Origin of the sequence: Pontibacter kalidii (assembly GCF_026278245.1) — a bacterium.
Taxonomy (GTDB): Bacteria; Bacteroidota; Bacteroidia; order Cytophagales; family Hymenobacteraceae; genus Pontibacter; species Pontibacter kalidii.
The window spans coordinates 2,271,367-2,328,162 of record NZ_CP111079.1 but is presented as its reverse complement, the minus strand read 5'-3'; the positions used below and the strand labels follow the sequence as shown (position 1 = coordinate 2,328,162).

Here is a 56,796-nt window from a genome sequence, read left to right as displayed (position 1 = left end):
TTTTTCTGTTTCGGTTTTTCGATATCGTAAAGCCGCTGTACATCAGGAGGCTGGAGAAAATAGGTGGAGGTTTAGGCGTCATGCTTGACGACGTCGTGGCGGGCGTTTACGCAAATATTATTTTACAGACTCTTTTATACTTCAAGATACTCTAAATGTTCACCTTCCTGAAGGCACAAGCTGCCTCTCTGGTAGCATCTGCTGTCGATTTTCTGGTGACAATCATAGCCGTGGAGCTGCTAGGCCTATGGTATATGGCCGGCACCATGGTGGGTACTGTCTCAGGTGGTGTAACACACTTTGCCTTGGGCAGAACCTGGGTTTTTAAGGCCTCAGATAAAACGATACCCGCACAGGCACTTAAATACGTGCTGGTCTGGAACGGCAGCATGTTGCTAAACGCTTCGGGTGTATATGTGATCACACGTTACGGAGGACTCAACTATGTTTACTCTAAAATGATCACCTCATTGCTCGTGGGAGTTCTCTATAACTATATAATCCAAAAAAGATATGTATTCAAGAAAGAATATATATAAGTATTATTTTAAGCAGCTGCTTTTTTCGCTGTTGCTCCTGGTTTCGGCAATAAATGCCACTGCTGTGGTGGCACAAGGCGCTGTTACTACTATTAAAGGCACTGTTACGGATGCCGCTACAAAGGAGGCACTTATCGGTGTTTCGGTTTTTGTGCCCGGCACGAGCATCGGCACCAGCACTGATTTTGAAGGTAACTACCAGATCCAGACGAATCAAAGTATAAATAAGGTACAGTTTTCTTACCTGGGCTACCAAACCGTAATAATGGATGTATTGCCAGGGCAGGAGCAGTCTCTGCATGTTAAACTGGAAACAGGTGCCAAACAATTAAGTGAGGTAGTGGTGGTGGGCAAGAAGCGTAAGGTCAAGTATAGCAACAAGAACAACCCTGCTGTAGACCTCATCCGGGAAATTGTCGCCAACAAGGATAAGAACCGTCCGGAGCAGTACGACTATGTACAGTACGAGCGGTACGAGAAAACGCAGATGTCGCTGGTGAATACGCCGGAGAAACTGAAGCGAAACATCCTGCTTCGTAAGTATGATTTCATTACCAGCAACCTGGATACCACAGTTATAGAGGGTAAAGCCATACTTCCGTTCTACATGCAGGAGGAGATAAAGCAGCAATACTACCGCAAAGATCCTGAGGCAAACAAAACGGTGGTAAAGGCAGAGAAGAAGGTCGAATTTGGTGAATTTGTGGATAATAAAGGCATGGCCGCCTACATGCAGCACATGTACCAGGATGTCGACATCTATGAGAACAACATCACCTTGCTAACAAATCAGTTCCTGAGCCCAATTGCCGACATGGCCCCTACCTTCTACAAGTTTTACCTCAGGGACACGGTGACAACGGAAACAGGACAGCAGCTGGCAAAGCTGCAGTTCGAGCCCCGCAACCCGACGGCCTTCATGTTCACCGGAGAGATGTACGTCACCCTGGACGGCACCTACGCCGTGCAAAGCGTTGAAATGTCCGTAAGCAAAGGCGTAAGCATCAACTGGGTGCGCGACCTGAAGGTTAACCTCGACTTTGAACGTAACCCGGATGGGCGCTATCACCTGAGCAAAAGTGAGCTGAAAGTCGACTTCGGCCTGACGCAGAACAGTGACATGGGCTTTTACGGCGAGCGGGTGGTGTCCTTCAAGGACTTTGAGATCAATCAGCCGCAGCCGGCCTCGCTCTACGAAGGGGAGGCCGTGGTGCGGATGGAGAACGCAGTTGCCCAGGATGAAAGCTACTGGCAAGCCAGCCGCCACGACTCGCTTTCGGCAGTGGAGGTAACCACCTACACCAACATCGACAGCCTGGTAAACCTGAAGTCCTTCCAGCGCACGATGGATTGGGCCACCGCGCTGATAGCCGGCTACAAACGTATGGGGCCAAACATTGAGATCGGGCCGCTCAATACCTTCTACAGTTTTAACCCCGTGGAGGGTTTCCGCCTACGCTTTGGTGGGCGCACCACCGACAACTTTAGCAAAAAGTTGATGCTGGAGACCTACGCGGCTTATGGTTTTAAGGATGAGGAGTGGAAGTACTACGTGGGTGGCAGCTACTCGCTCACCGACCGCTCTATCTGGGAGTTCCCGGTGAGGGCTATCCGTGCCAACTATCAAAAGGACACTAAGATACCGGGGCAGGAGCTGCAGTTCGTGCAGGAGGATAATATTCTGCTGTCCATAAAGCGTGGCGAGAACGACAAGTGGCTTTATAACGAGACGTTTCACGTAGACTACCTGCACGAGTTCGAGAACCACTTCTCGTATAAAATCGGCTTCAAAAACTGGCGACAATCACCGGCCGGTTCCTTGCAGTACATCAGGGCTGCTGAGACGGGCAGCGATGAACAGCCACTGGGTATCAACAGCCTGACTACCTCGGAGGCCTCGCTGGAGCTGCGCTGGGCACCGAACGAGCAGTTTTTCCAGGGCAAGCTCTACCGTACCCCGATCGCCAACAAGTACCCGGTGTTCACGTTGCGCGCCACGGCAGGTATAGAAGGGCTTTTCGACAGCCATTACGAGTACCAGAATGTGGCCCTGAACATCTATAAGCGCTTTTACCTCTCACAGTTGGGCTACTCGGACGTGGTAACGGAGGGTGGCTATACTTTTGGGCAGGTGCCGTTCCCGCTGCTAACGATCCACCGAGCCAACCAGACTTACTCCTACCAACTACAGTCTTACAACCTGATGAACTTCCTGGAATTTGTGAGCGACCAGTACGCCAGTGTGCACATCGACCATACGTTCAATGGCTTCATCTTTAACAAGATCCCGCTGCTCAAGAAAACAAAGCTACGGGAGTTCGTGACCTTTAAAGCGCTGTACGGCAAAGTGCGCGCTGAGAACCTGCCGGAGAACAACCCTGATTTGCTGCGCTTCCCCACGTTTGAAGATGGCCGGCGGGCTACGTATACATTGGAAAACAGACCTTACATGGAGGCCAGCGTGGGCATAGGCAATATCTTTAACTTCTTCCGGATAGACCTGGTAAAACGCCTGACGTATTTGGATAATCCACACGTATCTGAATTTGGGATTAGAGGCAGGTTTAAATTCGATTTCTAAGCAGGCAGTAGGTATATGAACAAACTAACATTGCGCGACGCGCTACAGCAGGGCATTTACAAGATCATCAATCCTTTCGTCAGGCTTTTGATCCGGATGGGGTTTACCCCAAACGCGGTGACCACCACAGGCTTGATCCTGAACATCGGGGTGGCCGCCATCTTTATATGGGGCGGCGAGACCAGCAACCGGGGCGAGCTGGAATATGTAGGCTGGGCCGGGGCACTGGTGCTGTTTGCCGGTGTGTTCGACATGCTGGACGGGCAGGTCGCCCGGTTGGGGAACATGAAATCCACCTTCGGGGCCATGTATGATTCCGTGCTGGACCGCTACAGCGAGATGATCATGTTCATGGGTATCTGCTATTACCTGATCGCCCACCATTACCTGCTCAGCTCCCTGTTCGCCTTTATAGCGCTGATCGGCTCCATGATGGTGAGCTATACCCGCGCACGGGCCGAAGGGCTGGGGGTGGAGTGCAAAGGCGGGTTGATGCAGCGTCCGGAACGGGTAGTGCTGATCGGTATCTCCGCTATCGCCTGCGGCATCACTTACTCTTTTGTTGGCCCCGACTACAAGGTCTATCTGCCGGGCATTCCCTTTCATGTTTTTGAAACCATGTCAGTGTTCACCTTACCTATCACCCTGATGGCGGTGCTGACGAATATTACGGCTGTGAACAGGTTGATGGACGCGAAAAGGGCCATTCAGCAGAAAGAGATGGTGACACCTTAGTATGCTTAATAGTTACAAAGTGAGAAAAATTTTTCATTTGGTGCTGCTACTGCTCCTGTGTAGCGGGCTGTACAGCGCAAGGGTGTTCGCATCGGCTACCTGGGCTGAAGCAAAGCCGGACTCGCTGCCAGTACCCAAGGGGATCAGAGACATGAAGTTTTACGTACAGCGCGACCCGAATGCCAACACAGTGGTGTACGAGCTGAATAAGACGGCACAGGGTACGCTGGATGAGAGTGAGCCTATCCATCCATTTTGGATCAGGTATGCCGACGGAGGGGAGCACAAAGAACTGAACTACATCCAGCGCAAGTTTGCCTATGGCCTGAACGCTAAAAAGCTGGGGAAAGATAACTATGAACTGAAGTTTGTGTGCTACTCCAAACTGGCCTTGTACCTGCGCAAAGGGAATGATGGGGTCTACCATGTATTTAGCAAGATCAATAAGCGTGATGCGGTACTGGACCGCATTTTCGTGCGCATAGAGGGCGGTACTTTTTGGGTGCCCAATGTGCTGTATGTAGAGTTAAAAGGAAGGGATGCCGTTACTGGCAAAGTAGTTACAGAACGCTTTATACCTTGATTGTAGCATGAAGAAGAACTTTGTTTCCAACTCGCAGGAGTCGGTGCGGATGTTTAAGTATGATTGGATGGAGGCGCTCTCCAAAGTACACTACACCGTTCCGCTTTATATTTATGTGCCGGTCATACTCTTTCTGAGCTGGAGCGCTTTGTTTGTGGAGCAAATATCCCTCCTGGCTTTTCTAGGCTATGCTGTCCTGGGACTGTTTGTCTGGACACTTTCGGAATACGTGCTGCATCGCTTCGTGTTCCATTTCGTGCCGAAGGCCAAGTGGGCGCTGCGCCTGCACTTCATCTTTCATGGGGTGCACCACGATTACCCAAACGATGCCAAGCGACTCGTAATGCCTCCTTCTGCCAGTATACCCATGGCGTTAGCGTTATACCTGCTCTTCTCGCTGGTGTTCACAGGCGGGGCGCTATATGCTTTCTTTGCGGCGTTCCTGTTAGGCTATTTGTTTTACGACATTTCCCACTATGCGCTGCATCACTTCAACTTTAAGGGCGAGTTCTGGAAAAAACTGAAAAAGCACCACATGCTGCATCACTACTCTGATGCCACCAAAGGCTACGGCGTGAGCTCCAGCCTGTGGGACAAGGTATTTGGGTCTGATTTTGACAAAAAATAAAATGAGTTTAACAACTACGGCAGCAGGGGAGAAGAAGCGCGTCTCGAGAAAGGCTGTGTTGCTACTTGCGGCTCTGTCAGTGGGATACATCCTGCTTTCTTACCTGTTAGTAGGTTTCAAAACTGATCAGTTGGTGCTGGTGGGGCTGGCGAATATCCTGTACTTTGCAACTCCCATTACCCGCAAATTTATCTCGGGCTTCTCCATCTTTATCGTGTTCTGGGTGCTCTATGATTATATGAAGGCCTTCCCGAACTACTGGTTTAACCCCGTACACATTCAGGATCTGTACAATGCGGAGAAAGCTGTTTTCGGCATCCGGAGTGGTGGAACCATACTTACACCTAACGAATTTTGGATGCAGCACAGCCATACTTTTCTGGATGTGATGAGCGGGGCCTTTTACCTGATGTGGATCCCGGTGCCGCTTGCGTTTGCCACCTTTCTTTTCTTCTGGAACAGGAGACAATTCGTATACTTCTCCCTTACTTTTTTGCTGGTCAACCTGCTGGGCTTTGTGGTGTATTACCTATATCCGGCGGCTCCGCCCTGGTATGTGCAGCTACATGGCTTTGATTTTCTGGCAGGGACGCCCGGCAACACGGCAGGCCTGGTTCGCTTCGACGAGTTTTTCGGCATCACCATCTTTAACTCGCTTTACGCCAAGGGGTCCAACGTGTTTGCGGCCATGCCCTCGCTGCACTCTGCTTACCCGCTCATTGTCTTCTACTATGCGCTCAGAAACAACTTAGGTGTTATAGCGAAGGTCTTTTTCGGAATTATCACGGCAGGTATCTGGTTTGCGGCAGTTTATACTTCCCATCATTATGTGCTGGATGTTTTGGCCGGCATAGTGTGCGCCTCTAGTGGCATTTTTTTCTTCAATTGGCTTATTGGCAGAAGAGGAGGGGTTACCAAGGCTGTAGACAAGCTGATTCTGGCGATCAGGTAGTAAAGGCTTTCTGTGATTATAGTACCCGCAGCTCTTGAGGGGCTGCGGGTTTTACGAACTGAGATTTAGACTCGGGAACAATTTTAGTTTACGAGTATTATTCAAGCCGGACATACCCTTACATACTGGAGAGATGCCCAGATATTTCCTACTTCTATTATTCTTCGCTCCATTCCTGACAGCTTGTGAGGAAGTATTTGAATACCACCCCAACCAGATCAGGCTTAGCGGTAGTGAGCGTGATTTAACTGCGCGAAACGTGGAAAAAATCCAGCAGCTGAGTCCGGATGATACCATTCGGATAGTTGTGATGGGGGATACGCAGCGTTTTTATGACAGTGCAGAGGAATTTGTGAAGGCAGCCAACAAACTTGATAACATCGACTTTGTGGTGCACCAGGGCGATATCTCAGATTTTGGAATGACCCAGGAGTTCAGGTGGATACATGACATCATGAAAGATCTGCGCGTCCCTTACCTGACGGTGATCGGCAATCACGATTTGCTGGCCAACGGCAAGAAAGTATACCAGCAGATGTATGGCGACCTGAATTATGCTTTTGTCTATGGGCGAGTGAAATTTATTTTCCTGGATACCAACGGGCGGGAGTACGACTTCAGCGGTAACGTGCCGGACCTGGCGTGGCTGCAGGGGCAGCTAACGCACACCCCTGAGTCGGACTGGAAGCAGGCTGTTATCATATCCCATATGTCTCCGTTCGGCGGGGACTATGACAGCAGGCTGCGCCTGCCGTTTCATCAGGTGCTGGAACAGAGTGGTCGGGTGCACCTAAGCCTGCATGGCCATGAGCATAACTGGCAGACCATAGAGCAGGAGGAAAGCAACATCACTTATCACATGACAACCTCGACTAACAACAAGGGCTTTTCTTATGTGGAAATCTGGGACGGTGGGTTCAGCATCAAAAGAATTCATTATTGATATGAGAATTGGGAAGTATAAGTTTCTCCTGGCGGCACTGCTCTCCTTCCTGGCTGATAGCGTATACAGCCAATACACAGATTCCGCAGCGTTTCACATAAAGGCACAGTTTGCCGGGGATCTTGGCCTGGTATCGCTGGGGGTGGGCAAGGAGTTTCTGAACAATAAACTTGATGCAGATGTTTTTGTCGGCTACCTGCCGCAAAGTTTTGGCGGCGAGCAGTTAGTCACCGCGGCTCTGAAAGTTGCCTATGTGCCTTTTAAGGCGGTGAAGCTGGAGGCATTAGACTGGCATCCGCTTAGAACAGGCCTGCAGTTGGGCTATACTTTCGGGGATGAGTACTTTGCATTTGAGCCCCGGGACAAGTACCCGAAAGGTTACTACGGTTTTTCGACGGCCCTACATTTGTACTACTTCCTGGGAGGTGAAGTAGCGTTTGCAAGAATAAAGCGCTTGGAAAACTTCGGGCTGTATTACGAAGCAGGCGCGCTGGGGGAGTACCTGGTCTCCTACATAAAGAACCCAGGGTACTTAAGCCCGGGAAAAATATTCCACCTGGCCTTAGGTGTCAGATTATCTTTGTAAGACTATCGAGCTGAAATGAAATTAGGAAGAGACACATCGCTACCAAATGCAAGTGCCCTGCACGTGCTTACGCAGCTTAGCATGGGAGATCACAAGGCTTTCCTCTACGACTGCGACGGAACCCTGGCCGATAACATGCAGGCCCACAAGGACACCTATGTGAAGGTAGCTGCCGAGAGAGGAGTGGAAATTGATCCTGCCATTGTAGATGAGTTCGCCGGCCTGCCCATTCCTGCCGTTGTGGAGCAGATCAACAAGCGGTATGGCAGTGATTTTGACCCGGTCGAGTTTGAGAGGCTAAAATCCGCCTTGTTTTACAAGGAATTTATTACACTAACAAAACCGGTTCAGTTTGTTGTGGACCATTTGGTGGCACATGCCGGCAGGGTGAAGATAGGCGTGGTATCCGGAGGTTCAAGGAAAATGATTCAGAAGACGCTGGAAGTCCTGGGCATTGCGGAGTTAGTGGAGGTGCTCGTTTGCGCTGGAGAAACCCTTCGTGGAAAACCTTTTCCAGATCCTTTCCTATCGGCAGCAGAGCAGCTGGGAGTCTCGCCGGCAAGCTGTCTAGTCTTTGAAGACGGTGTTCCAGGTGTAAAGGCTGCCGAGGCAGCAGGAATGAAATGGATCAGGGTGGATCAGATCTCCGGGTACGCGAAGCAGGCCCCTTGCTCTTGAGGTATCCCGGGACACCAGTTTTAGGAAGGTTATCCCTTGCTACCCCGGCAAAGCATAGCCCCGGGTATAACAAGAAGGGCATTCTACGGCGAATTGAGAACTACTTGCTGGTCTCCATTTTAAGTGTCCTCTAAAAGCTAGCCCACTCCCAAAGTTAGCGGTTCAGCAATTTCCCGCAACTGCTATTATCCGGTTAAAGTATCATTCGGTGTATAGAGGTTACGTAAACTTGAAACTAAGTAGTGTGAATAGTACTTGCGAAGGAAAGCTTATCGGAAGCCTTAAGAAACCATCACCTGGCTAAGCAAGGGGGGGTAAGATATAAATATTATATTATTTAGAGTATTCTTCCTTTACGGTATCTGGACTGTAAAAGGTTGAAATAGGCCAATATTGCAACAAAAAAGCGCTAACTACTATTAAAGTAGCTAGCGCCTGAAATTGTACTTGTGCACTCGGGGTACGAATTTCGAACCATTGACCTCCCCCCGAAAAACCGGACCACTGTAAAATAGAGGAACCGGGCAATTTGTCGTACTAATCTAAAAGCGAATTGCCATGAAGAAATCAAAGTTCACCGAGGCGCAGATTATCTTCGCCATCAAGCAGTCAGAGATAGGCGTGAGAGTGGAAGAGGTATGCCGCAAGATGGGCATCTCGGAGGCTACTTTCTACAACTGGAAGAAAAAATACGGTGGTTTAGGAGTATCGGAATTAAGAAAACTGCGGCAACTGGAGGAGGAGAACCGGCAGCTGAAGCAGCTGGTGGCCGACCTGAGCCTGGACAAACAGATGCTACAGGACGTACTGCGAAAAAAGCCTTGAGGCCAGCCCAACTCAACGGGCTGGCGGTGGGTCTGTCGGATGAGTACCGGGTATCGGTCCGCAGAGCCTGTAAGGTGGTGATGCTGCACCGATCACTGTGGTATTACCGCTCCAGAGCCAGGGACAGCTCAGTTATCCGGAAGCGGATGCACGAAATTGCCCATGTCAGAGTCCGCTACGGCTTCTGGCGCATCTTCACGCTGCTGCGCCGGGAGGGCTGGCCGGATAACCACAAGCGTGTTCACCGCCTCTACAAGGAGGAGGGGCTGAATTTGAGGAGCAAGCGCCCGAGAAGAAGCAAGGCAGCTGCCCACCGGCTGGAGCGCCCGGCTCTCTCTACCAATCATGAATGCTGGTCGATGGATTTTGTGGCCGATCAGCTCTTTGACGGCAGGAAATTACGCTGCTTAACGATAGTGGATAATTACAGTCGCCAGTGCCCCGGCATTTTGGTGGGACACTCTCTGAAGGGAGAGGATGTGGTAGCCGCCTTGGAAAGTATCAGGCGAAGCACCCAAGTCCTTCCCAAGCGTATACAGGTGGATAACGGCAGCGAGTTCATCTCTAAGGCCCTGGACTGGTGGGCCTATGAGAACAAGGTGACGCTGGACTTCTCCAGGCCCGGCAAACCCACGGACAACGCCTTCATTGAGTCCTTCAACGGGAGTTTTCGGGACGAGTGCCTGAATGTGAACTGGTTCCTGTCATTGGAGGATGCCCAGGAGAAGATAGAGACGTGGCGGCAGGAGTATAACTGCTTCAGACCCCACAGTTCACTGGGTGACAAGACACGGGAAGAGTGGGTAAAAGAGAATATAGTGAAACCCGAATTCTCTACTTTTGACTGGCCCTAAAAATGGGAGGAGCTCAAGTTTAAACATTTCTTCAACTTTTAAATGGCCGACTTTCAGGGAAGACTACAATGAGCCTGTCCATAAGTAAACTTCGATGCGTTAGATGAACCTTCTTCTTGGAATTACTTCATTATTGTTAAACATCTTGTTTTACAGGTGGTGCATCCGTTGGAGAAAGAGTAAAGGGTGGGGCTAACTAAAATAACCTATGTTTCACTGTAAAATGCATGTCACAGGTATATAAACTATTTTTAATATAAATTTTATTCAGAAGTAGGTGTAGCCCTGTTAAGTTAAACCTTTTCCTGATTCCCAACATTTAAGAGCTCGCTCTAAAATAATAAATGACCGTCTCAGTGAGGAGACAGTCATTTATAAGTATTCTTTGACCTGATAGGTGGCGAATAGTTGACCTATTTATGCATACTAGAAATCCCTAACCCGGCTAAAACACGGCTTCTGACATGTAAAGCTCCTATAATGCGGCTAATGGGTGTCGGACTCATTCTGATGAGTGTAGGTATTGCAATGATACCTGCTTCTTCTGCTTTGTCCGGGTCTTTCTGTATATCAATAATTTCAAGGTGATAATTACCGTTTAAATTTTCTTTACAGATTTTAAGGAGTGTGTCCACAGCTTCAACTGAATTAAGGCTGTGCCCATTAATAAAGAGCTTTAATACATGCATGCTCATTTTTTTATTTTGGCTAAAAGTGTCGGTAAACTACCGCCAATAATGATGTATCGGAATCGAAACCTATTCGAGCTTAATCAGCATCGGGTTACCAGTCAGGATCCCGCTGATACCCTCGAAGTGTTTCCCTATGTCAGCACCTTCATCTGTAATAGAGAATTTACGGATAGAGGAATCGTGTTTGGAACCGCGCATTTTAAGTACAGCTATACTTCGTTGCATTTCACCGGACATTTCTACATAGCGCAGTAGGATAATAGAATCCGTGATAGGAGAGATGTTGCCTTCTGTATCTGATGTGCCGCCTGCCAGCAAAGGTGTATTAGAGGTGAACATGGCTGTAATTTCCTGGTGCTTCAGGTACGATGTAAAGGCTATGATAAATTCCCGGAAACCTTTATCAGAAGAGGTGCGCGATAAGGCGGATAAACTATCAATGGCGATCCTATCGGGCTTAAAGTTTTCTACAACTTCCTGGATGTTGATGAAATGATCTTCCAAGGAAGAGACCTCCGGATAAATACAGATCACTTTCAGCAGTCCTTCTGCTTCCAGTTGCTTAAAATCTATGCCCCAACCGGCTGCATTACGGTAGAGCTGCTCGCAGCTTTCTTCAAAAGCCATCAGCAGACAACGCTCTTTTTTCTCCCGGATACCATTTATAAAGTTAGCTACCAATAATGTTTTACCAGCACCTATCGCTCCGGAGATCAGGTTAATGGAGCCTTTATAAAACCCACCGTTTATCATCTCGTCAAGGGCAGGTATGCCAGAAGTAACCCGTTCGCTTGAAGAGATGTGCTTCAGGTTCATGGCCGATAACGGGATGATGACAATCCCTTTTTCCGGGTTTACAGTAAATGGGTTTTCGCCTTTCTCATGGTCGCTTCCCCTGAATTTCAGGATTTCAATTGTTCTCCGGCGCTTTTCATTCTGTAGCACATTACGCAGTATGATCACATTGTCTGTCAGGAATTCTTCTACCCCAAAACGTGTGATTTCGCCATATTCTTCCAGGCGTTCCGCTGTTATAATAGAGGTTGCACCTAAGCGCGACAAGGTAAGGGCTACCTGAATCAGCTCGCGCCGGATGGTATGCATCTCTTCGTGAAACTGTGTGAAAATGCTGCCGATAGAATCTATGACGACCCGTTGTGCTTTATTTTTTTGTACGGCTCTCTCTAATCGGATCCTGAATGCACTCAGGTCAAAGTCGCCGACCGCGACGATGATCTCTTCTTTAGGGGCTGCATCCACGAAGGTCCATTTTCCTTCTTTTTCCCAGGTGTCAATGTCCCAGTTAAAGCTTTTCAGGTTCTTTCTTATATCGTCTACCTGTTCTTCAAATGTGACAAAAATACCCGGTTGATCGAATAACTGTATACCTAAAGCTAAGAATTGTGCTCCAAACAGTGTTTTAGCACTACCAGAGCTGCCTGCCACGAGTGTGGTACGCCCTAAGGGCAAACCGCCATGAGAAATATGATCGAAAGAATCGTTCCCGGTTTTTAGCTTTATAAGGTTCATAGGCAATGGTAAGCGGTTTTGAAAATGTAGATATGGTTCAGAACTTACAGGTCGATGTGCTACCATGACAGGTTATTTAAGTAAGCTTCACAAAGTTTTTATACAGACCATGGATAATTTAATCAAGCCCAAATCTCAACATCCTTTGTATTGTGCCAGATAAAGGCTAGAAATTGTAGTTAATGAAAAAGCATCCCAGTTGTATGAAGTATTTAAACTTAGGGATGCACAAAGGTGTGGGTAAAGGAAAAGAAAAGTATTACATACTTCTTCAAGTATGTTTCAAATGTTACAGATTTTCGAGCACGCCTTCGCGTTTGTCTTTCAAGTGCCTGTAAAATGATGGTGACAGGCCTGTTACTTTTTTAAACTGACTGGATAAATGCGCCACACTACTGTAATGCAGCCGATGGGCGATCTCTGTAAGGCTTAAATCGTCATAAAAAAGCAGCTCTTTTGCTTTCTCAATCTTATGGATAATGATGAATTGCTGAATCGTGATCCCTTTCACTTCTGAGAAAATGTTAGCCAGGTAGTTGTAATTGTATCCCAGTCTTTCGCTGATGTAAACCGAGTAATTCACCTTCGGTTGCCCTTCCAAGGAATGGATCATGTCTGTGATAAGTTTCTTTATCTTATCTATTAGTATGCTCTTGCTGTCATCGAGTAACTCCAGGCCAGCTTTGCCCAAATTGTCTTTTAGCTGTTTAAGCTGTATGTCAGTAATGTCTTTGTGTATCTCTACCATGCCCAGATCAATTACCACATACTCAGACTGCAAGCCTAGACTTACGAGTTCTTGCTGCACCAAAGCTTTGCAGCGGTTACTGACCATGTATTTAATATATAGTTTCATGTGTTTTTATAAAATGCACACTCAAGGCCAGGAGTGCGGTACGGTGTTGTTGCTGGCAATGTGAACGGAGCCTGTTGCGGTAGGCTAAACTGTTGGAGCAGGATTTGAAAGTTTTTACAGAATTAGTTCTCTGAAGTATACCTAGGACGTTTGGTGACTAACATTAATTCATTAATAAGTAAAGTATAATTTTAATAAGTAAGCTTTCATATATGGCGAGGTACTAAAACCAGAACTACCTGTGACAAATCACCGGGTCCTGATTCCGGCACAGAAGTAACAGGTTAGTTTATTGGCTACGTATGATTAATGAATCGCTATACCTATAGTTGATACACCTGAAGAAAGATCAAGGAAGACACCAATTTTACTGTTAAAGTGGTATTCAGCACCTATGTGCAGATCTAGGAGTAAAGGGTTTCCTCTCCGGTAATAGTTTTTGTCTCCATCGTACCCATTATCCCAACCTGAATTTATGATGGCATAGCCCAATGAACCGGCCAGGTAGAAATCCCATTTAGAGTTAGCATTCAAGACATCATCGAAGTAATAAGTGGCTTTAGCACCTATCGGAATTACTGTTTGACGATAAGTATAATAGTTGTTGTTATTTCTATAGTCTTTTGTAAAAAGTAGAGAAGCTAATAAAGGGAGCCAGGGTAAAGCTTTTAGCTACATCAAATTCATAGTTAATGTTGAAAACGGGTAACGAACGGTTGGCGTATTGGTAATAACCGCCATAGCCTCCAATGCCTACACCTATGTTTAATGTGCTGCCATGTTTTTCCTGGGCAAACGCATCAAACTGGGAAAAGCTGATAAACAGAATAGTTAATGCGATTGTAAATAATCTTTTCATTTGATGAATTTGAAATTTCTAGAAAGTTTGATGTTTTGCTTTGCAGCTTTAGTAAAGCAAAGCGTGTAAAGTAATGTGCTTGATACCAAACGGAAACACAATAGAACCGGCCCTTCGGTTGGAAATGAGAAGCCCTATAAGCTTATTGTATAAGCTCTTGTGTAAATTTATGATCAGGAAACTGTTCTTAGAAATGGAGGAGCTGCATTAGCGCATCAAATCTTTTGCAATGCCTTGCCGGCATGTAGTTGATGAAGCTTTTGATAATGTTGATAATGGATGCCTAAGAATCAAGGGGTAATGTTTTTAATATCCGTTACTGGCGGAAGCTGTGCATGATGCAGCACATCTGATTTGATGCTACAAAGGTGGGGCTTATCAAACTGCATGATGTTACATACAAAAAAAAGTATGTTACATAAATCACATGTTTTCCAGATTTGCCATTCTTTTTTGCTTAAGCTGTTTATAAAACGAAGGGGAGAGGCCGGTTACTTTCTTGAACTGATTCGATAAATGAGCAACACTGCTGTAGTGGAGTCTGTGGGCGATCTCCGTCAGGTTGAGCTCTTTGTACAGGAGCAACTCTTTTACCCTTTCTATCTTGTGAGAAATAATGAATTGCTGAATCGTGATCCCTTTTACTTCAGAAAAGATATTAGCCAGGTAAGTATAATCGTGGTTCAGTTTTTCACTTATAAAGTCAGAGTAATTTGTTTTCGGGAATTCATCTGAATAATGGATCATGTCAATGATCACATTTTTTATTTTTTCAATCAGGATACTTCTCTTGTCATCAAGCAGCTCCAGCCCCGACAAGAGGAGGTTGTTCTTTAGAAGGACACGCTGCTGGGGTGTAATATCTTCCAGTATCTCTACTGTGCCCAGTTCAACCACCACATACTGCAGGCCTAATTTCCTTAATTCTTCCTTCACCATCATTTTGCAGCGCAGGCTAACCATGTATTTTATATACAGTATCATAGCGATCCTTTTGTCTATTTGTTCCTTTTCCTAAAACTATGGAGAGTCTGTTTTATGATGTGGAGTGGTTTGTATAACGATGTTTTGCCGTAGACATACTGTCTATTTTTACGATATCTGGCTATACTTAAAATTAAAATCCTTTTGATTTTTTCTGTTACCCCAGTAAATTAAGAAGCCAGGATTTTATTTTATATTAAGTATTGGCTTCTTAATTTACTTGCTGAGTAGACCAACGGATGGAATTATCGAACTATATCCATAGGGGTTTGGCGGCTTTTGCAAACTGTGCGTAAGAAATGGTGCTCAACTTTCTTGCAACGTCTTTATTTTGCAGTAATTCTCGCGCATAGTACATGCAGTCTTCCTCCTCAGACTTAGCCGGATTGGGACAATACTGAATGCGCTTGGCATATCGCCTCCTTACCAGTAAACTGCGGTCAGAAGCGATTTCGGCAAGGACTGTTGCTCCATCCGAATATCTATTTTCCATCAAAGTAGAATAAGTTAGCCCTTGATTTTTAGCCCCCTTAGCTGCTTTTATAATCTATCTGTCTGCTTCGACACGACTGGGCTGGGCTATGGTTTCTATTCTGGCAGCACGTTTGGTCTGCTTGGCCGGATAGGAAGCTTCCTTATCTAGTCGTTTCACCTTACAGGCATTTGCTTCAGCAGTTTAGCTTCCGCTTAGGTGTCTCTTTTAAGCCTTTGGCATCAGATATGTGATGTGTCTTAGCAATTAGTTTTTCTTTAGCTAATTCCCGAGCCTGTTTCTGCTCCTCTTTTGCAGGTGAATTCTGCGCAAAGGATTGTATTGCTGCTAACCTGAAAAATCATGTTGTCAACGGAAGCAATAGCATGCTGCAAGTCATAGTTTTAGAATGGGAATATCCTATTGCCTACGTAGGTAAACGCAAAGGGCAAGGGGTTATCCGGAAGCATTTAAACATATCAATTTTCGTATTGAATAGTGCAGCACAATCCTTTTGAGAGCAGTGGGTTTCACAGGTATCCGGCTGTAATTCAGGTTAGACTGTGTAGCATGATGCGCTTTCTGCTAATTAGCAGATGGCATAAACCCGTCGCGTATAGGGCAGCTCTATTGAGAAGCTGCGTAATAACTTGTGTTTTGAAATTGTTTTTCAGCCCATTATTCAGCTCTGTCAATGCATTAAGCTGGTAATAGTTCGGCTGGGGCAATCTTCTTTTTTTAGCGATTTCCGTTTAAACGGAAATCGCTAAAAAGGGGATTAGGGTTAACTACTGTTTTTCCTTACTCTGACATTTTGAGTAGTTGCAGCAGTTTATATTAATTTATCTGCTAATACTGGAAAAACACGTTTGTGCCATTCCGTATCCATTTTTCAAAAAACATATTGTCATTAAATTCACCTGCAAGCAACACCGAGTCAGGTTCTGTTACGGGAGTGCGGGTACTCATAAAGCCTGGAAGAATACTCTGATTAGTAGGCATCCAATCCTGACCCTTTTTAAGCGCAATGCAAAGGTATTCGTGGGTAATGGTATCTACTAAGTACTTTCTATTCATCTTTAGTGTTCTAAGGTTAATAGTTATGAATGTGCAGCTGAGGCATGTATAGCCGTAACCGCAATAAAAAAGCCTTACCGAGGGTAAGGCTTTTCTGTAATTTATAGCTTAAACTAAGCGCGTTTCACGTTTACTGCGTTTAGTCCTTTACGTCCTTCCTGCAGGTCAAAACTAACTTCGTCGTTTTCTCTGATCTCATCTACAAGGCCAGTGGCATGGACAAAGTATTCCTGATCTGAATTTGTTTCTTTAATAAATCCGAATCCTTTCAGGTCATTAAAGAATTTTACTGTTCCGTTATTCATATTGTATTTGTTATTGTATACCTACTACATATCGGAAGGTAGATACGTTCCTATATTTCTACAATATACGGTTAATAATTTATAGTTCACTTAATTAGCCGTATAACATGTTTTGCCGTTATAAGTTAAATTCTATAAAATGTTTGGGTAGTATCTTCTAATAAAGGTCTACATGAAGAAGCTAAAAATAGGGATCCTTGATCTGGTTAGCAAAGGACTGGCCGATACCCTCTGGGCCAGGGTTATGCATGCCAACTTAGCAAGCATAATGCCGCAGGTGGTCGCTGCCTGGTGTGAGCAGGAAGGGCATGATACGAAACTGATTTGTTATACCGGAAGGGAGAACTTGCAAAAGGAACTGCCAAAAGGAGTTAACCTGGTTTTTATCTGCTCCTTCACCCAAGCGGCTTTATTAGCCTATGCACTAAGTAGCTATTTTCGCAGCCAAGGTGCAGTGACTGTGTTAGGAGGCCCGCATGCCCGCTGTTACCCCGATGACGCAGTCAAGTACTTTGATTATGTGTTGGGTTTCACCCATAAATCCACTATCGTGGAGGTGCTTGAGAACTGCAGCCCGCACAGGCCTGAGGGAAAGCATCTGACTGCCGCCCGGCAGCCTTCGCACCTGCCGGGGGTGAAAGAGCGGTGGAAGTTCATAGAGCCCACTTTAAAGAAAGCCCCCTTTCTTAAGATGGTTCCTATGATCGGGAGCGTTGGCTGCCCCTATACCTGTTCCTTCTGCATTGACTCCTCAGTGGCTTACCAGCCGATGGACTTTGGTGTGATAAAGGAAGACCTACGGTTCCTCCTGACAAAGTTCAAGAAGCCCACCGTCGGCTGGCATGACCCTAACTTCGGCGTACGCTTTGAAGCCAACATGGAGGCTATCGCTTCTGCAGCCCCCCCGGGAGCTTCCGTTTCTTTGCCGAAAGCAGTTTGTCGATTCTGACCGAGGAACATCTGAGGGTAATGCAGCGGAATGGGTTTGATGCCCTGCTGCCCGGCATAGAGTCCTGGTATGAGCTGGGCAATAAATCCAGGACCTCCCGCACCGTGGGGGAGGAGAAGGTGGCCCGTATCTCAGAGCACGTCAATATGATGTTGCGTTATGTTCCCTACGTGCAGACAAACTTTGTGCTGGGCCTGGACAGCGATGCGGGGGATGAGCCGTTCGAGCTTACCAAGCGGTTTGTGGACCTGTCTCCGGCAGCCTTCCCCGGTTACTCCCTACTGAGTGCCTTTGGTGAGGCAGCTCCGCTCAATCTGGAGTACCAACGCGCAGGCAGGGTACTGCCTTTCCCGTTTCACTTCCTCAACAATCACCTGGCCATGAATATAAGGCCTCGAAACTATGAATGGGTGGAGTTCTATGATAAGATCATCGACCTGACGGCCTATACCTTTTCTAAGAGAGCCATCTACCGGCGCTTTGTCGCAGCATCGACGCCTTCAGCCAAATGGATGAACTTCATGCGGGCCGTTTCTTCAGAAGGGTACGGGCGCCTGCGCTTCTTCCGGCAGGTGCGCAGGAGCCTGGTAGAGGACACAGGGTTCAGAAAGTACTTTGAGGGAGAGTCGCGCCAGCTTCCCCCGTTTTACAGTAACATCATCCGAAAAGATTTAGGGTATTGGTGGCAGTGGCTCCCGGAAGGCGCCATAGAACACGATCCGAACGCTTACCTACATAAACACCACTCACAGCAGGTCAATAGGGGCCAATAAGGATGCATGGCTGGCTTGTGGCAGCAGAGACACGAGGCTCAAAAGTATGTGTCATCTGCGCCGAGATACTGGCATGCAACTTATTCTATGAGCCTCCCAGAACTTTTTTTAATCCGTTAATCTGTCCTCGGGACTTGCGTAAATAGTTTATCTCAGCACTTACTTTGCCCTTTTTCATTTGCCATGAGTGCATCAGCTAGCTTGGAGGAGACCAATGTTTTGTCGAGCGAAGCCTCGGCTTCTGAATCATAACCTATTAACAAAATCGGGGTTAATATCAGCGGCTTCATACACCTGATCATGCCCGCCATGCACCACTACCCGGGCGGCAGGATCTTTTACAAAAATTTTCTTGATGTTTGCAGCCTGATTGCTCTCTTTCTTCGCTGCTTTTATGCTAGTCTGACTCGGGTGCTCCACGACCCTTGCGCCAGCGCAGGGTCGTGGAGCACCCGTTCTACTTCGGGCTGCAGCATGCTTTGCAGGTCCTGCTTTACCTGCAGGTAATTCCGATGCACCTCTGCCTGGCTAATCTGGCGCACCAATGGGGAGAGCAGTACCCTCCAGGTCCCGTGTTTGTTCCGGAACACGATCAGAAGTGGCCCCGGAGCTTCCTGTCCCTTAGGAATAGCTATGCCCGGCCCTTTCGATTACGCCAATGGCATATCATATATAAAGGTCTTGACCAAGTACGATTCCCTTTATGAGGCAAACATTAAACTGTTACTGGAGCGTAAATTAGGTGTCGATGCTGATACGATAAAGTTCAAGAATGATGCCGTGTGTTTTCTTCAGGGCGAGGTGCTTGGTGGTGCTGCAAAAGGCTATTCATGTGCTATTGGCCTGACGATAGGTACAGGTAGCGGCACACCCCGGTACTGCCATAGTGAAAGCGAGGATGCCGAGCTTTGGCAAATGCCTTTCCGAGAGGCCATCGTCGAAGAATTTATTTCAACCAGGTAGGTGGTTTGTGAGGCACTATCTGGCGCTCTCGGGCAAACAGGTCACTGGTGTCAAGGAGCTTTGCCACCTACATGCCGAAGATGAGCTGGCGAAAGCTGTGTTCAATGAATTCTCTGAAAACCTGGCTGCATTTCTCCACCGGTTTATTCTCATGGATGCTCCTGACGTGGTGGTCCTCGGGGGTAATATTGTTCATGCCTCTGAATTATTTCTTCCTATGGTGGAAGAAAGGCTCAGGCACCAGGCTGTAAATGTGCCAATTAAAAAGTCGTTGTTAGGTGAGAATGCCGCATTGATCGGCGCCGCAGCTTGTTGGGTACAGTAGATCCTTATTATTACAGATACTAAAAACAGTTTATGCTGTCTGAGGGGCTACAGAATAATAAACTGATGCCCTCACCTTTCTGGCTGAAGGGCAAGTGCTCCGGCGATAAAGACTGCCAAAAACTACAAGAGCAGGGCCTGCACCTGGTGGCCAAATACCAGTGGACCTGAGAAACTTGCTCCTCATTCTCGAGGACAAGCGAAGCCTACCGAAACGGGGCGGCATGGAGTTAGTCCACGACATGGTGGAGTGGTCTGAGTTATCGAGCACTTCCGCCTCAGAAAACCTTCGACGCCCTTGTGCAGATCTTTACCGGGCTCACAGACTATACCTTGCTGGGCCACCAGACCAGCAAGTGTAGACTGCTTAGAGTCAATGTGTAATTCCCAAGTACACTTTAAGCTAAAGTATTCAGCACAAAAGAATTTGCCCCACCATTTTAACTGATAGGGGAGGAAACCAATCTACTCCAGGTTCCTGCGCATGGCTATGGCGTCCAAATCAATAATAATTAGATAAACTTCTGTGAACGCTGTGGTAACAGTGTTCTACTTCCTTTGTGGCAAAGAATTTTACCACACGGTTCAAAGAGCGGTCGAGGGGAGCAATTCAAAAGAGTGCAGCCTTTACATGTGGTATGACACCGAAAATAAATCTATACACTATGTTAAAAATGTTTACGAGAGCAAGTAGGCCGATTCGCCCTATGTTGTGTCTGCTATTCCTGGTTTTGCTTATGAGCGGCTATAGTGGTTATGCCCAACAACAGACAGGGCGTGTAAGAGGGCAGGTTAAAGACAGCAATGGCGAGGCCCTGATCGGGGTGTCGGTGTTGGCCAGGAACGAGAGCACTGGCAAGACAAGAGGCACCACTACGGACGGGGCAGGGGCTTTCCTCCTCTCCAACCTGCCATTAGGCGGACCTTATACTTTCAGTTTCTCTTATATCGGGTTTGAACCACAGACGCAGGGAGGCTATACTTTAAAAGAAGGTGAGGAAGTAACCCTTTCCATCCAGCTGAAGGCGAGTGACTCAAAACTGAGCGAGGTGGTAGTTATTGGTTATGGGGAGAACACCAGAAGAAACATAACAACGGCTATAGCCAGTGTAAACCCCTCTGAAATAGCGGACCGCAACGTGCCGAGTGCTAACCAGTTGCTGCAGGGGCAGGTAGCTGGCGTAAACCTGACGGTGAGTAACGGCACGCCAGGCGGTGCATCGCGTGTCAACATCCGTGGTGTCAGCTCGATCAACGGCGACAACGAGCCGCTGTATGTGATAGATGGCATCCCGCTGTCGAAAGAGCCTGCCAGCTACAACTTTGCGGGCGAGTTTGTTCAGGACCCGCTTTCACTCATCAACCCGTCTGACATTGCCTCCATTGAGGTGCTGAAAGACGCTGCCTCGGCTGCTATTTACGGTAGCCGCGCCACGAACGGCGTTATTCTGATCACAACGAAGCAAGGCAAAAAGGGGGAACCCAAGATCACTGTCTCACAGGTGTCAGGCATCCAAACCATGCCTAAGAAACTGGACCTGCTGAACCCGCAGGAGTATATCGCGCTGCAGCAGGAAGCCACCGAAAACCATAATTCCGGCTTGGGGCTTTCTCCGGGTGAGAGCGGTTACATAGACATAAACAAGGTACTGGGTGCGGTGCCCGCAGACCCTTACGACGTGAACTGGCAGGATCTGATCATCAACGAGAATGCCTCTTCTCACCAAACGGATTTCTCATTCAGCGGGGCCAGCAATACAGTGAAGTACTATACTTCGGCAGGTTACCAGAACCTGGAGGGACTGTTGAAGAACAGTTCCCTGGAGCGTTACTCGCTGCGCACTAACCTCGACTTTACGCCTAACAGGGTGCTCAACTTCGGCCTGCGCTTCGGTGGCAGCTATACCAACAGCAACTCGGCGCCAAACGGCGAGCAGGGTACCGCTCTTTTCCAGCGCTCCCTGGAGCAGCGCCCTTACGACAGGGTGTACAAAGAGGACGGCACGTTTAACATCGGCGGTAAAGACATCCTGCGCCACAACGGGGTACAGGTGCTGGAAAATGACGAGATGGAGGACAAGAATTACCAGGCCCTGGTAAACCTTTATGGCAACGTTAACTTTCTGAAGTACTTTACCTGGCACTCCGCCTATAACACGGAGCTGCGTTTTGGCCGCGGCTTCAGACACCAGACGCGCCTGCACCCTTACGCCTTCGGCAGAGGCATGACGATTGACAAGCGCAACAACAGGATTTCCCAGAACATAGACAACACGCTGACCTTCTTCAAAAGCTGGGGCGGAGATCTGAATACCGAGGCCATGGTAGGGTACGCCTACTACCAGGACAAGTATAATTTCAGCGTTGCGCAAGGCACAGAGTTTCCGTCTGATGACTTCAAGCACATCACCTCCGCCACCGTTACAACAGCTGATGGCGATGCAAACAAGTATAGCATGGAGTCTTACATTGGCCGCGTGATGCTGGACTACAAGGGGCGCTACTTCTTGTCCTCCTCGTTGCGCTACGATGGGTCCTCTAAATTTCACGAAGACAACCGCTACGCCTACTTCCCATCAGTTTCCGCGGGTTGGGTTTTCACGGATGAGGAGTTTTTCCCGACAGCGGAGTGGTTTGAGTTCGGCAAGCTGCGCGCGAGCTGGGGCAAGACTGGTAACCAGGACGGTATCGGTATTTACAGCTACATGCCACTGGCTTCCGGCGGCTACAACTATGGCGCCGAAACAGGCCTGGCGGTTACTTCGCTTGGCAACCCGGACCTGAAGTGGGAGACTTCCACGCAGGCGGACATTGGTTTAGACCTTTCCTTCCTGAATGGCCGCCTGACCTTTACGTACGACTACTTCCACAAGGAGACAGACGACCTGCTCTACAACGTGCCGACCCTGGCCACAAGCGGCTTTACGCAGCGCACCATGAACATCGGCTCGATGGAGAACAAGGGGCATGAGTTTACCCTTACCAGTGTGAATATGCAGAGCGATAACTTCCGCTGGACCACCAACTTCAACCTTGCCGATATCCGCAACGAGGTAACGAGCCTGGTTGGGGACGAGCCGATTCAGGTAGGTGGCTGGAATGCCATTATTGTTGGCCAGCCGCTGGGTGTGTTCTACGGGTATAAACAGCTAGGCATTTACCAGACAATGGAGGAGATTCCTTCCTCCCTGCAGGGGCAGGGGGTTCGGCCCGGCGACATGCGCTTCGAGGACCTGGACAACAACGGCATCATCAACTCCTCGGATCTGTCGGTGATAGGCAGCGCCCAGCCGAATTTCTACGGCGGCCTTACCAATACACTGGAGCTTGGCAATTTTGATGTTTCCGTTTTCGCCACTTTCTCCGAAGGCAATGAGATTGCCACTGCCTGGCGCTCCGGCCTGGACCACATGGGTGCCCGGGATTACAATCAGCTAAAGGATACCTACGAAGACAGATGGACGGGCCCCGGCACCAGCAACAGTACCCCGCGAGCCACCAAGGGCGCCTTCAACCTGAAAAACAGCAGCTATTATGTAGAGGACGCTTCTTACCTAAGGATCAAGAACCTGACGGTTGGTTATAAGTTGCCGGAGAGTATCCTCAAAAAACTGGCTATACAGCATGCCCGCATTTATGTGTCGGCAACTAACCTGTACACTTTCACGGACTACAGCGGCTACGACCCGGAAGCCTCCAGCTCACTTGATGCAAAATCCTTCGGCATCGATAACCTGGTGACGCCGCAGCCGAGGAGCTTCCTGGCAGGTATAAATGTGAGTTTTTAATGTTACCAAAACTAGTATAACATGTTTCGAACATATAAATCAGTAGCTATTGGGGTGATGTTGGGTGTTGCTGCCACAATGTCCTCGTGCAGTGATGAACTGGATGTGAAGCCGGAGAGTGCCGTGTCGCCCGACCAGATAAACGAAAGCAACATCTCCTTCTTCCTGAATGGTTTGTACCGCGCCGCCACGCCGGAGAGAGACGATTACCTGATCAACGACATCCGCGGGGGCAACTATACCTGGACAGCCCTGTCTGGCAATACCAGTGCCTATGGCCGCCTGATTACGGGCAGCAACGTGGACGATGGGTTGAGCTACTCGTCTTCGCTCTGGAAGAACTCCTACAGGAGCATCTACAGCGCCAACAACGTGATAGAGGCAACCGAAAAGCTGGGAGCGGAGGGAAGTATAAAAGTAGTGAAGGCCGAAGCCAGTTACCTGCGTGCCTACCTGTACTACCAGTTGGTGACTGCCTTCGGCGGGGTGCCTGTCATTGTGGAGAACACGACCGAGAACCTGCCGCGCAACTCCGTAGAGGAAGTATGGGCGCAGATCATCAAAGACCTGAATTACGCCATTGCCAATGCCCGTACTCTTCAGGAGACAACCAGCTCAAAAGTGTCGAAGGAGGCTGCTACAGCGCTCAAAGCCAGGGTGCTGCTAGCCATGGGGGATAAGGCAGGGGCCGCCGCCCTGGCTCAGGGTGTCATTCAGACAAGCGGTTTGCGCCTGGCCTCCGACTATGGGAGTATTTTCCGGAGCACCGCTTCGTCCAGTGAGGTGATCTTTGCCTTTGCCAACCTGAAAACGGAAACCAACGTGCGTTTTTCCAGCCTGTTCTGGCCTTATGGAACAACCTGGGCCGGCTCATACTTTGTGCAGCCCTCCACGGAGGTGCTGGAAAACCTGTACACGCCCGAGGATGTGCGCGGGGAAGTAAATATTGAGACCCTCTACAATGCCGATGGCACCTACAACGTGATTGTAAGCAAATACTGGGATGTGCAGCCGATCATTGTGAGCCGTCTGTCAGAGATGTACCTGATCTCTGCCGAAGGCCTTCCGATGGACCAGGGCCTCGCTTACCTAAATGAGCTGAGAAGCATCAGGGGGCTAGAGGAGTATACAGCGAGCGACTTCTCCGGTCCGGATGACTATCTGGAGGCTGTGCTGGAGGAACGCCGCAGGGAGCTGTACAGCGAGGGCTTCCTATTTTACGACCTTGTTAGAACAGACAAAGCACTGGAGCTGCCAAACATTCAGAACGTGAACCAGTACGTGCTTCCGTTGCCTGGAGATCAGATAAACCTGTCAAACGGGGTGCTGACCCAAAACGAAGGTTATTAAGCGTTTTCTCATATAGTTTAAATAGGTTAGTTAGAAGGGAGCCTCTGCATTAGCGGCTCCTTTCCTTTTTAGCTGTCTTAGCATAGAAGGTTTTAGATAACATATAGATATGAAAAGAACAGGCCTCATGGCTTTTTTCGCGGCTTTCCTTGTTTCCTGCCAACCCCAGGTGCCCGCCGTTAGCCACAGCACCGCCAGTACTGACGAAGCAGTACTGAAAGATACTACAGGGTGGAAGGTTGATACCCTATCGGCAGGGATGAAACGCTACAATTACAGCGGGTATTACCAACCCTATACCTCGGCACAGGTAGTGAATGTGCTGGAGGTGGATATGGCATCAGGCCAGTACGAGCTGGTGATAGGGAACGTGTTCCAGGAGGATTCCCTGTCGGCAGTGGCCGAGGCTACAGCGAATGCCCTGGCCGGTATCAACGGCACCTATTATGAGTTGGTCGAAAATGGACAATCATCATCCTTTCTGAAAGCGGATCATGAGATCAAAACAGCTGCAACGATTCCAAAAGGGCACCAGTTGTACTGGAAGCACGAGGGTGCCTTTTACTATGACGCCGGCACCATGCAGATGGGCATTGCCTATGGCGATAATGCCACCTATACCCAGATGCCTTACGCCAATGTTATCTCCGGTTCGCCCATGCTCATCTACAACTACGAACCGGTGGGGGAGAGTTTTGTAAAGCCTCAGGAGAAACCGCTGGAGGAACTCCCTTACGAAGACCCCAACAGGCACCAGGGGGTAAGGCATTCGCGCACGGGCATTGCAACAGTAGGCAAAAACCGGGTGCTGCTCATCACAGTGGATGGGCGTCAGGCCGAGCATGCCGTGGGTATGTCTGCCAGAGAGCTAACGCAGTTTGTCCGGAAGTACTTCAACCCTGGCTTCGCGCTCAACCTGGACGGTGGCGGCTCCACGACCCTGTGGCTTAAGGAAGAGGGCGTGGTGAACTATCCGACTGACAACAAGCGCTTCGACCACTATGGCCAGCGGCGCCTCCGGAACTATGTTCTCCTTACGTCAAAGGTTGACCGGTGCTCGCCTTCTTCTTTCAGCCAATAAGTATTATATTTATTAAAAAAGAACAGCAGTATGCATCTAAAGAAATTATCCTTGCTCGTGCTTTCGAGCCTGCTGGGTGTCACGACAGCGGCTACCGGGCAAACGGCAACAGGTACTGAACAACACGTTAAACTGCCGGACATCCCCGGGTACGAAACCTTGAAATGTGATTTTCACCTGCACACGGTTTTCTCCGACGGACATGTCTGGCCGTCATTCCGGGTCCATGAGGCAAGGCGCGATGGGCTGGATGCGATTTCCATTACCGAGCACATAGACTACGAAGGTTACCCGGAGGAGATCAAGAAGGACTATAGCAGGTCCTACAAAATTGCGTCTGAGGCTGCTTCCAATAGCAATGTTATCATCATACAGGGTGCTGAGATTTCCCCAAGAACGGTGCCTTATCACCACAACGCCATCTTTGTAAAGGACCCAAACAAGCTGCCCTCCGATTACATGAAAGACGGCAAGAAGAAGTTTGTGATGCGGGACAACCCAACAGAGAAACAACTCCTGGCTCCGTTTAAGGAAGCGAAAAGGCAGGGGGCCTTTATTTTCTATAACCACCCATCCTACAGGTGGTGGGACAAGGAGAAGCACGGGCTGGATTTATTTTCAGACCTGCACGTGAAGATGCTCGAGCAGGGTTTGCTGGATGGGGTAGAGGTCGTGAACTCCGGTGTCTATAACCTGGAGGCACACCGGATGGCGGAAAAGTATAACCTGACCATGTTCGCCAACTCGGACGAGCACCATGATATCAGCCATACATACCGGAACTCGCACAGGCCGATGACCCTGGTGTTTGCTTCGGAGCGGTCGGAAGCAGGCATCGAGCAGGCTTTAAAGGATCGGCGGACAGCCGTATACTTTGGAGATTATCTGGTGGGAAGGAAGCAGGAGATGGATGCGTTATTCAAGGCCTCTTTGGAAGTGATGGCTGAGAAGAAGACAAGAAGCGGAGGCGAGCCTGTTATCCTGCTTCACATCCGGAATATTTCAGGAATACCCTACGCGGTGACGTGCAGCAGCGACTTTGACTTTGAGAACCTTCCGCTTAACAGAATTACGCTGAAGCCTTATGAAACAACCACGCTTACCCTAAAAACGCTTTGGCAGGAGCCCCACGAGGTAAGCCTGCGGTTCGACGTCGGAAATATACTGGTTTCCCCGGAGAAAGGGCTGCAAACGGAGTTACGGGTGAGAGTGCCTGAAGAGTCGTAAGTATTGCGCTGCTATCCCTTTTTTCAAAGCTAAACTATACCGTTACTGGCATGGTTTAGCTTTGAAAAATTAGATTATTATTTCCCGTTGCTAACTGCCATGTAAACTTTCGCTGCGGGGCCTGACATCAGAGCAACTAAAAGCCCAAGATGCTTGGGAAGGACTTTGTATAGACCTTACCCGCCCCTGACGACTGATTTGAGGCTCCTCGGCTGGCCTCTCCGCAAAAGGTGCTGTTCAGGATGCTGTAATACCTATCGGAAAAAATTTCCAGGCACCATTCCTGAAGCAGTAGCACCTCATCCATATCAAGTTGGGCTACTCCTTTCGTCAGTTCTTTCTCAAACAGAGTACGGTCGAAGCTCACTTTCCACAAGATAAGTTTAATGTATTCCAGCATGACTTTTATCTGTTATGGTGTTGTAAAGGACATGCCGCAAAGCTACCGATGGCGTATTACCCTAATGGTAAGTGGCAGTTACGCTATTGTCAAGTATTTTGCTTTCCGGGAGAGATAGGTCCGCTTCCATGGTGAGGAACTCCCGGTTTAAATCATCTACAAAATTGAGGAGCCTGAACTTTCTGCCGTCCCAGAGGCTGTCACTCATGTAGTCCTCCTACCTGACCAGGTTGACCCGCTCGGGCTGGAACAGCGCCTGCTTAACCCGGACCGGCAACCGCTTTTTGTGCCTTCTGCGGATATTTAAAACTCAGTTGGCTGTAGGTCCTGTATACCCGCTTATGATTCCACCCATACCCCTTTCTCCTGATTTGGTGGAAGCTCTTCCAGAAGCCAATGGCCGGGTACTTCTCCACCAGCCGCAGTAGCTGATCTTCTATCAGGGGGCATCTTTCTCTACTGACTCCAATCACTTCATCCTTTTGAGTTCCTTTACTTCCAATCCCGCGTAACGCTGGCGCCACTTTTAGAAGGCGGCGGTGATAATATCCAGCTCCAGGCAGTGAGCTTCTGGGTGTTGCGGCTATTCTCGTGCTCCTTGATGGCTTTAATGATCTTTGCTTCGGTAAAGCGTGTCTTTTTCATTGCATTTAAGGTTAAAGATACTTTTAACATTTAAATGCCCGACTCAGGGAAGTCTACAATTATCCGGTTAAAGTATGAATCCGGTACTGGAAGGTTGTGGATACCTTCATCTAAAAAGTGTAAATAGTGCTTTTGATGTAAAGCTGATCGGGATGCTTTTCGAAATGAAACCGGCAAATGCTAGTGGGAAGACACGGTCGCGCACCATATGCTATGTCATCCTATCTTGTTACTGACCTCAAGCTTACTTGCTCAGCCCCTTGGAGCAGTAGAACAATAGCCTTCAGATTTTTGGTTGTGGTCTATAATGTATGATAGGGGAATAAGTATGGCAGCAAGGGTGTTTAGAGGAAGTTATGTGCGAGATAACTATCCAGATAAATTGCCCCTACTGCCACAGTATGAAGGTAGTAAAAAACGGCGTTAAGTGCACAGGCAAGCAGAATTTCCTGTGCCGCAGCTGCCGGAAGCAGTTTCAACATAGCTACCAAAAGGCGGGCTGCAGGCCTGCCGTGAAGCGGTTGGTGCTCAGGCTGCTGGTCCGAAACTCCGGCATCCGCGACATTGAAGAGGTGACGGGCGTGCACCGGCAGACCGTGCTCCGGTGGCTCAATCAAAAGGCCCACAGCCTGCAGGTTAGTCCCCGGCAACAGGGCTACGGGCAGGTGCAGCTTGACGAGGTGTGGACCTTTGTCAAAGAGCGGAAGAAGCGCAAGCGGTGGCTTTTCTATGCCTATGCCCCCGAGACGGACGAGGGGCTGGCCTGGAGTTGGGGCACCCGCAGCCGGCACACGGTCAGAAGGCTCTACCGGCAGCTGGAGCAACTTGAAATAGACTGCTTCTGCACCGATGACTGGCCTGCCTTCACCAAGGTGCTGCCGCCAGAGAAGCACCTGATTGGAAAAGCCTACACTAGAAACATTGAAGGGGTGAACCTGTGCCTGCGGACGAGAAACAGAAGGATCGCGAGAAAAACGGCCTGCTTCTCCAAAATAGAGCAAAACCACTACAACGCAATGAAGCTAATATTCTATTACAGAAACCATCATACATTATAGACCACAACCAGATTTTTAACTTCAACTACTGTTTTTTTCCTATCTCCAAACAAATCTGAGGCTGTTGCCAGGGAGAACCTCACTGCTTCACGTCCATACCTTGTCTAGTTTGCGTAATTGTATTGGGTATTGGTAACCAGATAGATGCTGTAAGTGATAACATAGTTCTATAGGTCTTCTACTGTAAGAGCAAGTATAAAATAACGGACATAAGCAAACAGGCTTTGTTGTTTTTTAAGCATCACTGAGAGAGGATTCGCTCCACACAGGACTGGCCCAGTTAGTATCATTTGTTATTGAATAAGAATGGCGGCACTGACTGTCATTCTCGCTTCTGAAAACCCTAAGATGATTTCCAGGCAAACGCTACCGATTGATGGCGATGCGTCAGCTGCTTTGCAGTATAATGTAAAACCTTGAATAGAAACTGAAAATAGTTTCGGCAGTACGGAATATAGCTTTTTAAACATCAGATTCTATGAATCATTGTAAACTCAGCGCACTGATCGTTTTCTCGGTTTCTGCATTTTTAGGTTCCTGCAATTCAGGAAGCTATTCGGACACTAATGCTGACAGTTCTATGATTGAAATCAACCTTTCTGAAATGAAAAAAATAGGCGAAGTAGATGAACGCTACCAATCCTATAATGTGGAAATGGTAGAAGTAGTTGGGGGCGAATTCTGGAGGCCCTATAAAATGATGGACAGCCTGCCTTCTTTAGAGGCAGTATCGACCTACGACATTTCTCAGAAGAACGAGCAATTGTACCGGAAGCTTGAACCCGTTGATCTGACCGATAAACGATTACTAACCTTAGCCAAAGGCCTTGCGCCCGCTTATGTGCGGGTCAGTGGCACCTGGGCCAATGCCATCTATTTCCAGGACAATGACAAACCTCTGATGGCAAAAGCACCGGAAGGTTTTGTAAACGTACTGACACGTGACCAATGGAAAGGCGTGATTGACTTTGTAAAAGAAACCGACGGTAAGCTGGTTACCTCCTTTGCCGTGTCTAATGGAGTGCGGGATGATCAGGGCGTCTGGACGCCAAAGGAAGCAGAGAAACTTGTCAACTATACCAAAAGCCTGGGGGGAGAAATTGCTGCAGCCGAACTGTTTAATGAACCCACCATGCCCACGGCAGGAGGCGAGATAGATACGGCCTATGATGCCAGCGATTTTGCGAAGGATGTAGCTTTTTTTAATGCCTGGGTAGAAAGAGAAGTGCCCGGTATGTTGACTCTTGGTCCCGGTACTGTGGGGGAAGGTATTCCGGGTATCTCCTTTGCAGAGCTTGGCGTCAAAATACTCTCTACAGAAGCCCTGATGTCGGCAGAACCTAAACCGGTTTTTGATGTGTTTTCATATCACTTTTACGGTGCTGGCTCCGTGCGCATGATACGCAGCGGACCATTTTCCATTAAACCTGAAAACGCCCTTGACTCAACCTGGTTGGAACGGACAGATCTTGCAGCTGATTTTTACACAGACATGCGGCATAAATACCTGCCGGGCGCGCCTGTTTGGATCACAGAAACAGCCCAGGCGGCGGGGGGCGGCGATCCTTATGCAGCGACTTATCTGGATACCTTCCGCTATTTATACCAGATGGGTTCTTTGGCAAAAAAAGATATTAAGGTAATCATGCACAATACCCTGGTGGCAAGTGAATACAGCCTGATAGATCAGGATACGCATTTGCCCAAACCCAATTACTGGGCAGCTTTGTTGTGGAACAGGTTAATGGGCACAGAAGTGTATGACGCAGGCGCCGGAGCACCAGGCGTTTATTTGTTTGCGCATAACATGAAGGGACTACAGGGAGGCATGACGCTTTTAGCTATCAATACCAACAAAACAGCAGTGCCTATCACTATCCCTTCAAATGCAGAACAGTACACGCTAACTTCGAATGAACTTCAGGGCACCACGGTACAATTAAACGGACAGGAACTACAGTTAGGGAAGAATGGTGAGCTGCCGGTCTTTTCAGGAAAAGCCGTAAAAGCCGGCGAGGTGCAACTGCCAGCAACAAGCATCACTTTCATCACCATTGCCGATGCAGGAAACACAAAGTAATAGCAGGGGAGTGACAGGCCGTTGCCCCCGCAGGGGCTGAAGTCACCTGGCTTTCCAAAGTTTCCTTGAAAAGCGCCTCCATATCGGGCCTGGGCAGGGCCATGCCGGCCGTCTCACTGAAGCGCAGCAGTTTCTGCAGGGTATAGGCTGTAGCGGCCAAAATTCACTCTTTCGTGGACCAGCCCGGGTCCCAGGGTGCTGACCTCCCGCATGCCCGCAACATCTCGGGCTGCTCGCCCCATCACCGGCTCAACGGTGGCCTAGCCGCTTCACTCATTCCCCCAGCGGCTATGGAGACGGGTGATGCCGTGTTAACGTCTCCCTTCTGATTACCAGGTGCGCCAGCGCTGGATCATGGAGCACCCGCTCCACCTCGGACTGCACGATATCCTGCACGTCCTGCTTGACCTGCAGGTAATTCCGCTGCACCACTGCCTGGCTAATCTGGCGCACCTCAGGGAAAGGTCGGTGCCCTTCCTCTTCCCGCTTCAGGGCACGGCGGATGCTCCGTATCTCACAGAGGAAGGCTCTACGTTCTATCCTGCAGTCCGGGCCATCGACCACCTACCTGCCGAACTCAACGGAGGAGAGGACGGCAACAAGGAGCGAGGCAGCTAAAGACGCTGGCCCTGCAGCGGCCGAAACGGCTTCATATATTCAAGCTGCCCATACCCTGGCTAAGTAAAGGGGGTAAAATATAAATATTATACTATTTAGAGTATTCTGTCTTTACGGTATATGGACTGCAAAAAGGTCGAAAGTAGCCAGTATGGAAACAAAAAAGCGCTAGCCACTATTAAAGTAGCTAGCGCCTGAAATTGTACTTGTGCACCCGAGAGGATTCGAACCCCTAACCCTCGGAGCCGAAATCCGATATTCTATCCAATTGAACTACGGGTGCTTACCGTGTTGCAAAAATAGAAACAATGCGCTAAAAAGGAAATTTTAGTGGCGATAATTATAATGCAGAAAGGTATAGCGGGAAGGTATAATAGGATAATGCACTCTTAATCGCTTCATACCTAAAACAATAAGCAGAATTTGAGAGTTAATAAATAATATTTCAAATCAAGCAAATGAAATCAGAAAGCTATGGAAACAGTGTATACGGCAGAGGTTACTGCCACAGGAGGTCGCCGAGGTCATATTTTGTCATCAGATGGCGTACTCGATATGCCGCTCTCATTGCCCGAGGGGCTGGGAGGTGAGAAGGGGAAGTCTAACCCCGAGCAACTATTCGCTGCAGGGTATGCCGCCTGCTTTCAGAGCGCGTTACTGCTCGTAGCCGGTAAGCAGCATATCAGGTTGAATCCGGAGTCTACTGTAAAGGCGCATGTGGATCTGCTCAAGTCTGAAGACGGGAAATACGGGTTGGGCGTGAAGCTGGAGGTGCACCTGCAGGGACTCGACAAAGAGAAAGCAGAGCAGTTGGTAAATGAAGCGCACGAGGTGTGTCCTTACTCTGTCGGCACGCGGGGCAATATCAATGTGGAACTGGAAGTTGTTTGAGTTAGCGAGTTTGAGAGTAGAGGAGTTTAAGAGTGATGAGATAAACTTTCTTTACTCTATAAACTCCTCAACTCTTAAACTTCCAGCGCATAAAAACAGAAGGGGCTGCCAGTACTGGCAGCCCCTTCTGTTTTTATGATGATATGCTGATTAAGCACCAACCTCAGCCAGTACCTGCTCAACTTTCTCAGCGGCTTCTTTCAGCGCTACGGCAGAGTATACCTTCAGGCCAGACTCGTCGATGATGCGGGCACCTTCTTCGGCGTTTGTTCCCTGCAGACGAACGATGATCGGCACGTTGATGTCACCGATGTTCTTGTAGGCCTCAACCACACCATTGGCCACACGGTCGCAACGAACGATACCGCCGAAGATGTTGATCAGGATAGCCTTCACGTTCGGGTCTTTCAGGATGATGCGGAAACCAGCCTCAACCGTCTGTGCGTTTGCCCCACCCCCTACGTCCAGGAAGTTAGCAGGCTCGCCGCCAGAAAGCTTGATGATGTCCATGGTGGCCATCGCAAGCCCGGCACCGTTTACCATGCAGCCTACGTTGCCGTCCAGCTTCACGTAGTTCAGGTTAGACGCGCTTGCCTCAACTTCTAACGGATCTTCTTCTGAAGTATCGCGCAGGGCAGCTAAGTCCTTATGACGGAACAAGGCGTTGTCGTCTAGGTCCACTTTGGCATCTACTGCCAGTATCTTGTTGTCGGAGGTCTTCAGTACCGGGTTGATCTCGAACATGGAAGAGTCCGTCTCCACATACGCCTTGTAAAGGCTGGTGATGAACTTCACCATCTCCTTGAAGGCTTCGCCCTGCAGGCCGAACGCGAAAGCGATCTTGCTGGCCTGGAAAGGGCGCAGACCTACAGCCGGGTCGATCCACTCCTTGATAATTTTCTCAGGGGTCTTTTCAGCCACTTCCTCGATGTCCATACCACCTTCTGTAGAGGCCATGATTACGTTCTGACCTTTAGCGCGGTCCAGCAGGATGCTCAGGTAAAACTCCTTCGGATCAGACTCGCCAGGGTAGTATACGTCTTGTGCAACAAGCACCTTTTGTACCAGCTTGCCTTCAGGGCCTGTCTGGTGCGTTACCAGCGTCATGCCCAGGATCTGGTCGGCGATCTGCTTCACCTGATCCAGGTTCTTGGCCAGTTTCACACCACCACCTTTACCACGGCCTCCCGCATGGATCTGTGCCTTGATCACGTGCCAGCCTGTGCCGGTCTCCTCAGTCAGTTTCATGGCGGCTTTTACGGCCTGGTCTGGCGTCTCAGCCACGATACCCTCCTGGATACGTACTCCGTAGCTCTTTAAAATTTCTTTAGCCTGATATTCGTGTATGTTCATGCTTTCAGTTTTAATGGACGCACGAAAGTACGCCTTTGTCGGCTTAATTTCAAGTAAAGTGTTTTTAAAATATAAGCTGCCCGTCTGTGCTTCCGGACTCTTTGTGTAACGTGCTTTACGTGTAATCAGTAACAAAGTATACTTTGCCTTTGCACAGGTTGATTCATTTAAAATGTGGTTTTATGCTGAATGTATACAAATATGCCAAACGTGTGGCCATTGCGGCACTTGTGGTGCTGCTGATTGCAAGCAGTTTTTACCTGCTTGGCCGGCACGCGTACTTCTTCCTGCTGGTGTTTGCCGCCATACTGCTGGCGGTGCTTTTCTGCGGCATAACAGACTGGCTAACCAGTAAGCTCCACTTGAAGCGTGGCTTGGCTCTGCTGCTGTCGGTGCTGCTATTCTTCGGGCTGATTGTTGCCGCCTTCTGGCTGGTGGCCCCCACAGCGAGCCAGCAGGTGCAGGAAATGCGGCAGACCATACCCAAGGCCGTTACGCAGGTGCAGGACTGGCTGAGCCAGTACGGGTGGGGGCAGAAGCTCATCGAGCAGGTTCCCAGCGATATGAGCAAGGCTATGCCCAAACAGGATGCGCTGTTCTCTAAGATATTCGGGGTCTTCTCCAGTACCTTAAGTTTCCTGGCAGATTTGCTCATCGTCATCATTACGGCCCTTTTCCTGGCCGCTAACCCCTCCATGTACACTACCGGTTTTGTAAAGCTCTTCCCGCTGCGCAACCGTAGCCGTGTAATCGAGGTGCTGGGTAAGAGCTATACCACCCTAAAGCTTTGGCTGGTGGGCATGCTCTCGGCTATGGCGATTATCGGTGTGAGCACCGCTATAGGCTACACCGCCATTGGCTTGCCGTTGGCCTTCGTGCTGGCGCTGATCGCCTTTTTCCTGGCCTTTATACCGAACATTGGTCCCTGGATCGCAGGCCTTCCTGCCGTTCTGGTTGGGTTAACCGTTAGCCCACAGATGGCACTGTACGTGATTCTGGTGTATGGCGGCATACAGATGGTGGAGAGTTACGTCATCACACCAATTATATTCCAAAAGACTGTAGATCTGCCACCTGCCCTACTGCTGTTTTTTCAGGTGCTGCTGGGGATATTGCAGGGGGCGCTTGGGCTGTTGCTGGCGGCGCCTATACTTGCCGTGCTGATGGTTTGGGTAAATGAGTTTTACGTGAAGGACGTGTTGGAGGCGGAGCCAACTGATGCAGCGGAGAATGGCATCGCGAAGGCATCGGCACCTGAGGCATAACCCGCTTGCCGGCAAGTATGGGAAGGCTTCCATCGTATACGCTATCCATCAACGGCAAATTTTTTGTAGCTTTGGCTGATTAATTTATGTCTTCAAGGCCAAACTCATACTTTACAGAACGTGCTGCAGGTAACGAATATCCATAAAAAATACGGTTCGCTGGAGGTGCTCAAGGGCATCGATTTGTCTATTGGTGCAGGGGAGGTCGTCTCAATTGTGGGAGCCTCCGGAGCCGGGAAAAGCACACTGTTGCACATTCTGGGTACGCTGGATACGGCCGACACCGGGGAGGTGATGTTCGATGATAAGAATATCGCCCGGATGAACGCAGCAGAAATGGCGCGTTTCCGCAACAGGCACATAGGCTTTATCTTCCAGTTCCATAACCTGCTGCCGGAGTTCACGGCGCTCGAGAACGTCTGCCTCCCGGGCTTCCTGGCCGGAAGGCCAGAGAAGGAAGTGCGGCAGCGTGCCGAGGAACTGCTCACCATGCTCCACCTTTCCCATCGCCTCGACCATAAACCCTCGGAGATGTCGGGAGGGGAGCAGCAGCGTACGGCCGTTGCCCGTGCCCTTATCAACTCGCCCAAGATCATCTTCGCCGACGAACCCAGCGGAAACCTCGACTCCAGGAACGCACAGGAGCTGCACGACATCTTCTTCCGCCTGCGTAGCGAGTTCAACCAGACCTTTGTGATCGTAACCCACAACGAGCAACTCGCCACCATGGCCGACCGCACCCTTGTCATGAAAGATGGGCAGATCGTGGAGGAATTGAGAGTGAGCTAGAAAGTTAGAGGGTTTTGGAGTTAGAGAGTAAAGGGAGGCAACCTGCTGCGGGCTTTCAGCCTTTTCTTGTTCTATATCTTTTTCAGATTTGGCCTTTTTAAGGTTAAACTATCCCCTTGAGGACAAGTGAGAACGAGAGTTCGAAACTTGCGACCATAGGTCAGAGGGGTGTTTACACCTGCAGATTCCCCCGTTTTTGCGCACACAAGCAGCCCGCTCCGTAGTTTTACACCCCTGTAGTCCCCTCAAGGGGACAATTCTTTAGAATCAGAGCTTATTCTAGAAAAGTTATAGAACAAGAAAAGGCTTTCAGCCTACATGTGCCGGTTTATACTTTTACTTGCGCCAGTTAAATATAACTGTCTTTACGCAAAGGTATTGCTCATTGAATCGCGGCAGAGGCGAGTTCCCTCACAAGTACGCCAGCTGATACTGCCATTCCTCCTAACTTTTCATCTTTCTAACTCCTTATCCTTAACTCTCTAACTTCCCAAACCCCAAACGCTGAAACCTCCGTATTTATACTTCACCCTTCCCTCAACTTTTAGCTTTTTACAGGAGCCTCCGCAACTGCTTAAACTGAATTGAAAATAATTTATATCTACTTGATAATCAGGTGGATAAAATGCATATTATTTTTGAATTTTTGCACTATTTGCCCTGCTGCTCTGTTTAATATATGTAACTAACTATGAAAGCTAAATGAGTATGAATCAACCTGATAAAGAGACCAAGGTGCAGAAGAAACCGAAGATTGAGAGCTATGATATAGCCAAGTCTGACGAAACGCTTCACCTGGCTGTTGACCTGGCGAAGTTCATAAAGGAGAACCGCCTTTACCAGAACATCCAGGGAAAAGAATATGTGAATGTGGAGGGCTGGCAGTATGCTGGTTCGCGCTTGGGCATTTTGCCAGTGGTGGAGCATGTTGTAAACATCAGCACCGACGACGAAATAAAGTACCAGGCGAAGGTAAACCTGCTTGACTTGCGAAGCCAGCAGGTAGTAGGCGCGGGTTTTGCCATCTGTTCCAACCGGGAGCAGGGGAAAAAATACTACCAGGAGTTCGCGATTGCCTCTATGGCGCAGACGCGGGCCATTGGTAAGGCGTACCGCAACATACTGGCATGGGTTATCCGTGCTGCCGGTTATGAGCCTACCCCTTCCGAGGAGATGGACTACAGTGGCAATGAGCCGTCTGCCAAGGCCAAGCCGGCGGTGCCGACCGAGAAGAAAGCAACGATGAAATCCTCTACTGCGGAACCTGTGGCTGAAGCTGCTGAGCAGCAGGAAGAGCAGTCTGGCAGCGTGCGCTATGCATCGGCCAAGCAGAAGGAGGAGATTATCCGCCTGCTGAATAACCCGACCATTACACGCCAGGAGAAAACCAAGATGCTGCTTAACATCAACCGCTTCGACGAGGAACGTGCCGCACAGGCTATCGATAAACTCAAAAAGGTGATCGAAGAGCGCGAGGACGGGCAGTCTGCAGCCGCTTAATAATTAATCAACCAGTAATGCTAGCCCCCGCTTCTTTGAGGCGGGGGCTTTTGTTTTGCTCGGTTTGATGAAGTACAAATCTTGCTTATACTTCTATTCAGCGGTATCAATAGCGCCGTATAAAGTTTAAATCATAATGTAGCATGATACGGTTTTTATGCGCCAGGTATACTTTGCTGCTCGTACTGCTGATTAGTTTTGTAGGTCGCTGTTTGGGGCAGGAAGGGAAAATACAAACCGAAAGGCCGGACCAGACAGAATCGACTACGCTAATGCCGAGTGGGGCACTGCAACTGGAAGCAGGTTATCAGTTTGACAGAACCTCTGAAGCAGGATATTCGATCAAAACGCGTGCGTATCCGACTGCCTTGCTTCGGTTCGGTGTGCTCAACTGGCTGGAGGTCAGGGCGGAGGGGGCTCTGGGCGACTCCGTTTTTGAAAATGGTACCAAGCGTAAAGTCACAGGAATGACTCCGCTAAGCCTTGAGTTGAAGTTTCAGCTTTGGCGGGAACAGGGATGGCAGCCTCGGGGAGCTTTCGTTTCTCAGTTGGTGCTGCCGGTTGGATCACGTGCTTTTCGCCCTGATCATCCGGAACCGGAATTCAGGCTTGTCTTATCAAATATACTTACTCAAAGGTTAGAGGTGGCCTATAACCTGGCTATCGGCTGGGCTGATGGTGAGTCAGAAGTTGGGTATTCGATCGTTTTGACGGGTACAGTGCATGAAAATCTTGCAGTATTCGGAGAAGTATTGGGGAGCAAGGCCAATGATGAAAAAGCTGAATACCTGGTAAACACAGGAGCCAATTTGTGGCTCGGGCCAAACCTGCAGCTAGATCTCGCAGCCGCAACCGGCTTGAGCGATGCCGCACCGGATTTTGTTTTCAGAACTGGCTTTTCTATTAGAATGCCCCATTAACCTGAACTGAGGCCACTCAACCACCCCTGGTCCTGCTTGGTTGAGGAGGGAGGACTGTCATTATTGCTGCTGAAGTATAAGTTGCATAGTTGCTGCCGTTGTGCGGACAGGTCGCGACCTGTCCCTACATAAACCCATCCCTGAGAGCTACGCTCGCTAGCTCAAAATCCGCGCTTTGGCTAGTCCAGAGGAGGGGAATCAGCGAATGATTGTCATCCCCCTGCCCCCTTTCAAGGGGGACTCGGTTCAAGGTGTTAAGCAGTGGCTATCGAATCTGATCCCAGTCTTTCCGTGGGGGTAGAGGCTCTCTTTCAGCTTCCGGAATAGTGAGCCGCAGCAAATCATACTTCCCCAAAGTATAAACCTCCTACCTGCCACTGACTTCTCTTCGCGAACCCTTATCTTCGCGGTACAGAAACTAGCCATACGTTGCAAGACATCCACCACATACTTCAAACCTATTGGGGCTACGACAGTTTCCGGCCGTTACAGGAGGATATTGTAGCCTCGGTGCTGGCGGGGCAGGACACGCTGGCCCTGCTGCCAACGGGTGGCGGCAAGTCGATCTGCTTTCAGGTGCCGGCCATGGCGCTGGATGGCATTTGCCTGGTTATTACGCCCCTCATCGCCTTGATGAAGGACCAGGTGGAGAACCTGAAAAAGCGAGGTGTATCTGCCACAGCAGTATACTCGGGCATGAGTCGCCACGAGATAGACATTGCCTTGGATAACTGCGTGTACGGAGGTGTTAAATTTTTATACTTATCTCCGGAGCGCCTGCTCACCGACCTGTTTCAGGAGCGGGTAAAGCGCATGAAAGTGGGTTTGATTGCCGTGGATGAGGCGCACTGTATCTCACATTGGGGGTATGACTTCAGGCCGCCGTACCTGCAGCTAGCCGAGCTGCGAGCATTGCTGCCCAACGTGCCTGTCATCGCCCTTACCGCCACGGCCACAGAACAGGTAAAGCAGGACATACAGGAAAAGCTGAAGTTCCCGAAGCCAAACGTTTTCCAAAAGAGCTTCGCCCGAGCCAACTTATCTTATTCGTGCCTGGAGACCGAGGCTAAAGCAAACCGCTTGCTGGAGATCCTGCAACGCATGCCCGGCCAAAGCATCGTGTATGTGCGCAGCCGCCGCCAAACCGTGGAGATAGCCAGGTTTCTGCAGAGCCGCCGCATTTCTGCCGCCGCCTATCATGCCGGTCTAAAGTTCCAGGAGCGAAGCGCAGTGCAGCAGCTGTGGGTAGAGGATAAGGTGCGCGTGATGGTGGCGACCAATGCCTTCGGCATGGGCATCGACAAGCCGGACGTGCGGCTGGTAGTGCACCTGGACCTGCCCGAGAGTTTGGAGGCATACTACCAGGAGGCTGGCCGTGCCGGCCGCGATGAGCGCTATGCCTACGCCACCATACTTGTCGGGCCCAACGATGTGGCGGAGCTGCAGCGGAAAGTGGAGGAATCGCACCCGCCGGTAGAGTTTATCCGCAGGGTATACCAATGCCTGGCCAACTACTACCAGCTGGCCGTGGGCAGCGGGCAGTTCAGCAGTTTTGATTTTGATGTCGCAGAGTTTGCCAAGCAGTATAAACTGAACCCGCTGGAAACCCACCACGCCATTAAGCGGCTGGAGCAGGAGGGGTACCTGCAGCTGAACGAGAGTTACTACCTGCCTTCCCGCCTGATGGTAATTCTGGAGAATACGGAGCTTTACAGCTTTCAGCTTAAGAACCCGGAACACGACAAACTCATACAGCTTATACTCCGGATGTATGGCGGAGAGGTTTTTGTGAACTTTGTGAAGGTGCGGGAGGGGAAGATGGCCGAGCTGCTGAAGGTGCCCGAGCAGGAGCTACGCCGAAAGCTGGAGTACCTGCACAAGCTGCAGGTCATCAACTACGAGCCGCAGCACGATGCGCCCCAACTTGTCTTTACGGCCCCTCGGGAGGATGCCAGCAGGGTTATTACAAACACCAGAAAGCTGGAGAGTTTGCGCGAGAGAGCCCTGCAAAAAGCCAGGGAGATGGGCCGCTATGTACAGACGCAGAACCGCTGCCGCACCCAACTGCTGCTGGAGTATTTCGGGGAGATCTCTGACACGAGCTGCCGCATCTGCGACTACTGCCTGGCCGTGCGTAAGAAGCAGCGAAAGCAGGAGGACCATGCGGTTTTGCGCCTCAAATTAATGGAACTGGTGCAGGTGCGCCCTTATCTTCCCAAGGAACTGGTGCAGCAGTTCGAACCCCGGCACGCCGAGGCAGTAACCGAGCTCATCCGTGAGCTAGTGGACGTGGGCAGGCTGCGCTACCAGGAGAGTGGGAAGCTGGAGGTAAAGGATTAGCTATCCCTTACCCCCTACCACCACACCCTCACCAGGTGTTACTGCTCGTCGGCACAATACCGCATACTTTGGTGCTGGATTTTCTCTACCCAATGCAACGCATTCACAGCTGCAGGTATCTACTTATCATGGTGCATTTAAAAAATGAAACTATGAGATGGATTACGAAGGGAGAAGCGTTCTCTTTGCTCTAATGTCTGCTGGCACATTAAGTGCCTGCGAGGATAACAACTGCATTAAAGGAGAGGGAGATCTTGAGACACGCACGCTAAACCTGCAGCCGTTCAGCAGGGTGGAGGCCAACGGCGATTTTAAAGTATACATTACCCAGGGCGAAACGCAACTGGTGGAGGTAAGGGGAGAGCCCAATATCCTGGACCAGCTAGAAACCAGCATCAGCAACAACACTTGGGAGATCGAGCACCGCGACTGCGTAAGGAGGAGCAAAACGGTGGAGGTATATATTACCATGCCGCAGGTGCAGTCGCTGTACCTAAACGGCTCCGGGCGCATTGTTAGTCAGGATGAGTTTACAGCAAACGAGTTGGCGGTAGAGATTAATGGTTCGGGTAAGATCGATTTTGACGTAGTAGCGGCGAAAGTGATCGCCCGTGTAACAGGCTCCGGCGAGGTGGCGCTGCATGGGGAGGCGCCTCTGTATACTGTGAATATCTCTGGCTCTGGCAAGGCCGCTGCCTTCGACCTGCAATCCAAGAACGTGACCGTGAACCTCTCCGGGTCCGGTGTGGCAGAGGTAAACGCTTCCGAGGCACTGGCCGCTGATATTTCGGGAAGCGGAGTAGTATACTACCTGGGAAATCCGGCTGTAACCACCAATATCTCCGGCTCCGGCAAAGTGGTGAAAAGGTAGCGCTGCTTAACTGGTTAAAGCTTTGCTCTTTCGCTTCTTCCTACTAGCTAAGGATAAGGATACAGAGATGGGTAAGGCTATGGCGGCTATTACACTCAAGTCTAACCCGCTCAATGTGGTTTGCCAATCTATCGTATTACCTGCCAGTAGGCATTTCCATGTATCCCACAGCTTCAGGAGAGTAACACCAAGAGCAAAGGATATAAAATATAATAGCCCATACTTTACCATCTGTAGTTTGTCGTTTATCATCATGGTTTTAATATATAAAATATAGGCTATGTATCAAAGAATAAAGTATGGCTTATACTTTCAGGACATGAAGCTGTTCCTTACTTAAACTTCCGGAGGGTGTACAAGTATAAATGCTCCACCTTGTTGCGTGCCCAGGGGGTGCGGCGCAGAAACGTGAGGCTGGATTTGATGCTCGGGTCGTTCTTGAAGCAGTTCAGGTTGATCTTGTGGCTCAGGTGCTCCCAGCCATATACTTCTACCAGGTGCTCCAGCATCATTTGCAGCGTTACGCCGTGGAGCGGGTTCTTTTTCTGTTCTTCTGCCATACCGCAAAAGTACGTATTTCCGCCTAAAGTATAACGACACCCCAGTGCAGGTAACGAGCGTATAAGGGAGCTATGCTAGAAGAACTCATTATCCGCACCCTTGCCGATACCTTGCCAGATAAACCCTTAGATGCGCTGTTCCTGTTCGGGCAGACGGAGGATAACCAGGAATCCAGCTTCTCAATTGCCAAGCGCCTGGTACAGGAGGGGCAGGTACAAAAAGTGCTTTTTCTGCAAGCGGAGCCCCTCAGCGGTTACCCGGGCTATGAAGCCTGGTACGAGGAAATGATAAAAAGAGGCATTCTTTCCGATAAACTGGAGGGTGTTCCCGATCCCGGAAAAGCGTACCTGCACACGCTCATAGAGGCGGAGGCCATGGCCAAACACGCCAAAGACAAAGGCTACAAAAGCATAGCTGTGGCGGCAGCGCCATTCCAGCAGCCGCGTGCGTTCATGACGGCCGTTACCGCAGCACACCGCCACTACCCGCAGCTATACTTGTATAGCCAACCGGGCAAGCCATTGCCGTGGTGCCGGAAGGTAACTCACTCGCAGGGGAAGGTGGAAGATACGCGCGCCGGACTGATAAAAGGGGAGATGGAGCGCATCCGTAAGTATAACGCACAAGGCGACCTGGAGGCAGTGGAGGAGGTGCTGGACTACCTCAGCCGCCGCGACCAAAAGCAGTTGTAGAGAATAATTTCATCATAGAGCAAAGCAACAACACATATGGCACAATCTAAAAAACTTGAGGCATGGCAAAGCGGGCCGGTGGACGGGGTGCCGGCATTGCTGCAGCCTGTGGCCCATGCGCTCCTGCAGGCACGGGAGGAGGTACACACTTTAATGGAGGGTTTCCCGGAGGAATTGCTGTGGGAACAGCCTGCCGGTGTGGCTTCGGTAGGTTTTCACCTGCAGCACCTGAAGGGAGTGATCGAACGGTTGTTTACCTATGCCCGGGGGGAGCAACTCTCGGAGGAACAGCTGAGTAACCTGCGTGCCGAGGGTAAGCCGGCAGATGATAAGGCATACCCTGTACAGGACCTGGTGAGGAATTTTGACCGGCAGGTGGATCAGGCGCTGGAGCAGCTGCGGCGAACGGACGAAGCCTCTCTTACCGACTTTAGGGGTGTAGGCAGGGCACAGCTCCCCTCCACGGTTTTGGGACTCCTGTTCCACGCTGCCGAGCACACCATGCGCCACGTGGGGCAGTTGCTGGTAACGATTAAGGTGTTGCAGCGGAAAGAGCAGGCCTGATTCCTGCCTAGCGTTTCTTCAGTTTTTTAAGCCCTAGGGCTATATACTCTTCCGGAATCCAATGCTTCCCAACCAGTGCCTATGGGCAGCCAAATTGATGCGTTACCAGGCCTGGGAACTTTTACTTCTCCCTGATACGGAGTATCAGTAAACCATCATACTGCATGCTGCAGAAACTGTTGGAAAGGAGTAGCAGTTGATTACTTATGTAAAGCCAAAAAGAAACTCCCTGCCACTATGAAGCAGCAGGGAGCTCTGTTAAAGTATAAATTTATACTTTCTGTTAGATGTAGCCGTAGCGCTCCACCGCCTCCTTCTCCAGCCGCTCACGGTGGTCTGGGTGGGCAATGTTGATGAGTGCCTTGGCACGCTGGCGCAGGTTCTTACCATACAGGTAGGCTACGCCATACTCTGTTACCACGTAGTGCACGTGCGCCCGGGTCGTGGTTACGGCAGCCCCCTCGTTTATCAGCGGAGTGATTCTGGAGATACCCTTGTTTGTTACCGATGGCAAGGCGATAATAGGCTTACCTCCCTCTGACAGTGCCGCGCCACGGATAAAATCCATCTGCCCGCCAATGCCTGAGAACTGATACTTTCCGATTGTATCGGCCACCACCTGTCCCGTCAGGTCTATCTCGATGGCACTGTTAATGGCCGTTACCTTCGGGTTGGAGCGGATGATCGTTACATCGTTTACGTAGTCGGTGCGCTGCATCAGGATAAGCGGGTTGTCATCCACAAAATCGTAGAACTTGCGGTTGCCTACTATAAAGCCCGTAGCAATACGGCCCGGGTGCCTGTACTTGTGCTCGTTGGTGATCACGCCTTTCTCCACCAGGTCCATCACCCCGTTCGACATCATCTCGGTATGGATACCCAGCTCCTTATGGTTGGTCAGGCTGTTGAGCACGGCATCCGGTATAGCCCCGATACCCATTTGCAGCGTGGCACCATCTTCCACCATCTCGGCCACATACCTGGCAATCGCTCTTTCCCTGTCAGTGATGCGCAGGCTGTAGTCTACCTCTGGCAGTGCCTCGTCTATTTCCACCAACACATCAAAGCGGCTTACGTGTATCAGGCCATCCCCGTGGGTGCGTGGCATCTGCGGGTTTACCTGGGCAATAACATGCTTGGCGCTAAGTACGGCCTCCCGGGTAATATCCACCGAGACGCCCAGCGAGCAGTAGCCATGGCGGTCAGGCGGGGATACGTGCACGATGGCCACATCCAAAGGCATCTTACCGGTCCTGAACAGTCCCGGGATCTCGCTCAGGAAGATCGGCACATAATCGCCGCGGCCGCTGTTCACGGCATCGCGCACATTGGCCGAGACAAACAGGGAGTTGATGAAGAACGAGTCTTTATACTGCTCCTCCGACAGCGGAAACTCGCCATAGGTGGTGATGCTTACCAACTCCACGTCACGCAACTCATCGGCACGCTCGGCTAGTTTGCGTACCAGGTACTGCGGCGTGGCGGCGCTGCCCTGTATAAAAACACGATCCCCGGATCTAATAACTGAGAGGGCTTCCTCAGCTGACTGGTAGGTTACTTTATTATCGGACATATTTATAAAAAATACTGCCTTTCCGGGTTAGGGAAAGGCAGGGGGTAAGACATTAGTAATCGGTGCGTTCGAGGGCGGCAACGCCAGGCAGGGTTTTGCCTTCCATGTACTCCAGCAGCGCCCCGCCGCCTGTTGATACATAGGACACGCGATCGGCGTATCCAAATTTGTTTACGGCTGCGGCAGAGTCTCCGCCACCTATCAGCGAGTATGCTCCATTGGCTGTCGCGGCTACCACGGCATCAGCCACGGCCTCAGTGCCCACCGAGAAATTTGACATTTCGAACACGCCCATCGGGCCGTTCCACAGGATGGTCTTGGAGTTGGCGATAACGGCAGCATACTGCTCGCGCGCGTCGGGGCCGATATCCAGCCCCATCCAGTTCTGCGGAATGTGGTGGCTCAGCTTCGTGTCGACGTTGGCGTCGTTGCTGAAGGCGTCTGCGATCACAGAATCCACGGGGATCATGATGTTAACGCCTTTTTCTTTGGCCATCTTGATGAGGCGGTTAGCCAGTTCCAGCTTATCCTCTTCCACCAGCGAGGAGCCGATCTCGCCACCATCAGCCTTCACGAAAGTATAAGACATACCCCCACCAATCAGCAGGTTATCCACGCGGTCGAGCAGCTTTTCGATGATCAGGATCTTATCAGAGATCTTGGCCCCGCCCATGATGGCCGTGTAAGGGCGCTCGGAGTTCTCCAGCACGCGGCGGGCGTTCTCCAGCTCGGCCTGCATTACGTACCCCATCATCTTATCGTTGGGGAAGTAGCGCGCAATAACGGCTGTGGAGGCGTGCTCGCGGTGCGCCGTGCCGAAGGCATCGTTTACGTACACATCACCCAAGGTAGAGAGCGCACGGGCAAAATCCGGGTCGCCTTTTTCCTCCGCCTTATGGAAGCGCAGGTTTTCGAGCAGCAGAATTTCGCCGGGCTGCAGTTCCTGTGCCAGTTGTGCCGCCTCCGGGCCTACGCAGTCAGGGGCGAACAGCACCTTGGTCTTGAACTCCTGCTCCAGGCGCGGCACCAGGTGGCGCAGCGAGAATTTCTCCTCCGGCCCGCTTTTAGGGCGGCCCAGGTGCGACATCAGGATCACGGCTCCGCCATCGTTCAGGATCTTGTTGATGGTGGGTACGGCCGCACGAATGCGGGTATCGTCGGTGATCCTGTACTCGCTGTCGAGGGGCACGTTGAAGTCTACGCGCACCAAAGCCTTCTTGCCGGCAAAATTATACTCGTCAATTGTTCTCATGGGGTATGGTTATGATTTTGTAAAAGCGTTCACTCGTTTTTCGTGTTTCGCGGAATTTTGTTGCTCTACAAATATAGCGAATTGCCTATAGCAAGGGAATGAGAGAAGGGCAAAAGAAATCGTGTTCCTGCCGTAAGTTCGACTTCTTTAACTTCTTTAACTTATTTCACCCACATTACCTTTTCCTGCAGCGGCACGTTACGCTTGCCCTGGTAGGCGGCATTCTCAGCGTAGCCCAGGTATAAGATGCCCAGCACCACGTCCTGCTCGCGCAACTGCAGGTGCTTTTTCATACTTGGATGATAGGCCATGCCTCCGGAGCCCCAGTACGTGGCCATGCCCAGGGCAGAGGCGCCCAGCAACAGGTTCTGAATGGCGCAGGAGGTGGCGGCAATTTCCTCCAGTTCCGGTATCTTGGGCAGATCACCGCGGCGCATGTAAGCTACTAAAATGTGCGACGCCTTCTCGCCCATGTGCTGCAGTTTTTCATACTTTTCAGGCATAAACTTTTCGGAAGGGATGTTTTGCCGGTACAGCTCAGCGTGGTTCTGACAGAAGGTTTTCAGGGCCTTATCGGCATACACTATAAACCGCCAGGGTTCGGTGTGGCCGTGGGTAGGGGCCCAGTCGGCGAGCTGCAGCAGCTGTGTAATTTGCTCATCAGGTATGCGCTGCCCGTTCATCTTGGGTGGTTTGGTGGTGCGGCGCGTTTCGATTACCTGTTTTATACTTTGGAATAGTGTGTTCATGTGTTATGCTTTTCTTTTTTCAGCCCCTGGTAAATATAGGCATCTATTAACAAAGCTGCTGAAGTATGAAAATGTTATCCGGACCCGGTTAAAAACTGCTGCGGCCATATGTTATACTTGGGCTATACTTCCATAACTTTCGCTTCCCGCAGCTTGACACGAGCTATACCTATCGCTGGCGCGCGTGCCTTCTATGATGTCGGGTGTGTAACTCGACTTGCTCGGAGAGCCGTGCTTCATACTTAGGCTATACTTTTATACTTCAGTTTATACTTGCTGCTATACTTTCACTGGCGCAAGCGTCCGTTTGTGCCTTTAGCCCCTGCTTCCTACAACTGGAGGCAAGCTATACTTGCTAGCTGCCGTTCATCCACAGCTTTACAACCTTAATTGTTTCATAGTATACTTTGGTGCTCTCCAGCCCGAGAGGGCTCGTCCTGGGGGTAGGGGCCCTCGATAAGGGCATCGCGCGGTGTACATTTCCTTTGCTTGACCTGCGGTCTCCGCAATTTCGCTAAAGCGAAACCAGAAATCTACAAGGCGCTCAACCCAAGGACTGGGATCAGTTCGATAGCTACAGCTTATGCAACTAGAACAGAACTCCCCTCCTTGGCTAAGGAGGGGCAGGGGTGGTTGGATTCGGTACTGCAGAACTCCCTCTCCTGTTTTTAGGAGAGGGTTGGGGTGAGGTGAAATTCCCTTCCTTGGAGGGGCTAGGGGTGGGTTTACACTTGTGTAGGGACAGTCTCGACCTGTCCGTGCAAGAACAGCGGGTATAAAACTTATACTTTGGCTAAAGCAGCTACAGGCTCACATCTTTGGAGAAGCCTTGGGTCCCGAACTTGTTTCGAGGAAGGGTAGGGGCAGTCGGAACCTGTGCTACAAAAGAGAACTGGAGTGGAGTAACAACACACACCCTAATCCAGACAAAAAAATGGCTAAACTGCCGATTTATACTTCAGCAATTTAGCCATTTAACTATGTAGCAATTATCCCTACTTCAGCTTCAGGTCTTTCAGCATCTGCTCGATTTTCTGGTTCAGCTTCTGCTCCGTGGCGTGGTAGTCAGCGGCAGAGGCGAGGGGCTCATTTACGCTGATGTAGAACTTGATCTTGGGCTCGGTGCCGGACGGGCGAGCCGATATTTTGCTTCCGTCTTTGGTCAGGTACTGCAGCACGTTCGAGCTCTCCAGGTCCAGCTTGTGTTCTTCGCCCGTCAGGATAAGTTTGCGTGTGCTCATCTTGTAGTCGCGCACTTCCACCACGTCGGAGCCGGCTATTTGCTTTGGCGGGTTGCTGCGCATGTCGGCCATCATCTGCTGAATCTCCTCTGCGCCGCGCATCCCCTTCTTCGTGATCGACACCAGCTCTTCTTTGTAGAAGTTATACTTTTCGTACATGGCTAGCATCATCTCGAACAGGCTCTGGCCATTGTCTTTGGCCACGGCCGCCATCTCCGCGATCAGGGCGCAGGCCGAGATAGCGTCCTTGTCGCGCACGAAGTCGCCGATCATATAGCCGTAGCTTTCCTCGCCACCACCAATGTATACTTCCTGTCCTTCCTTCTCCCGGATGAGCTGCGCGATATACTTGAAGCCGGTCAGGGTTTCGTACATGGTTACGTTGTAGCTGTCGGCAATCTCCTTGATGAGATCCGTGGTCACGATCGTTTTCACCACGTACTCCTTGCCCGTGAGTTTACCGGCTTTCTGCCAGGCCTGCAGCAGGTAGTTAATGAGCAGGGCACCGGTCTGGTTGCCGTTCAGCAGCACAAAGTTGCCCTCCTGGTTTTTTACCGCGATGCCTACACGGTCCGAGTCAGGGTCAGTGGCCAGCACCAGGTCAGCGTCGATCTCTTTCGCCTTGTTCAGGGCGAGGGTCATCGCTTCTTTCTCCTCCGGGTTCGGGTACACCACGGTTGGGAAATCTCCGTTCGGCTCAGCCTGCTCCTCCACCACATGCACGTTGGTGAAGCCATAGCGCTGTAGCACCTCCGGCACCAGCGTAATGCCCGTGCCATGGATAGAAGAGAACACGATCTTGAGGTCGTGCTGGCGTTTAATAGCCTCCTGGGAGATAGACAGCTTCTGCACTTCCTGCATGTAGGCCTCATCCAACTCCTGGCCAATCAGCTCGATCAGCGCCGGGTTCGGTTCAAACTTCACCTCGTCGATGGACGTGATCTTGTTTACTTCGCCAATGATGTTTTTGTCGTGCGGGGCGGTCACCTGGGCGCCATCGTTCCAGTATACTTTATAGCCGTTATACTCTTTCGGGTTGTGTGATGCTGTTACTACCACGCCGCTCTGGCAGCCCAGGTGGCGGATGGCAAACGAAAGCTCCGGCGTTGGGCGCAGTGCCTCGAACAAGTATACTTTGATGCCATTGGCCGAGAAGATCTCAGCGGCGATGCGGGCAAACACATCGGAATTGTTGCGGCAGTCATGGGCGATGGCCACTTTTACCTGCTCCCCCGGAAAATTCTGCTTCAGGTAGTTGCACAGGCCCTGTGTGGCCATACCTAAAGTATAGCGGTTCATGCGGTTGCTGCCGGCGCCCATGATGCCGCGCAACCCGCCGGTGCCAAACTCCAGGTCTTTGTAAAAAGCATCTGACAGTGCCTCGTGCTCATTGCGCTCCAGCATGCCGCTTATCTCGCTTTTCGTCTCCTGGTCGTAGCTGCCGGACAGCCACTGGTCAATTTTCTGTTTTATAGATGCATCTATCATAGTCTGTTAATGCTGATGTTTTAGTAGCGTTATTTTTGGCGTAAGTCTCCAGGAAAGGGAGATCCATACCTATACTTTATACTTCAATTTCTTCCGCTGTTCCGGATTCAGAAATCCGAAAGAGCGGAGAAGGGTAAGGTTTATACTTGCTGTACTTGCGGCAGGCAAAGTATAGCAAGTATCATTCTAAGACAAAAAATCACACCAGCCCTCGCCGTACCCGAAGCACAGCCCTAGAACTGGTGTGAAGTATAGTTATATCAAAATAAAGGTATTTTGGCCACAATTACACGCGGCTATACTTTAAATTTCTGCTAAAGGTTGCCCCTGAGCGCCTGTTCGCGCTCGATGGCCTCGAACAAGGCCTTGAAGTTGCCCTTGCCGAAAGACTTGGCCCCTTTGCGCTGGATGATCTCATAAAACACGGTAGGGCGATCTTGCACCGGCTTGGTGAAGATCTGCAGCAGGTAACCCTCGTCGTCGCGGTCCACCAGGATGTTGAGTTTCTTCAGGTCTTCCATGTCCTCGTCGATGTGGCCGATGCGCCCGATCAGGTCTTCGTAATAGGTTTCCGGCACACGCAGGAACTCCACGCCACGGCGGCGCAATTCAGACACGGTGTGCAGGATGTCGTGGGTGGCCACGGCAATGTGCTGCACGCCCGCCCCGCGGTAAAACTCCAGGTACTCGTCTATCTGCGACTTCTTCTTGCCTTCGGCCGGCTCGTTGATCGGGAATTTGATATAGCCGTTACCGTTCGAAACCACTTTAGACATCAGGGCGGTATACTCGGTGCTGATATCATTATCATCAAACGTGAGGAGTAGTCTGAAGCCCATCACATCTTCGTAAAACTTCACCCACTCGTTCATGCGGCCCAGCTCCACGTTGCCTACGCAGTGGTCTACGTACTTCAGGCCAACAGGCTCCACCATCAGTTCGGAAGTACGCTCCACGTAACCCGGCATAAACACGCCATCATAGTTTTTGCGCTCCACAAAAGTATGAATGGTGTCGCCGTAGGTATGGATAGAAGCCATCTTCACTTCACCAAACTCGTCGGTTATTGTTTTGGGCTCCATGGCTGGTTTTGCGCCACGTGCCACCGTTCCTCTAAATGCTTCTTCGGCATCATCCACCCACAGGGCCAGCACTTTTACGCCGTCGCCGTGCTGGTGCACGTGCCGGGCAATCTCCGAATCGGGATATATGGCTGTGGTAAGTACCAGGCGGATCTTTTCCTGCTGCACTACATAGGAGGCTCGGTCGCGCACGCCGGTTTCGGGGCCGGCGTAGGCTACGAGCTTAAAGCCGAAAGCGGTTTGGTAAAAGTGGGCGGCCTGCTTGGCGTTGCCTACATAAAACTCAATGTGGTCGGTGCCGTTTAAGGGCAGGATATCTTTGGTGACTGCTTCTGAGGTTGCGGGCTGTGTATTCATAGTTTGTTTGATTAGTTTATAATGGGTTACGTAAAAATACATCTTTTGCGCAACTATCAAAACGATGGCAGCCCAGGGTAAATTATCAAACCTATTTCTTGCAATTGCTGAGGCATGTTTTCAACTTTGTAAAAAATAAGACGATTATGAACGCAAAAGCCCTGAACGAGTCCATCGTGGCCATCCTGGAGAAGAAGCAAGAGTTACGAGCGCTTGACTACAACGATGCGCGCTATGATGACATAGAAGAAGAGCTGCACGACCTGGAAGACGATTTTAACGAAGAATACGGCGATGAGCTGGAAGATGTGCTGGAGGATGTGCACGGCAAGATAAAGTCTGATGCCGATATCCTGTTGCCAACCGCATACCTGGCCAGCTCGTTGGACGGCAAAGAGCTGGAGGAAGGCGACGATAACGAAGGTGTTTGGGTGGAGTCTGACTCTTTCCCGGGTGTGGAGATGCGCCTGGTGCTGGTAGCCAACCCGCCTCGTGTACTGCTGGTGCTCGCAGACCAGGAGCGCGTACTCTGGACCGCCGAATAGACCGGAATTTATACTTTAGTAGCCTGCCTGGCTGCTGATATATACTTGCCGCACTTGCCAAGGCTTCGAGCCGAGGTGGGTGCGGCTTTTTTGGTTGATTTATAGATATTTTGAATATATTGTAATAAGTGAATGTCATCAGCGGTGTACTAAGTTATTAGCCCTATTGATATAGTGCGGATAAGCGTAGGTTTACGCTTATACCGTAGTTGTGGGGTATTCATAGTTAATTAAAATGAGCTTTAGATTTACCAAGTTAGGATTTACTAATGCCTTGTGGTCTTTGATACCCATATTTCCTGCTTGGACATTATTTCCTGGCGTCTTGGTAGCGGAGTTCTTGACCGGCAAAGTATTCAACTGTGAGACAAGCTATAGATTGATTCTATCTATCTCTGTAGCCTTAATTTTACTTTCAACCTTATACTACTTTGGTAGGCTTGAGCAGAAATTAGCCAAAGGCAAAAATGTAGTCAAAGATAGTTTTAGAGTATTTAATCTTGCTATTTATACTTTAGTTAATACAGCCGCTCTTATCCTAATTATTGGAACTGACTTAGCGTGTAATGGGGACGGGCAAACTCTTTTGGCGTGCCTTTATTCTGGGCCACTGGCAAGTCTTTCTTTAATACTAATAGGTTTCTTAGCAGATTTAAAAATAAGTACAACAACCCACAACAACACCTAAATAGTAGCTGCGCCACTATTTAGCCCAGCACGTTGTTCATGCAGATGATAAAAAATATACCTTTTGTAATCCTTGCCAGCCTACTTGTTTCTTGTAACCCGAGTAGAATGATTTTTAAGTCTGACAGATTTAATGAGTTAGAAGGTTTAACGGTACCAGAGGCAATCGAGTATGAAAAAGGCAAAGGCTCAATAGATGTAACACCTAACCATTTTATTAAAATTGGAGAAAGCATTTACCCTAACAAAAAGGGCTTTGAGTTAGCTACCCCAGTAACCTTTACAAGAACAGAGAAACAAGTTTTCGATTTGGAGGTGGAGTATTTTTATGCTCCTCAAGATAGTTCGGTGAAAATCATACTTTATGAATGGAATCAACAGACTAATAGCAATCAGAATCTATTAGAAGAGAAGTCTAAAAAGGAACTGGATAAAATGTATACCGCATTTCAGAAAAAGTTCGAGTACTTGCGGAAGGAGCTAACCAAAAGGTTAGGTGAACCAACACAAATTGAAATCAATTCAAACAGTGGACAATCGAGCTATAGAGACGGTATAAAATGGCTGAATAATGACGGGTTAAATGCCTACTTATTTATGTTTGGGAACAGCCAAAATGGATATAGACAAATAAGACTCGCAATCTATAAGGAATAAAAACAACAGCTAGCCCGGCACATGAGTCAAACTTCTGCTAATACCTTACTCACCTCACGTACCAAACCCTTAACCTATCCACCAACATGAGAAACATCAAACTTACCATCACCCTTCTCCTCATCACCATGCTATCCTCAAATTTTGCTTTTGCCCAGGACTGGGCGCAGTTAAACAAGTATAAAGCCGAGAATGCAAAGCTGAAAGTACCAGCCCCAGGTGAGAAGCGCGTGGTGTTTATGGGTAACTCCATTACCGAGGGCTGGAGCAACCACCATCCGGCATTCTTCGAAGGGAAACCTTACCTTAACCGCGGCATTGGCGGACAAACTACACCGCAAATGTTGGTGCGTTTCCGGCAAGACGTGATCGACCTGAAGCCGGAGGTGGTGGTAATCTTAGCGGGCATCAACGACATCGCGGGTAACACCGGCCCTTCCACCCTTGAAATGATCATGGACAACATTGTCTCGATGACGGAACTGGCAAAGGCCAATAATATTAAAGTGGTGCTGAGCTCTGTGCTGCCCGCGCTGGATTTTAAATGGAACCCGGGGCAGGAGCCGGCTCCAAAAGTGGTTGCCCTGAACGAGATGATCAAAGGCTACGCTGCGGAGAAAAACCTGGTGTATTTGGACTACTTCTCGGCCATGGCAGATGCGCAGCAGGGGCTGAAGCAGGAGTATACTTATGATGGCGTGCACCCGAATGAAGCCGGGTATAAAGTAATGGCCCCGCTGGCCGAGGCCGCTATCGCCAAAGCGCTGGCCCGGAAAGCTAAGAAGTAATCCAAAGTATAATGTTACTAAAAAAGGCAGGTTAGAAACGGATTCTTACCTGCCTTTGCTGCGCTTTAAGCTATGTCTTCTTCTTTGGATTTGGTTTCCTCCCTTTCTTCCGGGGGCGTATCGGTAATGTTGCCGAACTCATCCACATAGGCAATCATGGCGTCCAGGCTTCCGCCGGAGGAGTTTTCCTGGCGTTCCTGCTTGCGCTGCAGCTTTTCCTCCTTCTTCTGCTTGCGTTGTTTTTCACGTTGCTTCTTCAGGAAAGTGTTCTGTGATCTGGCCATAGTAAAAATTTTAAGTGAGAAATGCGCCCCGGCCTATGTTAAAGTATGGCTGGCGGAGGCGGTACAAAGGCGGCAACTGCCCGGCAAAAAACACCATGCTGATGCTGTAGCACTAACATGTTCCTTCGCTTAAACACCAATGCTGAGGGAGCTGCCAACGTATGGACCCTGACGAGTAGTATCTGACGGTGCCGCGGGAGAAATTGTACCAATAGGAGCGGCTACAAGCGAAGATCAGAGGCGAAATCAGGATGTAACAAGAAGACAAAGATAGTAAAATTCTGGGAGAAACCCAGACGTTATTCCAAGTATCTGGCGCAGGATAGGAGAGTACGCCACAGGCTGGTGCAGGAGAGATGAAACCTTAACACCTGCTGTTTCCAAAAAAACAGTATCTTTAGGCAGGCTTCCATAGAGGGGGCCAGAGACAAAATATTGCTTATGAAAACTACCATTGCGCTAATCGCCCATAACCAGAAGAAAACTGAGCTGCTCAATTGGGCCAAGGTACACCGCGAGGAACTTGTAAAGCACGAGTTGATCGGCACCAGCAACACCTCCAAACTGCTAAACGACATGCTGGAGCTCGATGTGAAGCCCTTCGGACACGGCCCCAGCGGCGGCGACATACTGCTGGCGGCTAAAATGCTGCAGCACGAGGTGGATAAGGTTATTTTCTTCATCGACGCCGAAACCCCCCACGGCCACGAGCACGACATCCAGACGCTGATCCGTACCGCCGTTATCAACAACATTCCGATCGCCCTGAACCGCGCGACGGCCGACCTGGTTATCCTGGAAACGCCAGAAGAAGTATAAGCAGCTCTTCTTGTTAAAGGTGTTGCACTTATGGCTGCCTTGGCAGCGGTAAGTGCTTTTTTATTTTGGGGCAGTTGCCTTGCTACGTACCAGGAATTGCACTGTTTTGGTTATCTACTATGTAGAGGCTAGTTTATACTTCATCTAGGGGTGTATTTACTTCTCTTGTAGTTAAAATTAAACCTCCTTAACAACCAGACCCGTAAGTTATTAATAGCTACATAATTGAACTAAAAAACCAGAACTATGAAAACTACAAAGAGAAAATTATTGACGTATATTACCAACAGTGTTTGCTTCGCCCTGCTGACTGGCCTAGTAGCCTGTGGCGGTGAAGGGCAAGAGACTGTCGCCACTACAGACAACGAGATGGTTGCTGAGGAACAAACCGAGGCAGATGCCGGTGTAATGGATAATTGGGACACCAACAGGTTTAACACCACCTTTGCCTCTAACAATCGCTACGGAGAGTGGGATGCCAACGATGACAACAACCTGGATGAGAATGAATTTTATGGCGGCTTCTACGACACCTGGGACGTGAACGATGATAACAGCCTCGACGAGAATGAGTGGACCACCGCTACAGCAGACTATGGTATTGAGAACCAGAACTGGAATGATTGGGATGTGAACAAAGACAACAGCCTAGACGAGAAAGAGTTCAGAACCGGTATGGCCAATACCAATTACTACACCGATTGGGATGCTGACCGCAACAAAATGATTAACGAGCGTGAGTATACAGACGGAATCTTTGGTCTGTGGGATGAGAACGATGATGATGTCCTGGACAACAATGAGTACAACGAGAGATACAGCCGCTATTACGATACGGAATAGTCCTGCTTCGTAGTATAAAGCACGAGGGCCTGCCACTTCCAATGTGGCAGGCCCTCGTGCTTTACCGGAATGCCTTTTATACTTTTACGTAGATGCGGTTGCGGTCCATCAGGTAGCCCATCAGCCAGTGCACCAGCATGTAAGCCAGGGCAAACATCAAAGAGGCAAACTCTCCCTCGCCCCAACTCAGGAACCAGTTCTGGTAAATCCAGCGGCTCAGGCGTGTCTGTTCATCCACTTTTATAAAGCTCAGAGTTTTAATGATCAGGATAGACATGGCGTAGATGAACAGCGGGTTCTTGCCGAACACCTCAAAGAAGTAGGCCCATTTTTTATAGTTCAGCACCTCGATCAGAAGCATAAGCATGGCTAGCACCAGCATCACCAAACCCACAGTGTGTAAAGTATAAGAGCTGGTCCAGAGCGCTTTGTTGATCGGGAAAACCAGGTCCCACAGCAGGGCAACAGCAATTACGGCAGCCCCGGCTATACTTAGCTTAAACACAGTACTCAGGTTGTTTCCATACCGTTGGATAGCCATGCCTACCAGGTAGCCTGCAATCACGTTTACAGCGGCGGGCAGCGTACTCAGCAGGCCTTCCGGATCGAACGGAATGCCGTAGCCTTTGTAGAGCACTTCCGGGGAGAAGAACAGCAGATCGAATTTCAGGGCCGCGTTCCCTTCTAGGGAGTACGGGTCCGGCTGGTCGCCGAAGAAGTATAAAACGGCCCAGTAACCCAGCAGCACCA

At 49.8% G+C, this 56,796-nt stretch carries 58 protein-coding genes and 1 tRNA gene (2 of these 59 cut by a window edge); 37 read left to right on the top strand and 22 right to left on the bottom strand.

All coding sequences use genetic code 11. The features are described from left to right. From OH144_RS09970 to OH144_RS09920, 11 genes are all read left to right on the top strand, one after another. A protein-coding gene (locus tag OH144_RS09970) for a phosphatidylglycerophosphatase A family protein (RefSeq protein WP_266206154.1) crosses the window boundary here: on the top strand, positions 1 to 155 show its final stretch. The gene continues 307 nt to the left of window position 1, outside the view; the window shows 155 of its 462 coding nt (coding positions 308-462); its start codon lies beyond the left edge, outside the window; its stop codon occupies positions 153 to 155. Continuing rightward, entirely contained in the window at positions 156 to 539 is a 384-nt protein-coding gene (locus OH144_RS09965) for a GtrA family protein (RefSeq protein WP_266206153.1), read from the top strand. Continuing rightward, complete coding sequence (locus OH144_RS09960; RefSeq protein WP_266206152.1) at positions 514 to 3,120, top strand: DUF5686 and carboxypeptidase-like regulatory domain-containing protein; 2,607 nt, start codon at positions 514 to 516, stop codon at positions 3,118 to 3,120. Before OH144_RS09965 ends, OH144_RS09960 begins: the two co-directional genes overlap by 26 nt. 15 nt (positions 3,121 to 3,135) lie before the next feature. Continuing rightward, complete coding sequence (locus OH144_RS09955) at positions 3,136 to 3,855, top strand: CDP-alcohol phosphatidyltransferase family protein (protein ID WP_266206151.1); 720 nt, start codon at positions 3,136 to 3,138, stop codon at positions 3,853 to 3,855. Positions 3,856 to 4,006: 151 nt separating this feature from the next. Further along, complete coding sequence (locus OH144_RS09950; RefSeq protein ID WP_266206150.1) at positions 4,007 to 4,438, top strand: DUF4833 domain-containing protein; 432 nt, start codon at positions 4,007 to 4,009, stop codon at positions 4,436 to 4,438. 7 nt (positions 4,439 to 4,445) lie between these two features. Beyond that, complete coding sequence (locus tag OH144_RS09945) at positions 4,446 to 5,066, top strand: sterol desaturase family protein (protein ID WP_266206149.1); 621 nt, start codon at positions 4,446 to 4,448, stop codon at positions 5,064 to 5,066. Position 5,067: 1 nt separating this feature from the next. Further along, positions 5,068 to 6,018, top strand: coding sequence for a phosphatase PAP2 family protein (locus OH144_RS09940; RefSeq protein WP_266206148.1), 951 nt, complete (start codon positions 5,068 to 5,070; stop codon positions 6,016 to 6,018). A 133-nt stretch (positions 6,019 to 6,151) separates the two neighbouring features. Beyond that, the gene (locus OH144_RS09935) at positions 6,152 to 6,961 is read left to right on the top strand and encodes a metallophosphoesterase family protein (protein WP_266206147.1); all 810 of its coding nucleotides are present in this window, start codon (positions 6,152 to 6,154) and stop codon (positions 6,959 to 6,961) included. A gap of 1 nt (position 6,962) precedes the next feature. Continuing rightward, complete coding sequence (locus tag OH144_RS09930; RefSeq protein ID WP_266206146.1) at positions 6,963 to 7,547, top strand: hypothetical protein; 585 nt, start codon at positions 6,963 to 6,965, stop codon at positions 7,545 to 7,547. A gap of 15 nt (positions 7,548 to 7,562) precedes the next feature. Beyond that, positions 7,563 to 8,225, top strand: a complete 663-nt coding sequence (locus OH144_RS09925; RefSeq protein WP_266206145.1) for an HAD family hydrolase — start codon at positions 7,563 to 7,565, stop codon at positions 8,223 to 8,225. Positions 8,226 to 8,783: 558 nt separating this feature from the next. After that, a protein-coding gene (locus tag OH144_RS09920; RefSeq protein WP_407676623.1) for an IS3 family transposase occupies positions 8,784 to 9,904 on the top strand; the annotation gives its coding sequence in 2 pieces (ribosomal slippage) (positions 8,784 to 9,045 and positions 9,045 to 9,904; 1,122 coding nt in all). Between the two features lie 413 nt (positions 9,905 to 10,317). Here the strand turns inward: OH144_RS09920 and OH144_RS09915 are convergent. From OH144_RS09915 to OH144_RS09880, 8 genes are all read right to left on the bottom strand, one after another. Then, entirely contained in the window at positions 10,318 to 10,599 is a 282-nt protein-coding gene (locus OH144_RS09915) for a circadian clock KaiB family protein (RefSeq protein ID WP_266206143.1), read from the bottom strand. Between the two features lie 63 nt (positions 10,600 to 10,662). Next, the gene (gene kaiC / locus OH144_RS09910; RefSeq protein ID WP_266206142.1) at positions 10,663 to 12,126 is read right to left on the bottom strand and encodes a circadian clock protein KaiC; all 1,464 of its coding nucleotides are present in this window, start codon (positions 12,124 to 12,126) and stop codon (positions 10,663 to 10,665) included. A 289-nt stretch (positions 12,127 to 12,415) separates the two neighbouring features. Next, the gene (locus tag OH144_RS09905; protein WP_266206141.1) at positions 12,416 to 12,982 is read right to left on the bottom strand and encodes a helix-turn-helix domain-containing protein; all 567 of its coding nucleotides are present in this window, start codon (positions 12,980 to 12,982) and stop codon (positions 12,416 to 12,418) included. A 613-nt stretch (positions 12,983 to 13,595) separates the two neighbouring features. Continuing rightward, positions 13,596 to 13,841 carry a hypothetical protein gene (locus tag OH144_RS09900; RefSeq protein ID WP_266206140.1) on the bottom strand — a complete coding sequence of 82 codons (246 nt, stop codon included), beginning with the start codon at positions 13,839 to 13,841 and terminating at the stop codon, positions 13,596 to 13,598. A 423-nt stretch (positions 13,842 to 14,264) separates the two neighbouring features. After that, positions 14,265 to 14,825 (bottom strand): helix-turn-helix domain-containing protein, encoded by a 561-nt coding sequence (locus tag OH144_RS09895; protein WP_266206139.1) that lies wholly within the window; start codon positions 14,823 to 14,825, stop codon positions 14,265 to 14,267. Between the two features lie 253 nt (positions 14,826 to 15,078). Further along, positions 15,079 to 15,318: a hypothetical protein gene (locus tag OH144_RS09890; protein ID WP_266206138.1), complete on the bottom strand. Its 240-nt coding sequence runs from the start codon at positions 15,316 to 15,318 to the stop codon at positions 15,079 to 15,081. 828 nt (positions 15,319 to 16,146) lie between these two features. Continuing rightward, complete coding sequence (locus OH144_RS09885) at positions 16,147 to 16,374, bottom strand: hypothetical protein (protein ID WP_266206137.1); 228 nt, start codon at positions 16,372 to 16,374, stop codon at positions 16,147 to 16,149. A 113-nt stretch (positions 16,375 to 16,487) separates the two neighbouring features. Further along, the gene (locus tag OH144_RS09880; RefSeq protein WP_266206136.1) at positions 16,488 to 16,679 is read right to left on the bottom strand and encodes a cold-shock protein; all 192 of its coding nucleotides are present in this window, start codon (positions 16,677 to 16,679) and stop codon (positions 16,488 to 16,490) included. A gap of 172 nt (positions 16,680 to 16,851) precedes the next feature. Here OH144_RS09880 and OH144_RS09875 point away from each other — a divergent pair, with 172 nt between their 5' ends. Then, a complete protein-coding gene (locus tag OH144_RS09875) occupies positions 16,852 to 17,628 on the top strand; it encodes a hypothetical protein (RefSeq protein WP_266206135.1) in 777 nt (258 codons plus the stop codon). After that, positions 17,616 to 18,401 carry a hypothetical protein gene (locus tag OH144_RS09870; protein ID WP_266206134.1) on the top strand — a complete coding sequence of 262 codons (786 nt, stop codon included), beginning with the start codon at positions 17,616 to 17,618 and terminating at the stop codon, positions 18,399 to 18,401. Before OH144_RS09875 ends, OH144_RS09870 begins: the two co-directional genes overlap by 13 nt. Positions 18,402 to 18,793: 392 nt before the next feature. Here the strand turns inward: OH144_RS09870 and OH144_RS09865 are convergent, their stop codons facing one another. Further along, positions 18,794 to 18,991, bottom strand: a complete 198-nt coding sequence (locus OH144_RS09865) for a hypothetical protein (RefSeq protein WP_266206133.1) — start codon at positions 18,989 to 18,991, stop codon at positions 18,794 to 18,796. A gap of 91 nt (positions 18,992 to 19,082) precedes the next feature. Between OH144_RS09865 and OH144_RS09860 the strand changes: the two genes are divergently transcribed. The 6 genes from OH144_RS09860 to OH144_RS09835 all read left to right on the top strand — a co-directional run bounded on the left by OH144_RS09860 (position 19,083) and on the right by OH144_RS09835 (position 27,134). Beyond that, entirely contained in the window at positions 19,083 to 19,364 is a 282-nt protein-coding gene (locus tag OH144_RS09860; protein ID WP_266206132.1) for a hypothetical protein, read from the top strand. Between the two features lie 7 nt (positions 19,365 to 19,371). Continuing rightward, on the top strand, positions 19,372 to 19,689 hold the full coding sequence (locus tag OH144_RS09855; protein WP_266206131.1) for an ROK family protein: 318 nt from the start codon (positions 19,372 to 19,374) through the stop codon (positions 19,687 to 19,689). A 736-nt stretch (positions 19,690 to 20,425) separates the two neighbouring features. After that, positions 20,426 to 23,476 carry a SusC/RagA family TonB-linked outer membrane protein gene (locus OH144_RS09850; protein WP_266206130.1) on the top strand — a complete coding sequence of 1,017 codons (3,051 nt, stop codon included), beginning with the start codon at positions 20,426 to 20,428 and terminating at the stop codon, positions 23,474 to 23,476. Positions 23,477 to 23,497: 21 nt separating this feature from the next. After that, positions 23,498 to 24,826 carry a RagB/SusD family nutrient uptake outer membrane protein gene (locus tag OH144_RS09845; RefSeq protein WP_266206129.1) on the top strand — a complete coding sequence of 443 codons (1,329 nt, stop codon included), beginning with the start codon at positions 23,498 to 23,500 and terminating at the stop codon, positions 24,824 to 24,826. A gap of 109 nt (positions 24,827 to 24,935) precedes the next feature. After that, complete coding sequence (locus tag OH144_RS09840) at positions 24,936 to 25,907, top strand: phosphodiester glycosidase family protein (protein ID WP_266206128.1); 972 nt, start codon at positions 24,936 to 24,938, stop codon at positions 25,905 to 25,907. A gap of 30 nt (positions 25,908 to 25,937) precedes the next feature. Continuing rightward, positions 25,938 to 27,134, top strand: a complete 1,197-nt coding sequence (locus tag OH144_RS09835) for an Sb-PDE family phosphodiesterase (RefSeq protein ID WP_266206127.1) — start codon at positions 25,938 to 25,940, stop codon at positions 27,132 to 27,134. A 136-nt stretch (positions 27,135 to 27,270) separates the two neighbouring features. Here OH144_RS09835 and OH144_RS09830 read toward each other — a convergent pair whose 3' ends face one another. The 3 genes from OH144_RS09830 to OH144_RS09820 all read right to left on the bottom strand — a co-directional run bounded on the left by OH144_RS09830 (position 27,271) and on the right by OH144_RS09820 (position 28,179). Next, entirely contained in the window at positions 27,271 to 27,534 is a 264-nt protein-coding gene (locus tag OH144_RS09830; protein ID WP_266206373.1) for a hypothetical protein, read from the bottom strand. A 61-nt stretch (positions 27,535 to 27,595) separates the two neighbouring features. Beyond that, positions 27,596 to 27,742: a hypothetical protein gene (locus OH144_RS09825; protein ID WP_266206126.1), complete on the bottom strand. Its 147-nt coding sequence runs from the start codon at positions 27,740 to 27,742 to the stop codon at positions 27,596 to 27,598. Between the two features lie 284 nt (positions 27,743 to 28,026). Next, complete coding sequence (locus tag OH144_RS09820) at positions 28,027 to 28,179, bottom strand: hypothetical protein (protein WP_266206125.1); 153 nt, start codon at positions 28,177 to 28,179, stop codon at positions 28,027 to 28,029. A gap of 356 nt (positions 28,180 to 28,535) precedes the next feature. Here OH144_RS09820 and OH144_RS09815 point away from each other — a divergent pair, with 356 nt between their 5' ends. From OH144_RS09815 to OH144_RS09805, 3 genes are all read left to right on the top strand, one after another. Further along, positions 28,536 to 29,237, top strand: coding sequence for an IS1 family transposase (locus OH144_RS09815; RefSeq protein ID WP_266206124.1), 702 nt, complete (start codon positions 28,536 to 28,538; stop codon positions 29,235 to 29,237). A gap of 478 nt (positions 29,238 to 29,715) precedes the next feature. Beyond that, positions 29,716 to 31,317, top strand: a complete 1,602-nt coding sequence (locus OH144_RS09810; RefSeq protein ID WP_266206123.1) for a glycosyl hydrolase family 79 N-terminal domain-containing protein — start codon at positions 29,716 to 29,718, stop codon at positions 31,315 to 31,317. Positions 31,318 to 31,653: 336 nt separating this feature from the next. Further along, positions 31,654 to 31,935 (top strand): hypothetical protein, encoded by a 282-nt coding sequence (locus OH144_RS09805; RefSeq protein WP_266206122.1) that lies wholly within the window; start codon positions 31,654 to 31,656, stop codon positions 31,933 to 31,935. Between the two features lie 209 nt (positions 31,936 to 32,144). Here OH144_RS09805 and OH144_RS09800 read toward each other — a convergent pair. Further along, positions 32,145 to 32,218, bottom strand: a tRNA-Arg gene (locus OH144_RS09800). Positions 32,219 to 32,409: 191 nt separating this feature from the next. Here OH144_RS09800 and OH144_RS09795 point away from each other — a divergent pair. Next, entirely contained in the window at positions 32,410 to 32,826 is a 417-nt protein-coding gene (locus OH144_RS09795; protein WP_266206121.1) for an organic hydroperoxide resistance protein, read from the top strand. A 150-nt stretch (positions 32,827 to 32,976) separates the two neighbouring features. Here the strand turns inward: OH144_RS09795 and sucC are convergent, their stop codons facing one another. After that, a complete protein-coding gene (gene sucC, locus OH144_RS09790) occupies positions 32,977 to 34,179 on the bottom strand; it encodes an ADP-forming succinate--CoA ligase subunit beta (RefSeq protein ID WP_266206120.1) in 1,203 nt (400 codons plus the stop codon). A 182-nt stretch (positions 34,180 to 34,361) separates the two neighbouring features. Between sucC and OH144_RS09785 the strand changes: the two genes are divergently transcribed. The 6 genes from OH144_RS09785 to OH144_RS09760 all read left to right on the top strand — a co-directional run bounded on the left by OH144_RS09785 (position 34,362) and on the right by OH144_RS09760 (position 41,864). Continuing rightward, the gene (locus OH144_RS09785; protein WP_266206119.1) at positions 34,362 to 35,444 is read left to right on the top strand and encodes an AI-2E family transporter; all 1,083 of its coding nucleotides are present in this window, start codon (positions 34,362 to 34,364) and stop codon (positions 35,442 to 35,444) included. A gap of 120 nt (positions 35,445 to 35,564) precedes the next feature. Continuing rightward, the gene (locus OH144_RS09780) at positions 35,565 to 36,233 is read left to right on the top strand and encodes an ABC transporter ATP-binding protein (protein WP_266206118.1); all 669 of its coding nucleotides are present in this window, start codon (positions 35,565 to 35,567) and stop codon (positions 36,231 to 36,233) included. A 708-nt stretch (positions 36,234 to 36,941) separates the two neighbouring features. Continuing rightward, entirely contained in the window at positions 36,942 to 37,733 is a 792-nt protein-coding gene (locus OH144_RS09775; protein WP_266206117.1) for a hypothetical protein, read from the top strand. 173 nt (positions 37,734 to 37,906) lie between these two features. Next, on the top strand, positions 37,907 to 38,653 hold the full coding sequence (locus tag OH144_RS09770; protein WP_266206116.1) for a transporter: 747 nt from the start codon (positions 37,907 to 37,909) through the stop codon (positions 38,651 to 38,653). A gap of 429 nt (positions 38,654 to 39,082) precedes the next feature. Continuing rightward, positions 39,083 to 40,993 (top strand): RecQ family ATP-dependent DNA helicase, encoded by a 1,911-nt coding sequence (locus OH144_RS09765; protein ID WP_266206115.1) that lies wholly within the window; start codon positions 39,083 to 39,085, stop codon positions 40,991 to 40,993. Between the two features lie 157 nt (positions 40,994 to 41,150). Beyond that, on the top strand, positions 41,151 to 41,864 hold the full coding sequence (locus tag OH144_RS09760) for a head GIN domain-containing protein (RefSeq protein WP_266206114.1): 714 nt from the start codon (positions 41,151 to 41,153) through the stop codon (positions 41,862 to 41,864). Positions 41,865 to 42,196: 332 nt separating this feature from the next. Here the strand turns inward: OH144_RS09760 and OH144_RS09755 are convergent, their stop codons facing one another. After that, complete coding sequence (locus OH144_RS09755) at positions 42,197 to 42,424, bottom strand: VF530 family protein (protein WP_266206113.1); 228 nt, start codon at positions 42,422 to 42,424, stop codon at positions 42,197 to 42,199. Positions 42,425 to 42,496: 72 nt separating this feature from the next. On the opposite strand from OH144_RS09755, the gene OH144_RS09750 reads away from it, so the two are divergent. Together OH144_RS09750 and OH144_RS09745 are read left to right on the top strand one after the other, a co-directional pair. Next, positions 42,497 to 43,117, top strand: a complete 621-nt coding sequence (locus OH144_RS09750) for a YdcF family protein (protein WP_266206112.1) — start codon at positions 42,497 to 42,499, stop codon at positions 43,115 to 43,117. A 36-nt stretch (positions 43,118 to 43,153) separates the two neighbouring features. Then, a complete protein-coding gene (locus tag OH144_RS09745; RefSeq protein WP_266206111.1) occupies positions 43,154 to 43,681 on the top strand; it encodes a DinB family protein in 528 nt (175 codons plus the stop codon). A 283-nt stretch (positions 43,682 to 43,964) separates the two neighbouring features. Here the strand turns inward: OH144_RS09745 and OH144_RS09740 are convergent, their stop codons facing one another. The 5 genes from OH144_RS09740 to hppD form a co-directional block, all read right to left on the bottom strand. Further along, positions 43,965 to 45,254, bottom strand: coding sequence for an acetyl-CoA hydrolase/transferase family protein (locus OH144_RS09740; RefSeq protein WP_266206110.1), 1,290 nt, complete (start codon positions 45,252 to 45,254; stop codon positions 43,965 to 43,967). 52 nt (positions 45,255 to 45,306) lie between these two features. Continuing rightward, on the bottom strand, positions 45,307 to 46,506 hold the full coding sequence (locus OH144_RS09735; protein ID WP_266206109.1) for a phosphoglycerate kinase: 1,200 nt from the start codon (positions 46,504 to 46,506) through the stop codon (positions 45,307 to 45,309). Between the two features lie 161 nt (positions 46,507 to 46,667). Continuing rightward, on the bottom strand, positions 46,668 to 47,255 hold the full coding sequence (locus tag OH144_RS09730) for a nitroreductase family protein (RefSeq protein WP_266206108.1): 588 nt from the start codon (positions 47,253 to 47,255) through the stop codon (positions 46,668 to 46,670). A 995-nt stretch (positions 47,256 to 48,250) separates the two neighbouring features. Beyond that, on the bottom strand, positions 48,251 to 49,984 hold the full coding sequence (locus OH144_RS09725) for a phospho-sugar mutase (RefSeq protein WP_266206107.1): 1,734 nt from the start codon (positions 49,982 to 49,984) through the stop codon (positions 48,251 to 48,253). A 314-nt stretch (positions 49,985 to 50,298) separates the two neighbouring features. Continuing rightward, a complete protein-coding gene (hppD, locus tag OH144_RS09720) occupies positions 50,299 to 51,423 on the bottom strand; it encodes a 4-hydroxyphenylpyruvate dioxygenase (RefSeq protein ID WP_266206106.1) in 1,125 nt (374 codons plus the stop codon). Positions 51,424 to 51,569: 146 nt separating this feature from the next. On the opposite strand from hppD, the gene OH144_RS09715 reads away from it, so the two are divergent. The 4 genes from OH144_RS09715 to OH144_RS09700 all read left to right on the top strand — a co-directional run bounded on the left by OH144_RS09715 (position 51,570) and on the right by OH144_RS09700 (position 54,100). After that, positions 51,570 to 51,968 (top strand): hypothetical protein, encoded by a 399-nt coding sequence (locus tag OH144_RS09715; protein WP_266052317.1) that lies wholly within the window; start codon positions 51,570 to 51,572, stop codon positions 51,966 to 51,968. Between the two features lie 235 nt (positions 51,969 to 52,203). Further along, entirely contained in the window at positions 52,204 to 52,656 is a 453-nt protein-coding gene (locus OH144_RS09710; RefSeq protein ID WP_266206105.1) for a hypothetical protein, read from the top strand. Positions 52,657 to 52,700: 44 nt separating this feature from the next. After that, positions 52,701 to 53,312, top strand: a complete 612-nt coding sequence (locus OH144_RS09705; RefSeq protein ID WP_266206104.1) for a hypothetical protein — start codon at positions 52,701 to 52,703, stop codon at positions 53,310 to 53,312. Between the two features lie 86 nt (positions 53,313 to 53,398). Next, positions 53,399 to 54,100: an SGNH/GDSL hydrolase family protein gene (locus tag OH144_RS09700; protein WP_266206103.1), complete on the top strand. Its 702-nt coding sequence runs from the start codon at positions 53,399 to 53,401 to the stop codon at positions 54,098 to 54,100. Positions 54,101 to 54,165: 65 nt separating this feature from the next. Here OH144_RS09700 and OH144_RS09695 read toward each other — a convergent pair whose 3' ends face one another. After that, positions 54,166 to 54,384, bottom strand: a complete 219-nt coding sequence (locus tag OH144_RS09695; RefSeq protein WP_266206102.1) for a cold-shock protein — start codon at positions 54,382 to 54,384, stop codon at positions 54,166 to 54,168. A gap of 441 nt (positions 54,385 to 54,825) precedes the next feature. Between OH144_RS09695 and OH144_RS09690 the strand changes: the two genes are divergently transcribed. Continuing rightward, positions 54,826 to 55,203 (top strand): methylglyoxal synthase, encoded by a 378-nt coding sequence (locus OH144_RS09690; protein WP_266206101.1) that lies wholly within the window; start codon positions 54,826 to 54,828, stop codon positions 55,201 to 55,203. Between the two features lie 246 nt (positions 55,204 to 55,449). Continuing rightward, positions 55,450 to 56,046 carry a hypothetical protein gene (locus OH144_RS09685; RefSeq protein ID WP_266206100.1) on the top strand — a complete coding sequence of 199 codons (597 nt, stop codon included), beginning with the start codon at positions 55,450 to 55,452 and terminating at the stop codon, positions 56,044 to 56,046. 76 nt (positions 56,047 to 56,122) lie between these two features. Here the strand turns inward: OH144_RS09685 and OH144_RS09680 are convergent, their stop codons facing one another. Then, a protein-coding gene (locus OH144_RS09680; RefSeq protein WP_266206099.1) for an acyltransferase family protein crosses the window boundary here: on the bottom strand, positions 56,123 to 56,796 show its 3' portion. 490 nt of this gene lie beyond the right edge of the window; the window shows 674 of its 1,164 coding nt (coding positions 491-1,164); the start codon falls outside the window, past its right edge; the stop codon is at positions 56,123 to 56,125.

Excerpts from the sequence above, each read along its gene's own strand:
- OH144_RS09760 (WP_266206114.1), top strand. The coding sequence starts at position 41,151 with ATGGATTACGAAGGGAGAAGCGTTCTCTTTGCTCTAATGTCTGCTGGC.
- OH144_RS09965 (WP_266206153.1), top strand. The coding sequence starts at position 156 with ATGTTCACCTTCCTGAAGGCACAAGCTGCCTCTCTGGTAGCATCTGCT.
- OH144_RS09715 (WP_266052317.1), top strand. The coding sequence starts at position 51,570 with ATGAACGCAAAAGCCCTGAACGAGTCCATCGTGGCCATCCTGGAGAAG.
- OH144_RS09815 (WP_266206124.1), top strand. The coding sequence starts at position 28,536 with ATGTGCGAGATAACTATCCAGATAAATTGCCCCTACTGCCACAGTATG.
- kaiC (WP_266206142.1), bottom strand. The coding sequence starts at position 12,126 with ATGAACCTTATAAAGCTAAAAACCGGGAACGATTCTTTCGATCATATT.
- OH144_RS09950 (WP_266206150.1), top strand. The coding sequence starts at position 4,007 with ATGAAGTTTTACGTACAGCGCGACCCGAATGCCAACACAGTGGTGTAC.
- OH144_RS09730 (WP_266206108.1), bottom strand. The coding sequence starts at position 47,255 with ATGAACACACTATTCCAAAGTATAAAACAGGTAATCGAAACGCGCCGC.
- OH144_RS09750 (WP_266206112.1), top strand. The coding sequence starts at position 42,497 with ATGCTAGAAGAACTCATTATCCGCACCCTTGCCGATACCTTGCCAGAT.
- OH144_RS09810 (WP_266206123.1), top strand. The coding sequence starts at position 29,716 with ATGAATCATTGTAAACTCAGCGCACTGATCGTTTTCTCGGTTTCTGCA.
- OH144_RS09895 (WP_266206139.1), bottom strand. The coding sequence starts at position 14,825 with ATGATACTGTATATAAAATACATGGTTAGCCTGCGCTGCAAAATGATG.
- OH144_RS09725 (WP_266206107.1), bottom strand. The coding sequence starts at position 49,984 with ATGATAGATGCATCTATAAAACAGAAAATTGACCAGTGGCTGTCCGGC.
- OH144_RS09845 (WP_266206129.1), top strand. The coding sequence starts at position 23,498 with ATGTTTCGAACATATAAATCAGTAGCTATTGGGGTGATGTTGGGTGTT.
- sucC (WP_266206120.1), bottom strand. The coding sequence starts at position 34,179 with ATGAACATACACGAATATCAGGCTAAAGAAATTTTAAAGAGCTACGGA.
- OH144_RS09955 (WP_266206151.1), top strand. The coding sequence starts at position 3,136 with ATGAACAAACTAACATTGCGCGACGCGCTACAGCAGGGCATTTACAAG.
- OH144_RS09740 (WP_266206110.1), bottom strand. The coding sequence starts at position 45,254 with ATGTCCGATAATAAAGTAACCTACCAGTCAGCTGAGGAAGCCCTCTCA.
- OH144_RS09775 (WP_266206117.1), top strand. The coding sequence starts at position 36,942 with ATGAATCAACCTGATAAAGAGACCAAGGTGCAGAAGAAACCGAAGATT.
- OH144_RS09915 (WP_266206143.1), bottom strand. The coding sequence starts at position 10,599 with ATGAGCATGCATGTATTAAAGCTCTTTATTAATGGGCACAGCCTTAAT.
- OH144_RS09700 (WP_266206103.1), top strand. The coding sequence starts at position 53,399 with ATGAGAAACATCAAACTTACCATCACCCTTCTCCTCATCACCATGCTA.
- OH144_RS09795 (WP_266206121.1), top strand. The coding sequence starts at position 32,410 with ATGGAAACAGTGTATACGGCAGAGGTTACTGCCACAGGAGGTCGCCGA.
- OH144_RS09925 (WP_266206145.1), top strand. The coding sequence starts at position 7,563 with ATGAAATTAGGAAGAGACACATCGCTACCAAATGCAAGTGCCCTGCAC.
- OH144_RS09900 (WP_266206140.1), bottom strand. The coding sequence starts at position 13,841 with ATGAAAAGATTATTTACAATCGCATTAACTATTCTGTTTATCAGCTTT.
- OH144_RS09685 (WP_266206100.1), top strand. The coding sequence starts at position 55,450 with ATGAAAACTACAAAGAGAAAATTATTGACGTATATTACCAACAGTGTT.
- OH144_RS09705 (WP_266206104.1), top strand. The coding sequence starts at position 52,701 with ATGATAAAAAATATACCTTTTGTAATCCTTGCCAGCCTACTTGTTTCT.
- OH144_RS09850 (WP_266206130.1), top strand. The coding sequence starts at position 20,426 with ATGAGCGGCTATAGTGGTTATGCCCAACAACAGACAGGGCGTGTAAGA.
- OH144_RS09930 (WP_266206146.1), top strand. The coding sequence starts at position 6,963 with ATGAGAATTGGGAAGTATAAGTTTCTCCTGGCGGCACTGCTCTCCTTC.
- OH144_RS09840 (WP_266206128.1), top strand. The coding sequence starts at position 24,936 with ATGAAAAGAACAGGCCTCATGGCTTTTTTCGCGGCTTTCCTTGTTTCC.
- OH144_RS09745 (WP_266206111.1), top strand. The coding sequence starts at position 43,154 with ATGGCACAATCTAAAAAACTTGAGGCATGGCAAAGCGGGCCGGTGGAC.
- OH144_RS09960 (WP_266206152.1), top strand. The coding sequence starts at position 514 with ATGTATTCAAGAAAGAATATATATAAGTATTATTTTAAGCAGCTGCTT.
- OH144_RS09890 (WP_266206138.1), bottom strand. The coding sequence starts at position 15,318 with ATGGAAAATAGATATTCGGATGGAGCAACAGTCCTTGCCGAAATCGCT.
- OH144_RS09690 (WP_266206101.1), top strand. The coding sequence starts at position 54,826 with ATGAAAACTACCATTGCGCTAATCGCCCATAACCAGAAGAAAACTGAG.
- OH144_RS09695 (WP_266206102.1), bottom strand. The coding sequence starts at position 54,384 with ATGGCCAGATCACAGAACACTTTCCTGAAGAAGCAACGTGAAAAACAA.
- OH144_RS09880 (WP_266206136.1), bottom strand. The coding sequence starts at position 16,679 with ATGAATAACGGAACAGTAAAATTCTTTAATGACCTGAAAGGATTCGGA.
- OH144_RS09940 (WP_266206148.1), top strand. The coding sequence starts at position 5,068 with ATGAGTTTAACAACTACGGCAGCAGGGGAGAAGAAGCGCGTCTCGAGA.
- OH144_RS09935 (WP_266206147.1), top strand. The coding sequence starts at position 6,152 with ATGCCCAGATATTTCCTACTTCTATTATTCTTCGCTCCATTCCTGACA.
- OH144_RS09905 (WP_266206141.1), bottom strand. The coding sequence starts at position 12,982 with ATGAAACTATATATTAAATACATGGTCAGTAACCGCTGCAAAGCTTTG.
- OH144_RS09710 (WP_266206105.1), top strand. The coding sequence starts at position 52,204 with ATGAGCTTTAGATTTACCAAGTTAGGATTTACTAATGCCTTGTGGTCT.
- OH144_RS09755 (WP_266206113.1), bottom strand. The coding sequence starts at position 42,424 with ATGGCAGAAGAACAGAAAAAGAACCCGCTCCACGGCGTAACGCTGCAA.
- OH144_RS09875 (WP_266206135.1), top strand. The coding sequence starts at position 16,852 with ATGAAGAAGCTAAAAATAGGGATCCTTGATCTGGTTAGCAAAGGACTG.
- OH144_RS09825 (WP_266206126.1), bottom strand. The coding sequence starts at position 27,742 with ATGAGTGACAGCCTCTGGGACGGCAGAAAGTTCAGGCTCCTCAATTTT.
- hppD (WP_266206106.1), bottom strand. The coding sequence starts at position 51,423 with ATGAATACACAGCCCGCAACCTCAGAAGCAGTCACCAAAGATATCCTG.
- OH144_RS09820 (WP_266206125.1), bottom strand. The coding sequence starts at position 28,179 with ATGAAAAAGACACGCTTTACCGAAGCAAAGATCATTAAAGCCATCAAG.
- OH144_RS09945 (WP_266206149.1), top strand. The coding sequence starts at position 4,446 with ATGAAGAAGAACTTTGTTTCCAACTCGCAGGAGTCGGTGCGGATGTTT.
- OH144_RS09885 (WP_266206137.1), bottom strand. The coding sequence starts at position 16,374 with ATGAATAGAAAGTACTTAGTAGATACCATTACCCACGAATACCTTTGC.
- OH144_RS09830 (WP_266206373.1), bottom strand. The coding sequence starts at position 27,534 with ATGCTGGAATACATTAAACTTATCTTGTGGAAAGTGAGCTTCGACCGT.
- OH144_RS09835 (WP_266206127.1), top strand. The coding sequence starts at position 25,938 with ATGCATCTAAAGAAATTATCCTTGCTCGTGCTTTCGAGCCTGCTGGGT.
- OH144_RS09735 (WP_266206109.1), bottom strand. The coding sequence starts at position 46,506 with ATGAGAACAATTGACGAGTATAATTTTGCCGGCAAGAAGGCTTTGGTG.
- OH144_RS09785 (WP_266206119.1), top strand. The coding sequence starts at position 34,362 with ATGCTGAATGTATACAAATATGCCAAACGTGTGGCCATTGCGGCACTT.